The organism is Microcoleus sp. T3_A4, from assembly GCF_036700465.1.
Lineage (GTDB): Bacteria > Cyanobacteriota > Cyanobacteriia > Cyanobacteriales > Microcoleaceae > Microcoleus.
This window is the reverse complement of record NZ_JAUBOY010000038.1, coordinates 28,400-76,837: the sequence shown is the minus strand read 5'-3', so window position 1 is coordinate 76,837 and position 48,438 is coordinate 28,400. Positions and strand designations below refer to the sequence as shown.

General features: G+C 45.6%; 38 protein-coding genes. 19 read left to right on the top strand and 19 right to left on the bottom strand.

Annotated features, from left to right (window positions below):
* The first annotated feature begins 141 nt into the window (after window positions 1-141).
* Window positions 142-276 carry a DUF6883 domain-containing protein gene (locus QUA07_RS30105; protein WP_445305905.1) on the top strand — a complete coding sequence of 45 codons (135 nt, stop codon included), beginning with the start codon at window positions 142-144 and terminating at the stop codon, window positions 274-276.
* Window positions 277-378: 102 nt separating this feature from the next.
* Here QUA07_RS30105 and QUA07_RS21210 read toward each other — a convergent pair whose 3' ends face one another.
* Window positions 379-2,115 (bottom strand): pseudouridine synthase, encoded by a 1,737-nt coding sequence (locus QUA07_RS21210; protein ID WP_333328837.1) that lies wholly within the window; start codon window positions 2,113-2,115, stop codon window positions 379-381.
* 297 nt (window positions 2,116-2,412) lie between these two features.
* Here QUA07_RS21210 and QUA07_RS21205 point away from each other — a divergent pair, with 297 nt between their 5' ends.
* Window positions 2,413-4,095 carry a tetratricopeptide repeat protein gene (locus QUA07_RS21205; protein ID WP_333229611.1) on the top strand — a complete coding sequence of 561 codons (1,683 nt, stop codon included), beginning with the start codon at window positions 2,413-2,415 and terminating at the stop codon, window positions 4,093-4,095.
* Between the two features lie 412 nt (window positions 4,096-4,507).
* Here the strand turns inward: QUA07_RS21205 and QUA07_RS21200 are convergent, their stop codons facing one another.
* Window positions 4,508-6,964 (bottom strand): ATP-dependent helicase, encoded by a 2,457-nt coding sequence (locus QUA07_RS21200; RefSeq protein ID WP_333328834.1) that lies wholly within the window; start codon window positions 6,962-6,964, stop codon window positions 4,508-4,510.
* Window positions 6,965-7,130: 166 nt separating this feature from the next.
* Here QUA07_RS21200 and QUA07_RS21195 point away from each other — a divergent pair, with 166 nt between their 5' ends.
* On the top strand, window positions 7,131-8,138 hold the full coding sequence (locus tag QUA07_RS21195) for a DUF4349 domain-containing protein (RefSeq protein WP_333328831.1): 1,008 nt from the start codon (window positions 7,131-7,133) through the stop codon (window positions 8,136-8,138).
* A gap of 157 nt (window positions 8,139-8,295) precedes the next feature.
* Here the strand turns inward: QUA07_RS21195 and QUA07_RS21190 are convergent, their stop codons facing one another.
* A complete protein-coding gene (locus QUA07_RS21190; RefSeq protein ID WP_333328828.1) occupies window positions 8,296-9,390 on the bottom strand; it encodes a RuBisCO accumulation factor 1 in 1,095 nt (364 codons plus the stop codon).
* 156 nt (window positions 9,391-9,546) lie between these two features.
* Between QUA07_RS21190 and QUA07_RS21185 the strand changes: the two genes are divergently transcribed.
* The 7 genes from QUA07_RS21185 to QUA07_RS21155 all read left to right on the top strand — a co-directional run bounded on the left by QUA07_RS21185 (window position 9,547) and on the right by QUA07_RS21155 (window position 18,325).
* On the top strand, window positions 9,547-10,491 hold the full coding sequence (locus tag QUA07_RS21185; protein ID WP_333082437.1) for a response regulator: 945 nt from the start codon (window positions 9,547-9,549) through the stop codon (window positions 10,489-10,491).
* A gap of 366 nt (window positions 10,492-10,857) precedes the next feature.
* A complete protein-coding gene (gene ubiE / locus QUA07_RS21180; RefSeq protein ID WP_333328825.1) occupies window positions 10,858-11,559 on the top strand; it encodes a bifunctional demethylmenaquinone methyltransferase/2-methoxy-6-polyprenyl-1,4-benzoquinol methylase UbiE in 702 nt (233 codons plus the stop codon).
* Window positions 11,560-11,655: 96 nt separating this feature from the next.
* Entirely contained in the window at window positions 11,656-12,888 is a 1,233-nt protein-coding gene (locus QUA07_RS21175; protein ID WP_333213010.1) for a DUF445 family protein, read from the top strand.
* Between the two features lie 168 nt (window positions 12,889-13,056).
* Window positions 13,057-13,365, top strand: coding sequence for a DUF3493 domain-containing protein (locus QUA07_RS21170; protein ID WP_333057719.1), 309 nt, complete (start codon window positions 13,057-13,059; stop codon window positions 13,363-13,365).
* Between the two features lie 742 nt (window positions 13,366-14,107).
* On the top strand, window positions 14,108-14,683 hold the full coding sequence (locus QUA07_RS21165) for an alpha/beta hydrolase (RefSeq protein WP_333328822.1): 576 nt from the start codon (window positions 14,108-14,110) through the stop codon (window positions 14,681-14,683).
* Window positions 14,684-15,241: 558 nt separating this feature from the next.
* Entirely contained in the window at window positions 15,242-16,450 is a 1,209-nt protein-coding gene (locus QUA07_RS21160) for a DegT/DnrJ/EryC1/StrS family aminotransferase (RefSeq protein WP_333328819.1), read from the top strand.
* Between the two features lie 747 nt (window positions 16,451-17,197).
* On the top strand, window positions 17,198-18,325 hold the full coding sequence (locus QUA07_RS21155) for a glycosyltransferase family 4 protein (RefSeq protein WP_333328816.1): 1,128 nt from the start codon (window positions 17,198-17,200) through the stop codon (window positions 18,323-18,325).
* A gap of 147 nt (window positions 18,326-18,472) precedes the next feature.
* On the opposite strand, the gene QUA07_RS21150 is transcribed toward QUA07_RS21155, so the two are convergent.
* The 10 genes from QUA07_RS21150 to QUA07_RS21105 form a co-directional block, all read right to left on the bottom strand.
* Complete coding sequence (locus QUA07_RS21150; RefSeq protein WP_333328813.1) at window positions 18,473-19,663, bottom strand: glycosyltransferase family 4 protein; 1,191 nt, start codon at window positions 19,661-19,663, stop codon at window positions 18,473-18,475.
* Between the two features lie 423 nt (window positions 19,664-20,086).
* On the bottom strand, window positions 20,087-20,311 hold the full coding sequence (locus tag QUA07_RS21145; protein ID WP_015178993.1) for a hypothetical protein: 225 nt from the start codon (window positions 20,309-20,311) through the stop codon (window positions 20,087-20,089).
* Window positions 20,312-20,552: 241 nt separating this feature from the next.
* Complete coding sequence (locus tag QUA07_RS21140) at window positions 20,553-21,293, bottom strand: low-complexity tail membrane protein (RefSeq protein ID WP_333328810.1); 741 nt, start codon at window positions 21,291-21,293, stop codon at window positions 20,553-20,555.
* Window positions 21,294-21,705: 412 nt separating this feature from the next.
* Window positions 21,706-24,873 (bottom strand): translation initiation factor IF-2, encoded by a 3,168-nt coding sequence (gene infB, locus QUA07_RS21135; protein WP_333328807.1) that lies wholly within the window; start codon window positions 24,871-24,873, stop codon window positions 21,706-21,708.
* 382 nt (window positions 24,874-25,255) lie between these two features.
* On the bottom strand, window positions 25,256-25,570 hold the full coding sequence (locus tag QUA07_RS21130) for a YlxR family protein (RefSeq protein ID WP_333057840.1): 315 nt from the start codon (window positions 25,568-25,570) through the stop codon (window positions 25,256-25,258).
* Between the two features lie 255 nt (window positions 25,571-25,825).
* Window positions 25,826-27,106 carry a transcription termination factor NusA gene (gene nusA, locus QUA07_RS21125; RefSeq protein WP_333328804.1) on the bottom strand — a complete coding sequence of 427 codons (1,281 nt, stop codon included), beginning with the start codon at window positions 27,104-27,106 and terminating at the stop codon, window positions 25,826-25,828.
* 270 nt (window positions 27,107-27,376) lie between these two features.
* The gene (gene rimP, locus QUA07_RS21120) at window positions 27,377-27,844 is read right to left on the bottom strand and encodes a ribosome maturation factor RimP (RefSeq protein ID WP_333040953.1); all 468 of its coding nucleotides are present in this window, start codon (window positions 27,842-27,844) and stop codon (window positions 27,377-27,379) included.
* Window positions 27,845-28,168: 324 nt separating this feature from the next.
* Window positions 28,169-28,480 (bottom strand): molybdopterin synthase sulfur carrier subunit, encoded by a 312-nt coding sequence (locus QUA07_RS21115; RefSeq protein WP_333328800.1) that lies wholly within the window; start codon window positions 28,478-28,480, stop codon window positions 28,169-28,171.
* Window positions 28,481-28,551: 71 nt separating this feature from the next.
* Window positions 28,552-29,928 (bottom strand): response regulator, encoded by a 1,377-nt coding sequence (locus QUA07_RS21110; protein WP_333328843.1) that lies wholly within the window; start codon window positions 29,926-29,928, stop codon window positions 28,552-28,554.
* Between the two features lie 11 nt (window positions 29,929-29,939).
* The gene (locus tag QUA07_RS21105; protein ID WP_333328797.1) at window positions 29,940-32,765 is read right to left on the bottom strand and encodes an ATP-binding protein; all 2,826 of its coding nucleotides are present in this window, start codon (window positions 32,763-32,765) and stop codon (window positions 29,940-29,942) included.
* Window positions 32,766-33,176: 411 nt separating this feature from the next.
* Here QUA07_RS21105 and QUA07_RS21100 point away from each other — a divergent pair, with 411 nt between their 5' ends.
* Complete coding sequence (locus QUA07_RS21100; protein WP_333328794.1) at window positions 33,177-33,344, top strand: hypothetical protein; 168 nt, start codon at window positions 33,177-33,179, stop codon at window positions 33,342-33,344.
* A 47-nt stretch (window positions 33,345-33,391) separates the two neighbouring features.
* Here QUA07_RS21100 and QUA07_RS21095 read toward each other — a convergent pair whose 3' ends face one another.
* Complete coding sequence (locus QUA07_RS21095; RefSeq protein ID WP_333328791.1) at window positions 33,392-34,843, bottom strand: hypothetical protein; 1,452 nt, start codon at window positions 34,841-34,843, stop codon at window positions 33,392-33,394.
* 607 nt (window positions 34,844-35,450) lie between these two features.
* Here QUA07_RS21095 and QUA07_RS21090 point away from each other — a divergent pair.
* Together QUA07_RS21090 and QUA07_RS21085 are read left to right on the top strand one after the other, a co-directional pair.
* Window positions 35,451-36,950, top strand: a complete 1,500-nt coding sequence (locus tag QUA07_RS21090) for a GUN4 domain-containing protein (RefSeq protein ID WP_333328789.1) — start codon at window positions 35,451-35,453, stop codon at window positions 36,948-36,950.
* 269 nt (window positions 36,951-37,219) lie between these two features.
* Window positions 37,220-37,432 carry a hypothetical protein gene (locus QUA07_RS21085; protein WP_333328786.1) on the top strand — a complete coding sequence of 71 codons (213 nt, stop codon included), beginning with the start codon at window positions 37,220-37,222 and terminating at the stop codon, window positions 37,430-37,432.
* A 128-nt stretch (window positions 37,433-37,560) separates the two neighbouring features.
* Here QUA07_RS21085 and QUA07_RS21080 read toward each other — a convergent pair whose 3' ends face one another.
* Complete coding sequence (locus QUA07_RS21080; RefSeq protein WP_333328783.1) at window positions 37,561-38,088, bottom strand: P-loop NTPase family protein; 528 nt, start codon at window positions 38,086-38,088, stop codon at window positions 37,561-37,563.
* A gap of 355 nt (window positions 38,089-38,443) precedes the next feature.
* Here QUA07_RS21080 and QUA07_RS21075 point away from each other — a divergent pair, with 355 nt between their 5' ends.
* Both QUA07_RS21075 and rph read left to right on the top strand, forming a co-directional pair.
* Window positions 38,444-39,010 carry a nucleoside monophosphate kinase gene (locus QUA07_RS21075; RefSeq protein ID WP_333328840.1) on the top strand — a complete coding sequence of 189 codons (567 nt, stop codon included), beginning with the start codon at window positions 38,444-38,446 and terminating at the stop codon, window positions 39,008-39,010.
* A gap of 131 nt (window positions 39,011-39,141) precedes the next feature.
* Window positions 39,142-39,861, top strand: coding sequence for a ribonuclease PH (rph, locus tag QUA07_RS21070; protein WP_333239238.1), 720 nt, complete (start codon window positions 39,142-39,144; stop codon window positions 39,859-39,861).
* 22 nt (window positions 39,862-39,883) lie between these two features.
* On the opposite strand, the gene QUA07_RS21065 is transcribed toward rph, so the two are convergent.
* The 3 genes from QUA07_RS21065 to QUA07_RS21055 form a co-directional block, all read right to left on the bottom strand.
* Window positions 39,884-42,499 carry a tetratricopeptide repeat protein gene (locus QUA07_RS21065; RefSeq protein WP_333328780.1) on the bottom strand — a complete coding sequence of 872 codons (2,616 nt, stop codon included), beginning with the start codon at window positions 42,497-42,499 and terminating at the stop codon, window positions 39,884-39,886.
* 159 nt (window positions 42,500-42,658) lie between these two features.
* Window positions 42,659-42,844 carry a hypothetical protein gene (locus QUA07_RS21060; RefSeq protein ID WP_333328777.1) on the bottom strand — a complete coding sequence of 62 codons (186 nt, stop codon included), beginning with the start codon at window positions 42,842-42,844 and terminating at the stop codon, window positions 42,659-42,661.
* A gap of 172 nt (window positions 42,845-43,016) precedes the next feature.
* A complete protein-coding gene (locus QUA07_RS21055; RefSeq protein WP_333328774.1) occupies window positions 43,017-43,922 on the bottom strand; it encodes a tetratricopeptide repeat protein in 906 nt (301 codons plus the stop codon).
* Window positions 43,923-44,253: 331 nt separating this feature from the next.
* Here QUA07_RS21055 and QUA07_RS21050 point away from each other — a divergent pair, with 331 nt between their 5' ends.
* From QUA07_RS21050 to QUA07_RS21035, 4 genes are all read left to right on the top strand, one after another.
* The gene (locus QUA07_RS21050; protein ID WP_333328771.1) at window positions 44,254-44,547 is read left to right on the top strand and encodes a hypothetical protein; all 294 of its coding nucleotides are present in this window, start codon (window positions 44,254-44,256) and stop codon (window positions 44,545-44,547) included.
* Window positions 44,548-44,579: 32 nt separating this feature from the next.
* The gene (locus QUA07_RS21045) at window positions 44,580-45,617 is read left to right on the top strand and encodes a ricin-type beta-trefoil lectin domain protein (protein WP_333328768.1); all 1,038 of its coding nucleotides are present in this window, start codon (window positions 44,580-44,582) and stop codon (window positions 45,615-45,617) included.
* A 284-nt stretch (window positions 45,618-45,901) separates the two neighbouring features.
* The gene (locus QUA07_RS21040) at window positions 45,902-46,126 is read left to right on the top strand and encodes a CopG family transcriptional regulator (RefSeq protein WP_333328765.1); all 225 of its coding nucleotides are present in this window, start codon (window positions 45,902-45,904) and stop codon (window positions 46,124-46,126) included.
* Window positions 46,113-46,451, top strand: coding sequence for a type II toxin-antitoxin system PemK/MazF family toxin (locus QUA07_RS21035; RefSeq protein WP_333328762.1), 339 nt, complete (start codon window positions 46,113-46,115; stop codon window positions 46,449-46,451). The genes QUA07_RS21040 and QUA07_RS21035 overlap by 14 nt, the downstream gene beginning before the upstream one ends.
* A gap of 415 nt (window positions 46,452-46,866) precedes the next feature.
* On the opposite strand, the gene QUA07_RS21030 is transcribed toward QUA07_RS21035, so the two are convergent.
* Window positions 46,867-48,438 (bottom strand): CHAT domain-containing protein (locus tag QUA07_RS21030; protein ID WP_333328759.1); only part of this gene is annotated, 1,572 nt, incomplete at its 5' end.

Genomic DNA, 48,438 nt, shown 5'->3' with positions numbered 1-48,438 from the left:
CCTGTTTATAGCAAGACCAGAGTGAAAATAAGTTAGGAGTTGGGATTCAATCAACTCTTAGCAAAACTTTTCATTATCATAAAATTATTTTGCAAGAGGTCTAATATGTTAGGTGCTAAAATTAATGCTAGGTAAACAAACATGAAGCTGAAAAAACTTGTCAGCCATCTCGTTATCGCTCCTCGAAAATTAGCTGAGTATCCTCTTAATTTAGATAACGCTCTCGGTAGCAATAAAGCTGTAATATTTCAGGGTTGTTTAGGATTAAATCAATAAAACTATGACTTACTGTTAGCACAAATTTCAACTAAAACTCTTGATGCTTAAGCAATTACTTGTTATTCTACAGATATTGATCATTGCCCGATCGCCCTTAGCTCAAAAAGGTGTTTCTGCCTGTAAGTGCAGCTTTTCTCCCAACTGCGGATGCTCAAACGAAAGTTCCCGCGCGTGCAAGTGTAGCCGATTCGCAGCAGCCCGACATCCGTAAAGTCGATCGCCCAAAATCGGTATCCCCAACCCTCGAACATCCGCTGCATGAACCCTCAATTGATGAGTGCGTCCCGTCAGCGGCAAAAACTCGACGCGATCGCAATTTCCCTCCCTCGCCATTACCTGAAAGCGAGTAACGCTGGGCTTTCCGCACTCCCAATTGACTTGCTGGTAAGGGCGATTTTCTGGATCGCCCCAAAGTGGAAGATCGATCGTACCTGCATCAACTTTTACAGTACCCGAAAGCACCGCTTCATAAACCTTGTGAACCTGCTTTTTTGCAAATTGCTGCCTGAGTTGACTGCTAGTTTCTTTGTCCCGCGCCAATAGCAAAATCCCAGATGTTTCCAAATCTAAACGATGCACTATGGTTAAATTTAAGCTATCGGGTAACAAGCTATGCAAACGACTGAAAACACTATCTTGATTTTCAAAATAACGACCTGGAACTGACAGCAATCCAGAGGGTTTATTGACCGCAATAAACCACTTGTCTTCATAGATAATTGGTAGCCTTTGCCTAACGGGCAAGATGCCCGTTCCACAATAAATATTATTGCTTGTGGTGAGTAAGGGTTGGGCTTGTAGCCCGCCCGTCGAACCCTGATTTATATTAGAAACAATCGAATTTTGAGCTAATCCTGACAGCAAAAAACCCATCAAATGCTGACACCGATCGCCACAAGCGCCATAAAATTCTCCCTGTATCTTATCGCCCGATGCCGGCCCCCACCAAAACTCAGCCATTGCCAGCGGTTTCAGATTGTTTGCTGCCGCGTAGTGGAGCAATTTTGGCGCGCAACAGTCGCCGGTACCCGTCGGAATAGAATTAGTTGGCATCAATGAGGAGATCGATCGCGATGTCCCCAAAAAATTCACCAGAGTGTAAGCCGCGTGCATTTGCGTCTGAAGTTCGCGGGAAAGTTCTTTTCGCCGCTGTTTCAGCGCCTGCATCCGCCGATCCGCAGCTTCAATTAATTGTTTTAGCGGCTGCAATGTTTCATCCCGCTGTCGTTTCAATTGCCTGCGTTCAATTTTCTCCAAACGGCTTTCTTGATTCAGTTGTTCCAGGGCAATTTCTAGCGTTTCTGCTGCGAGACTTTGACACAGTAACTGGCGTTTTTCGTCTCGCTGATGCTTGCAATTGCGATGCCGATCGCTCAAAACTTGCATTTGCACTTCAAACTCCCGAAACAAGCCTTCATACTCTTGTCGCTGCGGGAGTTGATTCAGTGCAATAAGTTCCTGTTTCATCGCCTCCAATTGAGTTAAGGTGCGGGCTTCCTCGAAAGCCACACGATCTCGTCCCGGAATCGGTGGCACCCACCCATCAACAATGCTGCAACCGTTCAGCAGCCCGGAAAATGCTTTGAGTATCCCCTGTTCCCCCGAAGGCATCTCCACCACTAATATGCCGTACATCTTTCCTTCGCGATCGTAGGAATCGTCAGCCGCCAGGTACTGCATCAAACCCCGCGCGAGCTCCTCGGACATTCGAGTGCGCGGCAGTCTCAGCAGCTCGCCGCTTTGAGGACAACGGCCTTCGTACCAATAATTCGGCTGCGAGTCGATCGACTCCCAATGACAGTCCGTGACATCTAAAAGCGCGTGCATTTCTAACATATTAAATTTGGTTTGAAATCTGAATTAGGACATATCTGCTTGTATTCTGGATGCTTTCGGTCAATCGAAAATCGAAAATCGAAAATCGAAAATCGACTGACCGTATCTTACAGGGGTGTACCCAAAGTGGGAGGGGTGCATAATTTTATACCTACTAGAATTAAGTAAAAATGATTGGTCGCACCCAGCCTGATATGCTAAATTTGTTTCAAAACAGCAGCGAGATTAAGAAAAGCATAAGTTAATATATAAGACCGCAAGCTTGTTATCCCACTAAATTTTTTATGTGCAAGGCGTATGCCAGACCTCTCGACTTCGGCTCCTGAAAACTCCTCAAACCCCCAACCAGCTCTGCTGCCACCGATTTTAAGAATTTTTGCAGCATTTCCAGATTACGATCGGGGCAATAGATTGTACGCCGCAGGAAGGTACGAAGCGGCAGTCCTTTGCTACGGAAAAGCGGTTCAAATCAAGCCGGACTGGGCCAGGGCGTGGCTGAATCTGGGCAAAGCTTACAAGCAACTGCACTCCTACGCAGAAACCGTAGCCTGCGCCGATCGAGCTACAGCAATTAATCCCGAAGAATACTGGGCTTGGATGCTGCGCGGCACAGGGCTGTTAAGTTTGCAAAATCACTCAGAAGCGATCGCCGCTTTCGACACCGCAATTCAAATAAATTCAGAAAAGCACGAAGCTTGGTATCAGCGCGGCAGAGTTTTAGAGGAATTGCAGCAGTGGGATGCAGCCGCAACCTGTTACAAAAAAGCAACCCAACTTCATCCGAATTTACCCGCCATGTGGTATCGGCAAGGCAACGTGTTGGTTCAAGCGGAGCGCTATCCTGAAGCCGTTGCCGCTTTCGAGCGCGCGCTGAAACTTGTCCCGACTAATTGGGAAGCTTGGCTGAACCGAGGTTTGGCTTTAATGAAAGCCGAACGCTACGCTGAAGCTGTAACTTCTTACGATCGCGCCATTCAACTGCAACCACAAAATAGTCTGGCTTGGTTCAATCGGGGCATTGCTTCCGCAAAATTGCACAAATATGCAGAAGCGGTGACAGCTTACGATCGCGTACTGCAAATGCAACCCAACGACTGCGAAGCTTGGTTTTATAAAGGAATGGCCCTCAAACACCAGTGGGCAGATGCGGCAATTGCTTGTTTCGATCGGGCAATTCAAATTAATTCTTTTTATCCCGAAGCATGGATCGGGCGCGGTCAAACACTGTCAGAATCGAGAGATTTTGAAGGGGCGATCGCTGCTTTTGACCAAGCCGTTCAAATTAATCCGAATTTTCCCGAAGCTTGGCTGGGTAGAGGCATCGCCCTGGCAGGATTGGAACGCTACAAAGAGGCAATTATCGCTTACAGCAATGCCCTACAAATTGAAGGTAATTTTCTAGAAGCTTGGAACTTGCGAGGCGAAGCTTTGGAAAAATTACAGCAATACGAAGAAGCGATCGCCTGTTTTGATAAAGTAATCTCTCTGACTTCAGAAGCAGAAATTACATCAAAAGTAGGGTTGCAGCAAGGCGCCGCGCTGGAAAAATTGCAGCGTTACGAAGAAGCCGTCGCAGCTTACAACCGCGTCCTAAAAATCGTGCCAGACAATTTTGAAGCTTGGTTGAAACGCGGCAACGCTTTGTCAAAATTGCAGCAGTACGAACAAGCTCTAGCATCATACGATCGAGCAATTACCGTCTGGCCGGATAACTATCAAGGCTGGGTACAGCGAGGTCTGATCCTAGGGGAAATGCAGAACTATTCCCAAGCACTCGTCGCTTTTGACCAAGTGATTCAACTCAAGCCAGACAACTGGGAAGCTTGGGCGCAGCGGGGCGACGTTTTGCAAAAATTGCAGCGAACTCAAGATGCCATTAGCTCTTACGGAGTCGCCCTCGAAATCAAACCAGATTACTACGAAGCTCTAGTTAGTCGAGAAGAATTGAGACTTAAGGGCACGATGTCAGGAAAGTGGTGAGGGGAAATTGACAAAAATTTTTGAGTTTTGAAATTGCTTTGTTCTTCGTAACGCTGCGCTGGGGTAAAGTTTTAACCTAAACTTCCCCCTGCAAATCAGCTAATCCGCATTTAATACCATTTCTCTAAAATCGTGCAACACTCTTCGACCCCCCCTAGCCCCCCCGCTGCATTGCGGGGGGAACAAGAATACTGTTGCATTCTTTTTTAAAATTGGTATAAATTGCATGGTAAAAGAAATTTTCACTCTTGTGGGAAGTAGGGGTTGGGCCCGAAAGCCCGCCCTCAACCTACAATTTAAATGAACAACAATTAACAATCGAATTAAGTTGATTATGCGACAAAGATAGGGATTTTCTAACGCCAGATAACTTGTGATAAGCTGATGCACCTCAGCTTAATTATGACTTCTTTTATATAGCATTACTCGGAAATCTCTGCTTCAAAACAGGCATTACCGGACAAGGTTTTTGCTCCTGTAAATTCTCTGGTTTGTTCCAAGTAAAAGGCCCTTTTTTCTCCGCCGCCATCCACAACAAACTTTTTGCTCGCGTCATCGCCACATACAGCAGTCGAAACTCTTCTGCTGTTTTCAAATAACCTGCTTGTTCCCAGGCTTCGCCTAGATTTGGTAAAGGATATTTTTCGTGCAAACTTGCTCGAATCTGCGCTCTCGCTACCTCTGCTAAAGTGAAATCTCCTAAAAATCGGGCTTGCGGCAAAACTCGCAAATTTCCGGGGATGGTTTGTTCGTGCAGAAACGGCAAAAATACGCAGTCCCAATCCAATCCTTTGGCTTTGTGCATGGTAATAATTGTTAGTTGACCTTTGCTGGTATAGCGTTCTTCTATTTTGTCGTCTGCATCCACAGGTTCAAATCTTTCGGAACTGACAATTTCGCTGAGTACATCCAAAATATTCCGCATTGAATTGTTGCCGGCTGTTTGGATTGCTACTCGTTCTGCTAATTTGTCGGCCGTGGCTAATTCTGTTTGGTCGTATTGCAGCGCTAAGGCTAAGAATGAAATGATTTGGTATGGTGGCAATTCTAAGCTAGCTTGCAGCAAACCGCAGCAAAAATAGCGGCATTTGCGAACGGGGTCTGACTGCTGGGGGTCTAGGGGGCCTGGGTAAAGGAATTGTTCGGGGCTGGTAGCAAAAGCATTGTAGTCTTGTTTGGGGATGAGCTGCCGATCGCTCAAAATCTTTAAGGCTGCTTTTAGGTAGTCTGGAGAGTGCGGGCGATCGAGAAATTGCAGCAGTGTTAAGATTTCCCAAGGTACTTGAGAATGTCTGTCCCGTTCTCCCACATCCTCAATTTTAATCCCATATTTGTGCAAATCAAAGCTTAATCCGTGCTTTTTAGGATTTTCTAGCACTTCTTTGATAAACTTACCTTGTTTGTTTTCCCGCACCAAAATAGCCATCGATTTCAGATTTCCTAACGGCAATTTGGCACTATTTTCACCTTCGCTAGCTTCACCGCCTGATTCGATATTTTTGCCATTTATTCCAAATTCAAACTCTGTCGGTAGAAATTCTTCTACTAACTCTATTACCCGCTTGCCAATTAACTCAATTGTATGGTAAATATCGCGGGGAGTATGCAATTCTAATCCTCGACCAATGGGATCAGGATTGGCATTATGCTGCGGGTCATCGCTGGGTACTGGCTTAATAGTTTGGTCGCGAAAAGGCTGTTCGGTTCCCGCTAAGTTCGAGCTATTTACCCATTGCAACATAAAGTTAGCGGCATCGATAATCACCTGGGTGCTGCGACCTGCGCCGTCCATTGTCGCTAACTTATTCTCTACTTCGCAATCATCGCAAAATTGGTTAAAATAAATCGGGTCTGCGGGAGTGAAAGTAGAATTAATAGCTTGATTTGGGTCGCCAACTCTGATAAAATTGGGAGGTAAAGTAGGATGATCGGGATCGATCGCCAATGTTTCCAAAAGCCGAGTCTGCAACGGTGTCGAATCCTGCGCTTCGTCCTCAAAAACGGCAAATACTTGCTTTTGCTCGATCGCCCTCGCCCTCGGATTTTCCAACACCCGCAAAGCGGCTAAAATCATTTCGTCGTAATCGATGAATTCCCGACTCCTCAACAAAGCCTGATATTTTTGATATAAACCCCCAGCTACCGCTAAAATCTCATAACCATCCCCAGTATCAAGAGCGTTCATTTCTAACAACTGTTCGGGAAATAAACCAGAAGATTTCGCCTCGTGAATCACAGTTTTAGCTACCTGCGGCAAAATTTCCGTCCGCAAAACCGATTGTCGCCGCAGCCTCTCCGTTTCCTCTCCATCGAATTGCTGTCCTTCCAACAAAACTTGATATCTGCGGGGATTTTCGGCAATCCAAAGTTCTACACAGGTGCGAATTAATCGGTGACTTTGAGTTGGAGTTACTAAGGTTGAATTTTCTAAATTTAAACCCGACAAATCAGGATGGCGCATCGCAATATTCAAAGCTAAACCATGCAAAGTGTGCACCGCAAAACCGCCTTGAGATAAAGATAATTCTGCCAATCTTTCCCGAATTTTAGCTTTAATATTAGCAGCAGCCGATCGCGTAAATGTCACGACAATTAACTGACGGCGACTGTGAAGCCCGTTGCGGGCGATCGCAATTGCCGACGCAGCAGCCATTCCCGTAGACTTCCCGGCCCCTGGAACCGCCGAAACAGCAAGGGGGCCGCTTTGCCAGTCCGCCATATCCTGCTGGCCCGCACGCAAGCTTTCGCGAATTTTCAGGCAAGCTTGTTCTCGCAAAACTGCGGCAGAGTCTAACCCAGAGGAAATGTTGCCAGGGCGATCGATATTCGTTGTCGATCGCATAAAATCAGTATCAAATTCATCAGTCATTATTACATCCGCGTTTATCTGCGTTCATCTGCGGTTAAAAATAAAAAAATATTCAACCTCTACCGTTTCCATTTCGGTATCGGCTAAACTAACACTATCTATTCGAGCTTAAATTAAAACCAGCATAAAATTCAATACCTAAGCCTTTTTTATAGGAATCACCCAAATGAAAACTAACCTCAAAATCAATTCCCCCCCGCCCAAGCCAAACCCAAACTCAGCCCACAGCAGCACAACTCGTTTTGCTGTGGCGGTATTCTTAACTTTATCTTCAGCCATTGCTTTGCCTAGCTGCGGAGGATCTCAACTGACCAGCAGCGCTCCAGGCGGCGCAGATTCACCCAGCATCCGTGAAAACCAAGTTGCCGCATCGGCTCCACAATCGGCACCAGCACCGGAGCCAGCAGCCCAGAGGTCAAAAACTCCTGGTGCATCAAAAAAAGCAGCAGAAACGACCGCAACCCGTCCTCAACTGATTAAAAAAGCCCAACTCAGTGTAGTGGTCAAATCTATTGACGCCAGCACTAAATCTGTTACTAATATTGTCGAAAAACAGCAAGGCGATATCTTGGGTTTTCAAAATCAAAAGCCCCCGGATTCGAGTGTCCGCCAAACGGCTTCTGTGGAGATTCGCGTGCCTCAAGAACGTTTAGAAACGACTTTAGACGCTTTGGCAAAACTCGGAACCGTAGAGAACCGTTCTCTGACGGCTGAGGATGTTACCGATCAATTAGTTGACAGCGAGGCTAGGCTGCGAAACCTTCGCAAATCAGAGGAAATGGTGTTAAAAATTATGGAGCGATCTGGCTCTGTCGGCGACGTGCTCAAAGCTGCTCAAGAGTTGAGCAATATTCGGGAGTCGATCGAACGCATTGACGCTCAGTTAAAAAGTTTGCGAAATCAAGTAGCCTATTCGACTATTAGCTTAACTCTAGAAGCAGCAGTATCGGCTCAACAAACTCCCGAACCTTCTCTAGGTTTGCGCGTGCAGGAAACTTGGGGGAAAGCGACTCATTCGGTGGGTGAATTGACGCTCGGTTTGTTTGGTTTGGGTATTTGGCTGTTGGCTTACAGTCCTTATTTGCTGTTAATTGGGGCTGCGGTTTACGGCTTTAATCGATTTAAGAAACAGCATTCTGTTCCGACAATTCAAGAACCGAAACCGCCTCAGTAGTCAGTAGTCAGTAGTCATTAGTCATTAGTCATTAGTCATTCCACCCACGTAAAATTTATGTATTGTGGAACGGCCGGAGAACCCGTTCTTAAAACCAACGACAACTAACAACTGACAACTAACAACTGACAACTGACAACTGACAACTGACCACTGACTAATCATCAATTTGCCATCCATCTTTGGTATAGTCTTCATCGACAATCTTTTTCGGACGCATCACCAGCACAACTCGCCCCAAAATAGGAATATCTGGGGATTGTTCAAACCAGTACAATTCTAAATTGCCAGCGTTATCTGCGAGGAAATAACTGTCAGCATCCCACTGTCTTTGAGCTCGATCGGCAATAATCAAAACTTCTTCAACTTTGCCTTGCAGCGGTACCGGCAATTGATCGCTCATTTCCAAAACAGCCACCGGATCTTCAGCGTTCAAAATTACCTGCCATCCGGGAATCGCCACCCAAGCTCCGGCTCCAGAAAATTTTACCATTCGGAACGGCTCGATTTCCTCCGGCAAAGGCACTGCCAGCAAATCTGTCGTAGAAAGCGGCAATTTGCCCACAACCGGGACAACGCGCGGCAATTGTTCTTCGGTATCCAGCCGGTAGACGGGCAAGCGGGGCGCTTCCCGTCTGGAAACTACGGTAAAATCAACGAGCAACTGCTCGATTTGCGCCCTAGCGGTTGGGCTGCTAGCCAATTTTAAACCGCGAGCAATTAAGCGCGATCGCTCTTGCAAATCGCTTTTCTGTCTCGCTAATTGCCAGCATTGGTAAGCCATAGCATCGCCGGGAGTGTCTGTGAACCCTTGGGGGAGACTCCCGAAGTGCGAAAACTCCTTGATCGCTTTAGCAACTTGGCGAGCATCGTCAACATCCAAATTGTGGGTTAGCATCAAAGCAGCCGCCCCGGCACGCTCTACTTGAGAGAGAATCCGAAACTCGTATAAGATATCGCTACCTTTGCCCAAAAAGTGCGATCGAACTTCGTCTGAAGCCCCAGCATTTACCATGCTGGTGTAGACTTGGGCTGCGACGCTTACTTGATTTTGCTGAATTGGCTCAAAACCAGTTTCTTCAAAAATCCTTTGAGAGTTGTAGCCAGCTTTTAGCAGTGCTGTGCAGGCCTGTCCCCACTCTACCCAAGTGCCTTCTTTGCGGCGGAGCGATCGAATTAACTTTTCGGCATCCACAGCAGTTGTGGAGGATGCAGATGCAGGAGGGGATGAATCTTGCGGTGTATCAGTCATAATTGAATCAAAAACTAGCGCTAAGTTATGTGTGGTTGGATACTGGCAAGGCTCGTGTCGCGGCAGAGCGATAGATTAATAGTAAGTGAGTTATGAGACTATTGTTACAGAATAGTTGCTCGCCTAAATTTACAAAGGGGAGTTTATCGTATTGTTATGGATAATGCCATTTCAGAGCTAGATCAAATTAAACGCCAGCTCATGACCCTACACAGACCGAAAAAGCCCAAAATGCTGGTAGTAGACGACGAACCAGACAATCTGGATTTACTCTACCGCACTTTCCGACGAGATTTTAACGTGCTCAAAGCTGAGAGCGGAATTCGCGCCTTGGAAGTCCTCGGCATCGAAGGCGAGGTCGCCGTCATCATTTCCGACCAGCGGATGCCCGAAATGAAGGGGACGGAGTTTTTGAGCAAAACCGTACCCCAGTTTCCGAATACGGTCAGAATTATCTTGACTGGTTTTACGGACATTGAAGACTTGGTGGATGCGATTAACTCAGGACAGGTTTACAAGTATATCACTAAGCCTTGGGACCCGAACGAATTGAAAATGGTGGTGCAAAAAGCGGCCGAGACTTATGAAATTCTCAAGCAGCGGACTGAGGAATTGGATCGCGCCCAAAATCAAATACAACTGTTAGCAACAATTATGCAAACGGCTGTGGATTATCCGAGTTTGGAAGCAAGTTTAGAGCCAATTGCTACTGCGATAAGTGATAATTTTTTGGCGGACTGTTGCATTTTGCAACTGGTGGACGGAAATGTTTTGATGCCACTCCAAGGCTGTCACACCACTGGTTCACCTGTGGAAAATTGGCTGGCAGATGATCCTCTGGTTCGAGAAGCAATTACCTCTCAAACTATTCAGGGTGCTGTGAATATTGGACTCGACACAAACCTAGCGAGTCTGCCGCACTATCAGAAATCCGGCATTCAAGCTCACCTGACCATCCCGGTGGTTCACAAAGGTCGATCGATCGCCCTGATTTCCATGCAGTGGAAGCAACCTTGTTCCCTGCGCCCCGACGAACTCACAACAGTTCACCTCGCCGCTCAAGAAGTTGCTTTGGTATTGACGAGTTTTCAGGGTCATTAGTCATCAGTCAGTCGATTTTAGATTTGAGATTTTAGATTTGAGATTTTAGATTTACTTGCAGCGCAGTGAATCTTGGAGCTTGAACAAAAGTCTAAAATTTTGGAATATTCACGACAATTGTCGGGAGCTTGTACCTGTTTTTGGGCGGGGTCATCAGTCATTAGTTGTCAGTCATTAGTTATTAGTCGGCTCTCTGTCTTGAGTTGAAAATAATAGCAAACGAAGGATTCAAGACAAAATCTCGCGGATAGCTAACAATACAAAGCATTAATGACTGGCGACAGCATGACATGAATGCACGGATTAATTGTTTTTACGTGATGACAAACTAGCCACCAATTACAAATTACCAATCACCAATGACTAATGACTAATAACGCAGAACAAATTAAAACTATATTTAATCGAATTGCACCAGTTTACAATCAATTGAACGACTGGTTGAGTTTTGGGCAACACCGGATTTGGAAGCAAATGGCGGTGAAATGGAGCAGTGCTGGCCCCGGAAATACTTGTTTAGACTTGTGCTGCGGTAGCGGGGATCTAGCTTTGTTGCTGGCTAAACAAGCAGGGCCGACCGGTTGCGTATTTGGAGTAGATTTTTCCGCCGAACAATTGGCCGTGGCGGCCAAGCGCGATCGACCTTTTCTCACCCCTGCAAGTCCCATTTCCTGGGTAGAAGCTGACGCCCTAGACTTGCCTTTTGCTGACAATTACTTCGACTGCGCCACAATGGGTTACGGCCTGCGTAACGTGACTGACATCCCCCGCAGTCTTCAGGAATTGCACCGCGTACTCAAACCCGGTGCCAAAGCAGCTATTCTCGACCTCCACCGCCCCAGCAATTCCCTAATGCGGAGCTTTCAGCAGTTTTATCTAGACAGTCTGGTAGTGCCCATTGCTCAGCAATTTGGAATGACTCAAGAATATGCTTACATTAATCCTAGTTTAGAAAAATTCCCGATCGGCCAGGAGCAAGTCGCGATCGCCAACAAAGCCGGATTTGCCACCGCCACCCACTACCCCATTGCCGGAGCTATGATGGGAGTATTGGTATTAGTCAGTTGACTGTTGTCAGTGGTCAGTGGTCAGTGGTCAGTTGTCAACAGTCAACAGTTAACAGTCAACAATCAACAATTCCCAATTCCCAATTCCCAATTATTGATGAATCCGTCTGACATTTGGCTGTTGTTGGCCCCACCTGTAGTGGGAGGAATTATTGGCTATTTCACTAACGATATAGCTATCAAAATGCTGTTCCGCCCCTATCGAGCGATTTATATCAAAGGGCGGAAGTTGCCTTTCACTCCCGGCTTGATCCCCCGCAACCAAGAGCGTTTAGCAAAGCGAATTTCCGACACAATTATGGGTTCGCTGCTGACGCCACAGGAACTGCAAAACTTAGCGCGCCGCCTCCTGCAAACCGAGCGGATGCAGTCGGTGATTCTCTGGTTGTTGCAGTTGGCGCTGGATCAGGTAAAAGCAGACGCAGAGCAAAAAACCGCTAAAATTCTCGCTAACATTTTGCGAGATTTACTGGGGGAATCTGTGCCGCGAATTCTCAAAGTTTTGGCGCGCCGGGAAGATTTTTTAGAAGCTCAGCTAAATCAAATTTTTGATCAAGTTTTGCTGGAGATTCAGCTAACGGAAGCTCAGGCGGCTCAGCTTGCTGAGTGGTTGTTGCAGGTAGTAATACCACCGGAAGTGCTGCGGCAGGCTTTAATTGACTTTTTGACGGATCGCAATATTTCGATCATCGATGAAGGGTTTCGAGAAAAAACCAGCGGCACTTATTGGGTAGTAGCAAATTTGTTTGGTTTGCGGAACACTTTAACTCGGCTGCGGACTTTTTGTCTGGATGACAGAGAAGCCACAAATCAGCGCTTAGCAGAGTTAACTATTTCTTTGGGGATTCGCGGGCGAATTCAGGAATGGCTGCAAAATTTGTCGATGCAAAATTTACCGGTTTCGACTGTGAGACAGTTGCGAAAAACTATGCGCGACAGTGTTCGCAGCTATGTTCAACAGCGGGGTACAGATGTACTTGAGGGGTTGAGCAAATCTATTGACTGGGAAAATATTTCGCGGTTGATTCTCAATCGCTTGCAAACTTCAGCGGTGATGAGCGCTTCCCTGGAAATTGTCAGCAAAGAACTGGCTTTGGTTTTAGAGCGTTATTTAGAGCGGGATTTAGAAAATATTGTAGCTCAGGCTATCCCGATTTTGAATATTGACCAGGTGATTGTCGATCGAGTCAAAGGTACTTCTCCTGAAGAGCTGGAGTTAGCAATTCAGGGAATTGTCAAAAGCGAGTTGCAGGGAATTGTAAATTTAGGAGGCATTTTGGGCGTTTTTGTCGGCTGTTTGCAGACAGTTGTGCTTTTGCTTCAGCGGTGATTTATTTCGGCAGTTGTGAGATATTTGTTCTAGTCTAATATTCACTAGACTTGCGCCCAAAGTACCAAAAACCCGGTTTTTCCCTAGTATTTGCTACCTAAGCCAGAGGATTTTTGGTATAAACCGGGTTTTTGTGGCCCAATCCTAATTTACTTATTTTCTAAATCTATGCCAGCCCCAAATTCGGACGATCGCACAAACATCCCTAAAAACCCGCGCAACCTCAGCCGCCAACAATACGAGCGTTTAACCGCAGAAATGGCCACTCCCTACCGGCCTCTGCGACAGTTTGTCTATGTAGCTTGTGGCGCTTCGGGCTTTATCGGCGGCTTGGTTTTCCTCGCTAAAATTGCCTCGGGCCGGGAGATTGGTTCTGCTTTGCCTAATTTTGCCCTCCAAGTCGGAGTGGTGGCCCTGATGGTGTTCCTGTTTCGGTGGGAGCAGCGCGCCGAGGGCCGATCCCCGAAGTCGAAGTAACAAAAATGTACAAATCGAGACAAAAATTTATATGAAGCAAGAAAAATTTATAAATATAAAGAAATTATTATGAAATCATGGTTTTCCAGCGATCCCTGTAATTATAAGAAGGTGGCTTCAATTGGGGTCAGCAAATTTAAAGGCCCTAATCATAAACCGCTTGTAATTCGTTCAATTGGGGTCAGCTTTCATAAAGACCCTAAATATATAAAATAAATTTAAGCCCAGCGCCAGCCTTCACTGATAGAAGAGCTGGCGTTCGGCATTTTGCTAGGATCGGGAGATTGAGCGAGAGAATTAGTAGGGTGTGCACCCCGCACAAAGAGGCCAGTAGCAGCGCCCTGAACCGAGTTTTTTGCCTAGCATTCGATATAGGGAATACCAGTTCCCAAAAATCATGCAACTCTTGGCCGATGCTGGAAACCACGATCGTCCTCACTAATTCGCAAATCTCAAATCTCAAATCTCAAATCTCAAAGAGGCCAGTAGCAGCGCCCGGAACCGAGTTTTTTGCCTAGCATTCGATATAGGGAACACCAGTTCCCAAAAATCATGCAACTCTTGGCCGATGCTGGAAACCACGATCGTCCTGACTAATTCGCAATTCTAAAATCTAAAATCTAAAATGGTATAAGTGCTGGGGCGATCGAATAATTTGGCCTTTGCCGAAGACCTGAGCCTGTGCAGTAACTAATGAGATGTGTCAAAGTCGAAGTAGAAAAAGATGTTAGGAGATTTGACTATGGGTCGATCATTTTTCACAAAGCGGTGGACGTTATTTTTAGCAGCAGGCGCGGGAATTGTATTTTACAGTAATGCTGCGGCGGCTGCCGAAAAGGTAGTGCTCAAATACAGTGCGATCCGAATGACTTTACCCGTCAGCGAATTAGAAATTTTTGCAGAAACTGGGCAAATGTCGCCCGCGTTAGAAATGCTGCTGGGAAAAGCAAAAAAAGACCCGGAAGCCGTTCGCAACAGTCTGACAAGACCAGTAAAAGTCAGTCAAAGGTTTTTGGATCAAACGCTTAACAGCAAGGTTGGGGAAATTATTCTCGATGAAGTGGGTCAGGTAATTCGCACTCCTTCTGGGAATGCAAATCGAGAAGCTTTGCGCGAGGCCTTGGTGCTGTCTGCAACTAATGATAACGAGATTACACTGCTGGAAGCGATGAAGAATTATCCGAATTCAGAAGTTTATGTTGAGGGCGATCGCTTAGTTGAAGCTTACGGCAAACTTGTAGCTTTGTCAGAACAATTGGGCGGCGTTTCAGAACGGCTGCAAGACATTTTGAACAAGATTCGTCTGCCTCGATTGTAGTGGATTTGGTCAAGGACGGTTGATTGCTTGGAGCGATCGCAGAATGTTGCTGAACCTGCATCAATTACAGGGGAGTTACATTTTTTTTGTGCAAAATTTGCCTAATTTTTACACGAGTTAAAACAAAATCTAACTCCACCCAAGCTCCAAACCTCACGGGAATCTGTCATTCCTAATTCTAAAATTAAAAATCACAAATCAAATAACTTCGCTGTCAAATCTTTCTCTGGATAGATGTTCGACATCTTACAAAAAATTTATAGAGAAAGAAAACTTTTTTAAAAAAAAATATTTAAAGTAAAAAATGCGGGTAAGAGCTTGTGTATCACCCATAAACTGAAATACGATCTACTGGACATTGGAGATTCTCTATCTTAAAATATATAAATTCTGTCAGGGTCAGGCGCTTGCGAAAAAACGGCTTGTCATTAGTAAGCTTGTTATACAAAAGATGCCATTATACAAGGTATTAGCAAAAGATCTGGATAAAAAACGCTGATACTGCATTCATTAACACTTCCATTTGATCAAGTTTACTTACTGGGTAAGACTAGCAACATGAACAACAATCCTATTCGTTCAAAAGACCGTTTCTTGGTTTTCGGTGCTCCGGCGATCGAAGATGCTGAAATTCAAGAAGTGGTGGCAACCATGAAAACAGGTTGGTTGGGTACAGGCCCTAAAGTCAGGAAGTTTCAAGACGAATTTAATGCTTACAAGGGTTCCCAGTACGCGATTGCAGTCAATTCCTGTACGGCGGGACTGCACTTGAGCGTCCTCGCTGCTTGCTTGGAACCGGGGGATGAAGTCATTACTACTCCGATGACTTTTTGCGCTACAGTTAATGCCATCATCCACGCCGGGGCAACACCGGTATTGGCGGATGTAGATCCGGTGACAATGAATATTGACCCGGCTCAAGTCGAAGCTAAAATCACTTCAAAAACTAAAGCAATTTTGCCGGTTCACTTCGCAGGTCGTCCCTGCGATATGGATGCGCTTTGCGAGATTGCTCGCCGTCACAACTTGAAGTTAATTGAAGACTGTGCTCACGCGATCGAAACAGAGTACAAGGGACGGAAAGCAGGCACATTTGGCGACTTCGGATGCTTCAGCTTTTATGTCACCAAAAACATTACGACCGGGGAAGGAGGAATGATTCTGGCCGCCAGTCAAGAAGACGCCGACAGGCTCAACATTTTAGCGCTGCACGGTATGAGCAAAGATGCTTGGAAGCGCTTCAGCGACTCGGGTTACAAGCACTACCAAGTGGTGGAAGTCGGTTTTAAATACAATATGATGGATCTGCAAGCTGCGATCGGCATTCATCAATTGAAACGAGTCACGCCTTACTGGCAGCGGCGGGAGCAGATTTGGCAGCGCTACAACGAAGCATTTGCGGATTTGCCGATTACTTTGCCAGCCAACTCCGAACCGGATACAATTCATGCTTATCACCTGTACACCATCCTGGTAGATGAAGCCAAAACTGGAATCAGCCGCGACGAATTTCTCGACGCTATCAATGCTGAAAATATCGGTGTCGGCGTACATTATATGAGTATGCCGGAACATCCTGTCTATCAAAAAATGTTTGGATGGCATACCGAAGATTATCCGAATGCTGGCTACATTGGGCGGCATACAGTTAGCTTGCCGATTTCGGCAAAATTAACAGATGCAGATGTGGAAGATGTAATTGCTGCTGTTAAAAAATGTTTGGCGATCGGCAAAACTAAGAATCCAGCTTTGGCAACAGCAGGCTAAAATCCTGAAATAGTTTGCCATACAAACATCCTAGCTGTTTTTTAAGAAAAGCAGCTAGGATGTTTTTTAACTCCACAACGCCCTTTGGAAGGTAATGATCTAGCAACCTTTTCGGTTCCACCGGAGGTTTTTAATAGCCCAAACCATTAATTTTATTGCATTTACCTTCTGATTTCCCCCAAGGAGGGAGCACGGGTGGTGAACTTCTTCCTTGTTCCTTCTGCTATACCAAATCCGGGTTTAATACCCGGTCGATGGATTTGAGATTTGAAATTTGAGATTTTAGATGCCACAAAAGCGGCCTGTACCATTCTCCGTTCGCTCGGATGCCCAGGTGAGTGAGACCTGATCCGCGGCCGCGATCCGGGAGGTTGTACTCTGGATGTTTTCGGTCAGTTATTTTCGTACGTAATATCCAGGAGAACAGTATGTGTAGCAGCAATTTCAATCGCCACGTTATCTAAAACGCTTGAAAAGCCCTATTTAGTAAGACGCCAAACATCTTGGAAAAATTTTCAGTGCATTTTGGATGCTGCTGTTTCATTCTTTACAGTAAAAATACATAATTTTTGGTTCAGGGCCTTGTCAGTGAATTTACTTAATGTTATGTTGTCACCATACAATCACTGTCAGACGGCAGAATCTACTTTTCAATCAAACAAGACTGGTCTCTAAACCGAGCCTCATTTTTCTATCTCCGTGTTTAGAAACAAGTAGAAAAACTTTAGTTAACTCAAGATGAATCCTATGTTAAAACTGAGTGCTTTATTCCCAATTCATTGCAATGACCGAGCCATCAGCCACGTATTTTTTTCAGTGTGCAAAGAATGGCAAAAACCTGAGCTGAATGCTCGCATGGTTGTCCCGAGTTGCGATCGCTCCTGCCGCAACTCAAATATAGTTGAAGCAATTCCGTCATTACTGACAAACTTGTATTACCGCAGCCCTACTGCTCCCAAAATCAAGGCAGAGAAGCGTTTTCTCAAAGATATCAAAAATTTTGATGTTGCCTACTTGTGGCCCGCTATATCATTAGATACTGTAAAGAGCGTTAACAAGCAAAGTAAGCCGATTTTTTGGGAGCGAGTTAATACTTGTCAAAAGCAAGCTAAGAGTATCCTTGACGATGCTTACTCTCGCTTGGAATTGCAACCTCAACACGCAATTACCCCAGAAAAAATTAAGACCGAAGAGCAAAAACTCAAGCTAGTTGACTTTCTGTTTTGTCCCAGTCCGGCAGTAGTAAAATCATTTCAAGAAGCCGGAGTTCCTGAAGAAAAACTGGTGTTAACCACTGAAGGTTGGTCGCCGTCGCGTTTCCCCAATTATCAATCCCAAAAACCGGCCTCAGAGGAAGTTAACGTCCTTTTCCTAGGTTTTGCCTGCGTCCGCAAAGGGACTCACCTGCTCTTACAGGCTTGGGAGCGAGCTGGGATTAAGGGAAAGCTGACAATTTTTGGCTCCCTCGAACCGGCGATTGCTCAAACTTGCAGCCATTTGCTCAAACGTCCTGATGTAGTTCACTTTGATTATGCCTTGGACTACAGTTCTGCCTATCGCCAAGCTGACTTTTTTGCTTTTCCCAGTCTGGAGGAAGGTAGCGCACTCGTTATCTATGAAGCAATGGGTCATGGTTTGCCGATTCTGGCTTCACCGATGGGAGGAGGCGGTGTTGTGCGCGATGGCGTTGAGGGCATAATTCTTCCTCCTTACGATACTGACGCCTGGGTGGAGGGACTACGAAAACTATCTAATTCTCCTGATTTGCGGGCTAAGATGGGAGCCGCCGCCCGCCAGCGAGCTTTGGAGTTTACTTGGCCACAAGTTGCGGCTAGGCGCGGAGAGCAGATTCGGCAAAAAATGCAGGCAAAATAAAAACTCAATAGGAGAGGACTGACGAAGAGTCCTTATTTGTTAAAATCTTTAAGAAACGACTCTTCGTCCTCACGACTTGCCTGATGAGGGTTATATGACAGGACTAGATATAAGTCCTACTCAAGTTTAATTAGGTTGACCTAATTATTAACTTTGTCTTGAGTTATAGGCTCCAGAAGCTAATCTTTGTTCAAATAACCACTGTTTGCTTTCAGGAGAATCATCCAGCCAGCGATCGATCAAGTCCGCCCATTTGACAGGCAGACGCAACTCCTGCCAGGTAGAGTGAGAAGCGACAGAAAGATTGTGGTAAAGCGCTGAATCCGAAATAACTTTTTCGATACATTCTGCTAAAGCCAGAGAGTTCCCCGCCTCAAAAATCATCGAATTAATACGGTGTTTTAAGTGGGTTTTAAACATCGGGTGATCCGAAGCTACTATCGGTGTTCTAGTGCGTAAAGCGTGCTGAATTGTCAGGGGAAAACCTTCGGGATATTCGTGCCTGCTAGTAACTAACACGAGATCGGATTCTCTCATTAAAGGTTCTAAACTCTGAGTTGGCACGATTCCCAGAAAATCTACACAATCTTTAATTTGCAACTCTTCGACTCGCTGGGCAAAAAACTCCTCTTCACCTTTACCTGCCATTTTTAAGTGAACTGATATATTATTCCGTTCTCTTAACTTTGCTACGGCTCTCAATATATCGCCCACTCCCTTACTTTGTACTAACGAACCAGCGTAAAAAAGTTGAATTTTTTTGATGTCCGCAGGGATGGTTTTCGGCGACAAAGAGCCGGGATTGCTCTCTAAGAGAAAGTCCCAGGGAATTATTTTATCAGCTTTTACTCCTATTTCTTTGAACAATAAAGATGAAGTAATACCGTAAGTTCCAACCCATTCTATTTGCTCGTTGTTTAACAATTGGGATAGGAAATAGTTGCGGTATTTATTGCGCCAAGTTTTTGTTGCAATAGATTCGGCAAATACAGCTATGGTTTTAATTTCGTTTTTAATGGCCCACTTAAAAAGGTCTGGAAAAGTCGTCCGCAGGACTAAATGAGTCGGCTTTTGCTGGGCAATTAACTCGATCAATTTTTGGGAATCAATTTTGTAATTAAATCCGCAACCGATCGCCCGCACGCCGTTTTCTAGAACCCGATCGTTAAATTCGGGTGTCATGCAGCAAATAACCGTTACTGACTCAGCTCGTTTTGCCATCTCGGTGACGGCATCAACAGAATATTTTTGAGCGTAGTATGTTTCGCTTCCACCTTTGGCTAAACGCTCAAAGGCTTCTGCGTAATCGCCGGCATACTGAACTATTACTAAGCGCATTTTCCTCTACTCTGGTTGTAGACTATTTAATAGGACTTACGGTGCAAAAGGTTTGTAAGTATGTTGATGGGGACGGTTTGATGTACCGCCACAACCGCACGATTAATTTTATTTTGCTTCAGCCTTATTATAAACAGTTCCGGCAACAGGCACGTCAATAGATAGCGGCCGCAGTCGCTTTGTATGGGGGCTTTCAGGCTAATTTTCTCGGAATTTTTCTAAGTGTGTGTTGCCAGCAGAATGCGGAAATTAATCCCGACTAAGTAAGGAGAAATACTGTCCCCTGCAATTTGATCTCCGAAGTTGCGATCGACACTCACTCTCGACACTCACTATCGGCACTCACTTAGCATATTGGAGGGGATGCCAGCAGAATTGGGCTATAAAATTCACAAACCGTGACAATATTTGGTTTTAGGGTACTCAATAAGCCAAAGTTTCTAAAGTCTCCCGCAGATAGGAACGAACCTGCTGATCGATGGTGGCATTTTGCTGCTGACGCTCAAAATTGAGTTCTAGCTGCCAGCGTTGAAATCCTGAACTTGCGCCGATCGCGGATTTGAGACTGCCCCAGATTTCAGAATCTTCGCACAGCTCGATCGGCTCTGCGGCTTGAGGTTCTTCTGCGAGCGGTAGATAATTCGCCATATTGTTATACCTCTGTTTTAATCCCTTGTAAGGATTGAAAGCTGACCTTGACACTCTCTATTATAGATTCTTCTTTCCAAAGAGCCAACATAAAATATCTACAACCTGCGATTAAAAATTAAATATTAAGACTATTAATAATCTCTATCCGAAGAGGGGCCTTACCTATTTTTTTCACAGCATACATCTGTACAAATTAAAGTAGCTTAAACTACAATTGTCCCCCTCTTAATTTTTTATTTCACTTTTTTTCCATCGACTCTTCGGGTAGAGATGTAACGCCGTTGGTGTCAGCAGGTTTTGGGTTGACAATACTGCCGACTGACAAATTCCCTATGCTGGATTCTGGCCCAATTGACTCTGCGGGTGCAGCCACAGCGGCAGTTGTCTCGGCTGCCAAAGCCGGCAAAAGTCGATCGACTTGCCAAGGCGCGATCGTAAAATCCTGCCAAATTTTTTCTAAAACATGAGGCTTTGTCGCTGCAAACTCTGATTCCGGCGTCAGCAAAACCGCCATGACACTAGCAGACACCTGCAAAAACAAATTGCTAGCTAAAAAAGCAGCAACTGCCAACAACAATCCAGCCCACCGCCAGGAAGGAGGAAAGGGAGCCACCGAAGCCGCGAGAGGAGCCAATCGGTAGAGTTGCCACAAAATTACTGCCAGCAAAACAGCGACAAAAAAAGCGATTCCTTGATTTAACTTAGTTTTAAACCGAGTCAGAATCCGGTGCTGCACAGAAGTTAAATTCTGCGGTTTCACCGCCACAACTAAAATACTAAAAATGTAAAAAGGGCGGAACCACTGCATCCACAGCACAGGAACAATACCGGCTACAGCCACTAAAAATATTTCTAACCAGACAGGGAGCAGGGGAGAACCCACTGCGAGTCCTAGCAAACACAGTCCCAGGAAGATCGGCAGTGTAGCCGCCCCAGAAAGGTGAATCCACAAAAAAGGATCTGACCAAAAAGAACGCACTTTAAATAATTATGAGTTATGAGTTATGAGTTTTGAATTTTGAGAGTCTGGGACGCACTCTTGACCCAGAAACCCGGTGCGAAGAGTACATTTCTAGCGGTCAAACCGAGCATTTTGAGAGGAAACTCGGTTGCTTTGCGTAAGTCTTTTTTTAGTTTTAAATTTTGAATTTTCCGCAACAGCCAAGACGATTAGGACGTTGTTGATTGCTAACATCTTTGCTTTTATTGCTTCTTCCTTCTCTCCCAGATAACTAAAACCTTTTTCTTTCTTCCTTCTGCTATAAGCTAAAAACAAAAGTTGCGAGTGATGAGTTTTGGAGTATTGAGTGAAGAGAAGAGTTGCGAGCGATCGGCAATTTGGTTGCGATCGCTCAAAAATTCTCTTCCCCCTCAACACTCACAACTCAAAACTATTGAGAGAGAGTCCGGCGCTTAGTAACCATCCGGTAGGCTTCAATAATATCGCCATCCGCCCAGTCGCTAAATCCGCTCAAGGAAATACCGCATTCAAAGCCAGAATTGACTTCCTTGGCATCTTCCTTCATCCGTTTTAGGGAGTCGAGGACACCTTCGTAAACGACATTGTTACCCCGGCGCACCCGCACCTTACAGTTACGGATGACTTTGCCAGAGAGTACCATACATCCAGCCACAGCCCCGCGACCTATCGCAAAGACAGCGCGCACTTCGACTTGACCCAAAGGTTCTTCCACCAATTCGGGTTCCAGCAGGCCTTCCATCGCCCCTTGAATGTCATCCAAGAGGTTGTAGATGATGCTGTATTCCCGCACGTCTACCCCCGCTTGGTCAGCGGCGAGGCGAGCGTCGGTGGCGAGAGTAGTATTGAACCCGATAATTACAGCATTACTGGCTGCTGCGAGGTCAATATCCGTTTCTGTAATTTCCCCAGGAGCAGATAGCAGCAGTCGGAGTTGAACTTCTTTTTGAGGAAGTTGAGTCAGAGCGCCGACTATTGCTTCGAGGGAGCCTTGGACATCTGCCTTCAAGATCAAGTTGAGTTCCTTGAGAACGCCTTCCTTAGCTTGTTGAGAGAAGCCGCTGAGGCTGATCCGGCCGCCTTGCAGCAGGCGTGAATCTCGTCGGGAGGTAGCTCTTCCAGAGGCGATCGCCGCCGCTTCTTTTTCGTTTGCGAAGACATCAAACTCGTCTCCGGCGCGAGGAACTTCCCGCAGCCCTAGCACTTCCACCGCGAAGGATGGAGTTGCTTGCTCTACGCGATCGCCCCGGTCATCGATCATGGCGCGCACCTTGCCCAAAGCCGAGCCTGCGACCACAATATCGCCCACTCGCAGAGTGCCGTTCTGCACCAGCAGAGTTGCCACAGGGCCCCTTGCCTTGTCGAGGTGAGCTTCAATCACAGTACCCTTAGCAGGTCGGTGCGGGTTGGCGTTGAGGTCTTCCATTTCCGCCACTGTCAGAATCATTTCCAACAGAGTATCCAGGTTTTCGCCTCGGATCGCGCTGACTGGAACCATCGTGATATCGCCGCCCCAGTCATCTGCGACCAAGCCGTACTCAGTAAGCTCTTGCTTCACCCGTTCCGGCTGAGCACCCTCCTTGTCAACTTTATTGATGGCCACGACAATTGGCACTTTCGCCGCTTTCGCGTGGCTGATCGCTTCAATTGTCTGGGGTCGCACGCCGTCGTCCGCCGCCACCACCAAGATGGCGATGTCCGTAACCCGTGTTCCCCGAGCCCGCATCGCTGTAAAGGCTTCGTGACCGGGCGTATCCAAAAATACCACCTGCTGGCTCTTGCCTTCGTGTACCACATCTACGTGGTAAGCACCGATGTGCTGAGTAATGCCCCCAGCTTCTCCCTGAGCCACCTTGGTTTTGCGGATCGAGTCGAGCAAGGTAGTTTTACCGTGATCCACGTGACCCATAATCGTTACTACTGGCGGACGGCGTTCGAGGTATTCCAAATCCGCTGCGTCCAGCATCTCGATCACTTTGATAGCTGGGGCTACTTTTTCTGGGGTTTCCACCTCTACGCCCATTTCTTCGGCTACCATCCTCACCGCTGGAATGTCCAGGGTTTCGGTAATATTTACCGCAATTCCTTTAGAGAAAAGCCGCTTAATAATTTCGGTTTCGGGAACAGCCAGAGTAACTGCTAGTTCTTGAACGGTCATCGGCCTGCTCAGCAGCAGCTTTTCTGGACGTTCTACCTTAGCTTCCGCTGTTTTGCCCCGGTTGCCGCGTCCCCCACTAGAACCAGAAGAAGAACTTTTATCGTGAGAAGGGCCCGGTCTTTTATTTTTTCCACTGCTGCCGGGTGCGCCCGGAGTTGGTGTTGACTTGGGTGCTGCTTGTGACTTCGCTTTAGCTGGACGGGCTAGGGACAGGCTGACCGTGACTGGTGCTGGCATATCCAAGCCGTTTTCTAAGTCGTCGTCATCCTCATCTATTGGTTTGAGGCGAGAACGTTTTGCCTTAACAGCCTTGGCAGCTTTGGCAGCATCTGAGTTTTCGTCATCATCTTCTTCCCAAATGACCGATGTCTTTTTGGCAGGACGAGGGAGGGAGGGCCTTTCGAGGAGAGTAATCCCCAGCAACGGCGTATTATCTTCTTCATTGTCATCAGTGTCATCCCCTGCGGCTCCGGTGTCACCGCCGCGGCTACGCAGCCCGGTAGCTGACGTTGCGGGGGCAAGGCTCCGGCGCGGCCCACCGGGCTGGGGTCGATCGGCAAGTTGAGTTTTGACTGGACCACCAGCGCCTTCCCGGCGCGGTCTTTGCGCGTCGCGAGATTCGGTAGGAGATCCCGGTGCAGGTCTGCTGGGGCGGCTGGGTTTAGCCGGCGCTTCCAGAGTTTCTGACTGTCCTGATTGCTCTTGCTCGGTTTTTGCAAGTTTGAGTACCGGCTTGTTCCCCAGATTTTGTGGGGTACGGCTAGCCGACTCGGACGCCCCTCTGACGGGGGGCGACGTGAGTTTTGCCGACGGCGCAGGGGGGGCGATCGGCGGTTGCTGATTGCGTTCTGGAGCCTTTTCCGACGGCGGTTGAGGTGCCGCAGGTGCCTGAGCCTGGGCGGTGGTTTCCGGGGCGATCGCACCTACATTTTCCGACACTTCTGACGGAGCTGCCGACACAGCGACATTTGGCTTCGACAGTACAGGTCGATTGATATTCGGTTTAGCGGGAGGCTGGAGTTGTTGAGCTGCAGGCGACTTGGGAGGAGTTGCCACGGTTGCCGCCGGCTGATTTTGGTTCTCCTCGTTGCCTGCAGGCTGGGAGTTTGCACCAGCCGGTCGTACTTTTGGACTGCGTATTTCTAAAATTTGCTGCTTTTTTTGTTGGTCGTTAGGGTGAGGGCCAGATTCTCTAGATGGCGCTGCTGCTCTTTCGGGTGGAGCTGGCTTGCCGGGGGAAGAGTGGCTACTGGCTACGTATTTTTCCGCCGTTTTGCGAATGCGCTCTGCTTCGGATTCTGTAATTGTGCTGCTGTGGCTCTTGACTGAAATATTGAGCCGCTCGCAAACTGCCAAGATGTCTTTATTATCCAAATTTAGTTCCCGTGATAATTCGTAAATTCTTACTTTGCCGTTGTTCATCCACTCTGCCCTCTTTTGTGCCAACCAGTTTTTACATTGTGATTTTTTGTGCTAATGACGACATCATTCGGTGTGATTGATTCAGTGTCAGGAATCGGGGTTTTGGTACTCGCTCAGCAATTTTATCTAAAAGATGCAACTCGCTGAAGTCTGCGGTTGAAGAATTCTCAAGTCTGTTTGGGAACTTGGAACTCCGAAGTCTGAGTTTTGGCAAAACCCACTCTCTCAAGCTTCAAAGTTTGCCTTTCCACCTTGAGGATACCTCTGCTAGTACCCTACCCTTATCTAATCTGACACAAATCTTTCCAGACTGGTGGGCAGATCGGATTGGGGTTTTATAGCTGGCGCTACCGGTAATTACTGGTAGGGCTGCCAAGAGGGTTTATACAGTCGATGCCGAACTATTGTCGGTTTTTCGTCCGGCTAGGCCCGAGTAAGATGTACAGTCAGATGTGGCTAAACGCTGCCAAAGTGTTTGGTAGAGTTCGTCAGACACAGGCGCTTTGAGCGATCGCCCAAGTCGATTTTTTTTCTGAGCTGCTTTGAGGCATTCGGCTTCCCGACAAAGGTAAGCAGAACGACCCATGCCACGATCTAATTGTACCTGATGAGAAGGATAGAGCCTGACTACTCGCCAAAAAGCTTCCTTAGGAGCTATTTTTCGACAACTTGCACAGCACCGGTAGTTCGGTTTCATTTCTTGTGAGAGGGGGAGTAGGGGACAAATCCTCCTTGTCTGGCGAAGATAGAAAATCTTATGACAAGGAGTCAGAAGACCGAATTCAGAATTCAAAATACGCCATGCCCCAAGTCAGGGGTAAGGGTCACGGAAAGAATTTTTTCGGCTCCACGATTAAAATCGGAGGGTTTAAACCTCGATTCTCCATCCTGTCGCACAGAACCCATTCTGGATTCTGAATTCTGAATTCTTCTTCGGTAAATGTCACAGTTTTTAGACTGCGGCTTCGGTTTCCTCCGTGGCGGCTGCCTCCTCTTCCTCAAATTCTGCGGTTTCCTCGTCGTAGTCGCCTGCTTCCTCGTCGTAGTCGCCTGCTAGTTCTTCGAGCCTAGTTGCTTCTGCTGCCAATTTGCTGTCTTCGGCGGCGCGATCGTACTTAGCAATATCTTTGATATCGATTTTCCAACCGGTTAGGCGGGCTGCGAGGCGGACATTCTGACCTTCTTTGCCAATTGCAAGACTCAGTTGGTCTTCAGCGACCAAAATGTGAGCTCTCCTGCCTTCTGGAGCAACTAAACGCACTTCATCTACTCTAGCGGGACTCAGAGCGTTAGCAATATAAGTTGCTGGGTCTGGAGACCAGCGGATCACGTCGATTTTTTCGCCGCGCAATTCGTTGACTACTACCTGAATCCGCGATCCCCGCGCTCCGATGCAGGCTCCTACGGGGTCTACGTCGCGATCGAGAGTATCAACTGCTATTTTAGTCCGGGGGCCGACGTGCCGGGATGGCGGATTTGCCTCCCTGGCTACGGCGACAATTCTCACCACACCATCTTCTATTTCTGGTACTTCGTTAGCAAACAGATAAACCACCAAACCTGCGTCGGCTCTAGAAACAAGTAACTGCGGCCCTCTAGTAGAGCCTTCGCCTACTTTTTTGAGATAAACCTTGAATGTAGCGTTTGCCCGGTAATTGTCGTTGGGCAACTGTTCGCGCTTAGGGAGTTCGGCATCTACTTCTGGCTGACCGAAGCTGCTGGTAACTGCTAAAATTACCGACTGCCTCTCAAACCTGAGCACTCTAGCTTGAAGAACTGTTTCTTCTAAATCTTTAAACTCTTCTTGAATCATTTTGCGCTGTTGGTCGCGCAGTTTTTGAGCGAGAACTTGTTTGGTTTGGATCGCCGCCATGCGACCAAATTCTTTTTGATTGGGTGTTACGTCTACGAGCACGATGCTCCCAGGCTGAGCTTCCGTGGCTACTTCTTGCACTTCGGAAAGTGAGATTTCGTGATCGGGATTGATGACTTCTTCGACAATAGTTTTGTTGGCTAAAACGCGGAAACCTTCTTGTTCGGCGTCGAGTTCTACATCAAAGTTGTCGAAGTATTCTTCGCTGAAGTGATCGAGTTTTTGGGTACGGCGGTAGCGTTCGTATCCTTTGAGCAGGGCTTCTCGCAAGGCTGCTTGGACGGCGTGTTTGGGTAAATTGCGTTCTTTGCTAATACCTTCGACCATTTCTTTGAGTCCGGGCAGGGGAACCATTGACATATAAAACACTCCTTTTTTGCTGTGGTAATAAGTAACTGGTAATCGGTAATTGGTACTGGGAAATTTTCAAGTAGAAGTGATGACAGAGGAGTGATGAGTTCCTGAATAGGATTAGGGGAAATGGTTGCTGTAACAATTTATTTGTTGTCCCTATTCAACCCGCTGCTACAGATATGATTGTTAAAAATTAACTCGCAGCCAAGCGTTTTCAGCTTGCTGCGAGGCAATCTCAAAACTCAAAACTCAAAACTCAAAACTCAAAATTTCCCTTTACATCTCCTTGCCTTCGTCTAGTTCAACTTTGACAATCTGAGGGCGGGGAATTTTAACCTGTCGCCCTTTTTGATTGAGATAAACCGCTGTTTCATCTCGGCCCAGGAGTAGTCCTTTCCACTCTTTGATTCGCGAGTCCGGTTCGGTGGTTTTGGCTGTCACGGGGAAACCTTTAAAGGTAATAAATTCTCGATCGCTGCTGAGCAATCGGGATATTCCGGGACTGGAAATTTCTAGCACGTAGGCATCGGGTATGATGTCGGCTGCCTCTAACTCAGCATCGAGGGCTGTACTCATGCGCTCGCAGTCGGCTAAACCAGTGTCTTGTTGGAGGTTGCGGATGTCTACCCGCAAGACGGGAGGATTTTGGTTGGTGTGAAACACTGCTCCCACTACTTCCAATCCCAGTGTTTCCGCAACGGGGGTAGCTAAGTCAATGATTTGTGGGATTAGGGGATGAGTCATATCGAATACTTAAGTTAAAACTCCTAAACTCGGACACGGGCAAGGAAAAATTTGGTGTTGAGATTGCTTGGCTTTGAGGTGGTTTGATTAGGTGGCTGCGACTTTCGTCTTCAACTTTGGGACTTACCCAACATCCCAGCAGGGATCTCAAGCGGGGGGGTACCCCTACTAAATCAGTCCTCAACTTGCAAGTCAGACGCCCTGAGCTCTTTTCCTGCGACTAATGCAACAAAAAAAGTGGGCTTGACCCACTCCTAGGTAAAACAATTTCTTCCAAGAAGTTTGAGGACTTCTTCCGATCGAAGGGAGGCCTCAGTTCTCAGTTTAGCTCGATCGCCCGCCCGGTGACAAACAGAATCGGCATCGGGGGAGTGTCCGAGGGCAGAAGGGGAGAGCTGACAGGGGAAATAAGGACGACTCGATCACCGTTTTGGAGTGGGGTGGGGCGAGGGCAAATTCCTGGTTGATACCGAAGCCGGTGCGATCGCTCCTAGAACAGGGGGCAGCACTCAGGCGTTCTAGGACTTGCGATACTGGAGTTTCTTTGGGAAATTCTAATTTCATTTCGGACAAGCCCTCTGCTTCTTGATAGGCGGCCAAGAGTTTAACAGTGAAGGTGATTGGTAGATTAGACATGGGCGATCGCAAAATTAACGGTATATTGACAAAACAGCCCAACTAAGATTCACCATAAAAAATCCCCATTACTAATGCTGAATAGGAAGCTCAATTACAAACTCTACCCCCCATTCGGGCGAGGAAATGCAGGTCAGCGTACCACCATGTTTTGCTTCTACAATCTCACGGCTAATAGACAAGCCTAAACCTGTTCCTTTACCCACTGATTTTGTAGTAAACATCGGCGTAAATAAATGCTGCATTATCTCCGGCGTTATCCCCAGCCCATTATCAGCAATCCGAATCACAACTCTGTCGCCCTGAAGCATTTCAGTGGAGATCCGAATCTGTGGGTTGTCATTGCTCTGTTGCTTTTCCCCGCAGAGCGGACAACTGATCGTAGACTCTTCTAAAGCATCAATTGCATTCGCTAATACATTCATAAACACCTGATTGATTTGCCCAGGATAGCACTCTACCAGCGGTAATTCGCCGTACTCTTTAATAACCTTAATAGCTGGGCGAGTACCTTTACCTTTCAATCGATGACCTAAAATCAACAGGGTACTATCTAGCCCATCATGAATATTAACTGGCGTTAGTGCCGATGTATCCAACCGAGAGAAATTACGCAGTGACATAGAAAGATTGTAAAGTCGCTCTGTTCCGACCGCCATTGAATCAATGATTTTTGGCAAATCTTCAACAATAAAATCTAACTCAATCTCCTGGGACTTATCCTCAAATTCTGATGTCGAAGTAACGTTGTGCTGGCAAAGCCGAGTCATCCCGATCAAATCGGCAATATATTCCTTGGCAATAGGGATATTATTGGATATAAAACTAACTGGATTGTTGATTTCGTGAGCTACCCCAGCTACAAGTTGACCAAGGCAAGCCATCTTTTCACTTTGAACTATTTGCACTTGAGCTTTTTTAAGATTATCCAAAGCTTGAGAAAGTTCAGCCGTTCGTTCTTCCACCCGTTTTTCTAACTCCTGCGCGAGCTGATGTAACGCTGCTTCTGCTGCGAGCCTGTCTTCTATTTCCCGTTTGAGAAGCAGATTTTGATCTGCAAGAATTTTAGTAAGAGAACGCAGTTTTAAATGGAGATTGACTCGAGCTAACACCTCCTTTTGCTCAAAAGGCTTAGTAATGTAATCCACCGCCCCTAAATTAAAGCCTTTGACCTTATCTCCTATGTCCGAAAGAGCCGTCATAAAAATTACCGAAATTTCGGTTGTCAACGGACTTGCCTTCAGCCGATGACAGGTTTCAAACCCGTCAATTCCTGGCATCATCACATCTAACAGAATCAAATCAGGTTGACTATATTCAGCCTGTTCGATGGCTGTTTCGCCATCAGTTGCTACCAATATCTCCCATCCCGAACCCGCTAAAGCTTCAGAAAGCACGTCCAGATTGCTAGGATTATCATCGACGATTAAGATGCTACTTGTTTCCATATTTGCTGCCTTCATTCTTTTTCTATTCTGTGGGATGTAATAAACTCTTTGATTTTTTTGACCTGATAGCCTTGGGCTAACTGGCGCAGCTCAACAGCAAAGGACACAAATTTCTGATCCAATTTCTCTATGTGTTCGCTGCGCTTCACAATTCCTTTCACGTTGCCTCTCATCGCCAGTTCAAATAAAAGTTCTATTTCTCCTGGCGGGGGAGCAACTACAGATTTCGATGCAGAAAGGAATTGAGGATCAGAGGAAAAGGGAATAGTGCTAATTTTTTCATTTTTTTGTTCGTCATATATCCATTCAAGTTTTAAATACTTTTGCAACATCTCAAATAGCTCTTCTGCCTGCACTGGCTTACCGAGAAAATCGTTAGCTCCCCCCTCCAAACTTTTATGTTGGTCGGTAGCAAATACACTGGCAGATGAAGCAATGATTGCCACGTCTTTATAGTGTGACAAGTTTCGGATACGGCGCATCATCTCAAAGCCATCTAACACTGGCATCACTAAGTCAGTGATAATCAAATCAAACTTAAACTCTTCTATTTTTTCTAAACCTTCTTGACCGTTTTTAGCTTCGGTTACTTCAAAGCCGATGGGTTCCAGGAGATTGACAATGACCGAGAGGTTTTCCCATTTGTCATCCACAACCAAAACTTTCTGCTTTCTACCTTGGTACCCAACCAGCTTTCTTTGCTTGGCAATCGTGGCTGTATTTGCCCAGTCTGCCGCTTCCCGTAAATCCAAATCTAGCCAAAAAACACTGCCTGTTCGTGACTGACTTTTTACTTGAATGGTACTACCCATCATTTCGACAATTTTCTGGCTAATTGTTAAACCTAGTCCGGTTCCTTCCGCCTGACGCTTGCTCTCTCCTACCTGTTCAAAAGGCAAAAATATTTTTTTTAATTGTTCTGGTGTCATACCAACGCCAGTATCTTCTATTTGAAACCGAATTTTGTGAATTGGTGAGGCTGGCTTTTGGTCATTGCTTTGTACCTTTTCCCCTGTCCCCTTTTCCAGATGTTCTATCTTAAAAGTCACCCCTCCACCGTCGGTAAACTTAATTGCATTGCTCAGTAAGTTAATGAGTACCTGTCGCAACCGTTTTTCGTCAGCGTGGATGCCAGGAGGCAGGTCAGAACTGGGTTGATAAACAAAAGCAATTCCTTTTTGTTCAGCTCGGATGCGGCAGATTTCTGCGACTCCCTGCAAAAAGGAAGGAAAATGGAAATCTTTCGCGTACAGTTCCAATTTCTGGGCTTCAATTTTAGCGAGGTCTAAGATGTCATTGATCAGGGTTAGCAGGTGGGAACCACACTGGTGAATAATACTGATGCCTTGGAGTTCCTTCGGAGCCATCGTTTTTGAGCGTTCTAGGATTTGAGCGTATCCTAAAATTCCATTGAGTGGTGTTCTCAATTCGTGACTCATATTCGCTAAAAATTCACTTTTAGCTTGGTTGGCAGTATCAGCGATTTGTTTGGCTTCCGTGAGTTGGGCGGTGCGTTCTTCTACTCGGATTTCTAGCTCGGAATTGGTCTTGGCTAGCGCCTCAAATGATTCGCGCAACTGTTGTGCCATAAGGTTGAAAGACTGCCCCAGAACTTCTAGTTCTTCTACGCCTTTTACCTGCACATTTTTCTCTAAGTCGCCACTGGCGATCGCTCTAGAAGCTGCGCTCAAATGGAGAATCGGGCTGGTAATCCAGCGTGCGGTTAAGATTCCCAAAACGGTAGCTAGCGCCAAGGCTCCGAAACACAGCAAAATGGTAGTCTGGGTATTGGCGTTAATTTGATCCATGAAATCGCTTTCAGGAACTACGACGACGATCAGCCAGTCCAATCCTCGGCTATCCTGAAAGGGCATAACTTGGAGGAATTGCCGCTGACCGGCGATCGTAAAATCCAATTGCTGAGAGCTATTAATTTTAGTGAGGTCGCCAAAGCGTTCTTTTAAATGCGCTGTTGTCAGCCGAATTAAATCATCTGTGCTATCTAAAGCATTCAGGCGATCGAGCGTGTCTTTATTGGTGATAAATGGTTCTTTGAGAGTTGAACTGGCTACTAGGAGTCCCGAACGTTCCATAATGAATGTCTGTCCCGAACGACCGATGTTTAAGCTGTGCAGGAAGTCACTGAGGAAAGAAATCAGAAAATTAGCAACGAATACCCCGCGCAGCTCGCCACTTTCGTCATAAACTGGATGTCCGGTAGGAAGCGAGAGTGTTTTCTGACCTATAAGCGAAAAAATTTCGCTCCATGTGGGCTTGCCTAAGCGTACACTGTCTTTATACCATGAACGGCTGAGTATATTGTAGTTGCGGGAGACTGTTAAGAGCTTCGTTTGATTGCCTTTGCTATCAGATTCATAAATATGAAGTTCATTCCGATGCTCTTTGTCTGCTATTTTAAAAACTACTTTGCCATTCTCTTGGCGTTCAATGGCAATGAATTCTCCAGTTTTACTAGCAAAACCCATATTGGGCAGAGAAGGAAAGACTTGAATTTGCTCCCACAAATAGCGCTCCGTACTCTCCAATTCGTCGGGATTTAAGTACCCTAGTCGAAGGGCATTGGCATTTAGTTGATTGACGCGAGGGGCTGTGTCTAGGTATGTGTTGAGCTGCTGCTGGATGCGGGCCGTAATTTCACTCCGCAACTGGCTGGCCACTTCGTTGACTGCTTTTTGCCCGTTGCGTAAGGATAGCCAGCCTGTCAGCCCGACGGCGACAAATATTTGCAGAACGAATGGGAATACTAAAATTAGGCGCAGGGACACCTTTTTTTTAAAACGGTTTGACAGGAAAGTGGTTGCAGAGGTCTGTGACATTGATTGGTGTTACTCCTGGGGTAACGAGTTGGCTAAAAAATCTCAGGGGAGAAGAGTGAAATGAGGCTGAGCAAATATATATTGAAAAGCAATCTATAATAGTTAGTGAAAAGTTTGAGACAGTAACTTGCTTAAACAAGAAGGGCTACTTACGTATTTTTTATGCCAGGGGTATAATAATATCGGACTAAAGATACTGACGCGCCTTATTTTTTTATAGAATTGGTAAATTATTTTAGCCTTTAGGAAACCAGTTAGCAATCATATCTAATAGATTACTTGGTTTAGAGCTATGTGTAGTAGTTTTTAACTTTACTTTACAGAGGGTCTCTAAAAAGTAGAATCTCATCAAACTTACATATAAATTGATATAATATACGTCTAAAAAAATTGACCTTTCTCGCTAAAAACATGACACCCCAGCCCGGTGAGAACCCTAACGGCGGTCTAACTCACTACCGCGCTGAAGATGTGATGCACAACCCTGCAGATGACTCTGGTAGAGAATGCCGATCGCACATGAAACTTTACAATTCCAGCAAGTTTCATGTGCAGGAGTTACAGCAGGGTAATTGCTAATTGCTAATTGGGGAAGAAAAAAATCAGTAAAGCGGTGGAGACTTGCCCTAACGCGGGGCGATCCGTTGCAGTTCTTTGGCTTGTTCTAAAATTTTCTCGAAGTCTTCTTCGCTCAACCGCTGAATGTAGTTGATTTTGAACTCTTCTAGAAAGTCGCACAGCAGCAGTTGTATTTCTTGCCAGGTTTGCTGCTGTTGTAGTTCGGTTCCTAAAGCTTGCCCGAAATGTTGCACTAGCTGGCTGGAGAGTTTGATGCTTATGGGGTCTTCGCTGGCGATTTTGAAGGCTTCGTAGGCATCTTGGGGGCCGAGGGTGGCTAATTTTGAGAGTTCTGCAACTAATTGCTGTGCTAGCTGTTCGGGCAGGTTTCCCAGGCCGGGTACTTGCTTCCATCCTTGATAGAGGGGAGATTGTTTGAGGAAGCTTTCAATATTGTACCGGAGGAGGGCTTCTAGGTCTGGCTGGAGTTGGGGGAGCACTTTGTAGACGGTTATTTGGACTAGATGGGTGGCGATCGCTTCTATTTCATTGATATTGTTGATGTCTAGATAGCGCTGTTTTGGGGATTTAAAGAGTTGACGAGCGAGTTCGCCTGTGGTAACTGATTGTTGCATCTGGTTGATGAGTTGAATTACTACAACTTCGGTCAATTCTTGGGCGAAGTTGGCGACGAAACCTCGGCTGATTTGGGTGCGTATGGGTTGGAGATCCGGCATTTTGGCTTGGTGGATGCGAATTGTGACGGGTAATACTCGCAACAGGCGCCAGAATGGGAGCAGCAGGAAGATGTCGTACCATCGCCAGAGCATGGCCGATCGCCAAGTGACGCTGCGGTGGCGGCGGCTGATCAAGTAGGTACGGGCTAGAAATTCGATCGCGAATATGGCAATGAATGGCAGGTCGATTAGCCAGAAGTTATCGGTGAATTCGCCGTTGTCTCCGATCGCGCGGTAATAGTTGGTGGCGATTAATGGCTTGATTTTGGAGTCAAACCACTGGATTTCTTTTTGCCAGTCTTGTTTGTTTAAATAGTCTTGGCTCCAAAATCTTTGGAATGATTGTTTAGCGGAGTCTTGTGGATTCGGGACGCGATCGCGCATCCGGTCTTTTATTTTTTCTAGGGTGCCACTTTTTGATGCTACTCGAAAGGGATCTTCGTCGATCATTTTCGCGCTCAGATTGTTTATTTCCTGCAATTTGGCTGCTACTTGGGGAGAGGGCAACCCTGTTTGCACTACTTGAATTTTTAATTCTTCTAAGGTTTCCAGATATTGCTGGGTGTCTCGGTGGGGTTTAATTCCTTTAAATGGGTCGTATACTTGAGTTAAAACTGGCAGTTGCCGGAGGTAGAAATCTCGCCCGGGGACGTAAGATATGTCAAATAATACTAGGCTTAAATTTCCTAGGGCAACCAGTGCCATGAACCGCTCGAACCAGGGGACTTTTGGTGATTTTATGCGGGAGTTTGGATTGGGAGAGGGCTGTAGTTTTGGTGTCACTGGCGATTCCTAATTAAGTAGACCTATGGAAATAGATGTAACTGGTAATAGCTGAAAAAGGAAACAGGGAAAACTGGCTAAGTGTCTGGTCGCGCTCGGATTACGATCGCGGAAGCTAGTCTTTATTTTAACGTGCGTTTGTTGGGGGTTTTTGGATTGTTGATTCCGCCTGGTTAGGTAATAATTTATGCTGCTAAAATATTAAAGCAGATCGAAGTTGACGGAAGCTGTGGCTCCCGTTAGTGTGCTTCTCTCTGGCAATAAAATTATATCTCAGGCAGAATCCGCAGTTTTTTTGCGTTGCAGAACTCACAGGGCTGGTAATAAATTACTATTTCTGTTTGATCTGGTGGCTCTTTGACCGCTAAATCAAATGTATTGCACGCAGCGGAGTCTCAGGTTAGATGAGGACTTCGAGTTTGAGGTCAAACCCTCAAGAGAGTTATACTTGCTCAGGGGCAGTCTGGTGAGAGCGCCCCCTCTGATCGCGAGGGTGGCTGCCGCCTCCGTAAGGTTCGAGGTTTCGCCTCTACAAAAACCAGCTCGCGATCGGACTCTTGAATAATATAAAACCCTGAGTATAATTTTGTTCGCATTTTTTTAATATATGACATACTGCCTTAATCTCGATTGCCCAAGAGACAAGCGTCAGAACCCACCAGGCACAAAGTATTGTCTTAATTGTGGTTCAAAGCTGCTGCTAAAAGACCTTTATGCAGCAACTGAACCGCTGCGCGACGGGGGATTTGGCAGGACTTTCCGAGCTGTTAATCATGGAAAGTTTGAGGAATTGTGCGTGATCAAACAGTTGTCACCCCCTCAAGAGTTTCAGCGGAAGCCCGGTCATTTTAAAAAATATGTTCGACTGTTTGAACAAGAGGCAAGGCGGTTATACGAACTGAAGCACCCGCAAATTCCTCAGTTAATTTCTTATTTTGAGGAAGATGGGCGCTTGTATTTAGTCCAAGAGTTTATTGATGGCAATAATTTAAAGGATGAGTTAGATAAGTACGGTGCTTATAGCGAAATCAAAACTTGCGAACTGCTGTTAGATTTGTTGCCTTTATTGAAATTTGTTCACGACCGAAATGTAATTCACCGTGATATTAAGCCTGAGAATGTGATCCGCCGATCTCGCGATCGTAAGTTAGTGCTGATAGATTTTGGGGTTTCCAAACAGGTAGTAGCTGCTGCTCCGACCAAAACAGGAACTAAGTTGGGAACTCCTGGCTACGCGGCTCTAGAACAGCGTCACGGTAGGGCTGTGCCTGCTAGCGACCTTTATAGTTTGGGGGTGACTTGCATTCGCTTGCTGACTTCTGTTATGCCTTATCTGGATATCTACGGGGACATTCACGATGACCTTTACGATCCGCTTGAAGGCCGATGGCTTTGGAGGGAGGCTTTGCCAAAAGGAACACAAATTAGCGAGGATTTAGGTCAGGTTTTGGATAAGTTGATTCAGGAATATGTTAAAGATCGCTACAAATCGGCTGTGGAAGTTTTGGATGCTTTAAAACCTCCTGTTGTTGTTGTTCCCGTGATCGAAAAGTCGCAGCAGGCAACTGTTGTTAGTCCTTCGGTTCCTACTCAACCTGTGACTGAGACTCCGCTAATTTCTGTGAATTTAGAGTCGGAAAAAGGTATTGATTATTCTCACTTGGCAAGGCTGCTGGCTGCTAAAAATTGGCGGGGGGCTGATGAGGAAACTTCTGCGAAAATGCTGGAGGTGATGCAGCAAAATTCACGGGGTTATTTGAGCGAGGAAGATATTAGGAAGTTTCCAGCTAAGGATTTGCAGACTATCGATCAACTTTGGGTGCGGCACAGTCACCGCAGATTCGGTTTTTCTGTGCAAAAGGGTTTGTGGCTCAAGTTGGGGGGAAAGCCTGGTGTTTATGATGCTACAGTTTGGGAGAAGTTTGGCGATCGCGTGGGCTGGCGGGTTAACAGCCAGTGGGTATACTATTCGGAGCTGAATTTTACTTCTAAAGCAAAGCCTGGACATTTGCCGGGGGGGACTGTTTTTGGGTGGGAAGGCGGGGTTTTGTGCGGTGTTTTGGGTTTGGGTGGGATCTGGTTTCTGCTGTCGCGGCGGGATTTGTAGAAGGAAGGTAGAAGGTAGAAGGCAAAATTTATTAGTTAGGCTGCACCCCAAGCGAAGTCGAAGTGTTAGTCATGAAATAGTTTTGAGTTGCGAATTAAAGAGTTAACAAGTTTTGAGTTTAATCATTTGTTATGTAGAAATTAGCTCTAAAAAAAGGGGAAAATAAGATATAATCACAAACCCTTTTTTTTGTGCTATGTTCTTAGAGAAGGTCAAGTTTGCAAAGTCAAAAGCCAGTCCTCGACCGTGGCCAACCATGGGGACTGGCTTTGGCTCCAATTTACCAAGGAGATTTATTTAGTATGTTGCAAGAAAAACGTCTCAAGCCGTGGACTATAGTTCGCTCGCTTCCAAATGTGGAAAAGGTGGTTGTGGGTGAGTTTCGCAGTTGGTCTGATGCAGACGGTCACTTGAAAATTCTCAAGCGGATGGTGCCGGCGGATCGATTGAGTGTTGTATTCGATCCGGTAGTTCAATCGTAACGTCGCTGGTAAATTGATCGGCGTGCGATCGCTCTTTGAGCTAAGCGATCGCCTCTTTTTTTAGATACTGTTTTTCTACATAAAAAATGCGACCGCTAAAAATGCGATCGCAACTTGAATCATTGTCCTTAACTTCGGCGAATTTCAGTAATTTGGTCGGCAAGATCCAAAATTCTTTGGGGCATGGATGGCCCGGTAAAAATCATATCCAAATGATGCGGCCTGTTGTCAATCAATGCCACCACTTCGGCTTCGGGAATCAATCCCAAATTAACCGCTAAACTCAATTCATCGAGAATAACTAAGGAATAACGACCTTCGCGCACTGCATTTTGAACATACTGCCACAATTGTTGGATCGATCGCGTCTCCAGCTCATCTAAATCGGCATTATCAATGCAGCGTGACAAATCGCAGCGCACCCAATCTAAATGTTGCCCCAGCCGCACCGGATGCTGATGCCCTTGATTGATTCCCCCTTTGAGGAACTGCACTGCCAGCACGGGAGCTCCCTGTCCTGCAATTCTGAGGGCCTGAGCCATGACACTGGTAAAAAAGCAGCGGTGCGGGCCTGTAAAAACTTGCACCAGCCCTTGAACTGTGTAGGGCAAGCTGTGGGTTAAATTGAGTTTAGGGGTTTGTAACTGAGCAACCATAGGGCAATATTTAATCAGCAACTAAGTCTTGAGTGCAGCTCCGACCTTGACGCGGCTGAAGCCTGCTTGACAATATATAGTGTACGGGGCCGAGTGCACATCGGATCGAACACTAGATATACAAGTTGTCAAAAGCTAGTGACAGTGGCATTCGCAGTCGTTTGTTCGATTTTTGAACTCAATTAGCACTTACGCAGAATCGGTTTTTTTACCAAAATACGGCGAGGATCGCCCTAGTTAGATAGTTAGAGGGTGAAAAAGCAAGGCGATGAGAGTCGTGGGAAGTCCAGGACTGTGAAGAAAAAGTACACACATCGCGTAAAATTTGAATGTCGCGGCACTAGGAGCAGGGACTTTGAGAGTGGTGATTCTGGGAGGGCCAGGAGCGGGAAAAGGAACTCAGGCTGAACTACTGTGCAGCAATTTGAACCTTCCTTTGCTGGCTGTAGGGGACATTCTACGGGAGGCGATCGCAGAAGACACAGATTTAGGAAAGCTGGCGGCGTCTTATGTCGAAAGGGGGGAATTAGTTCCCGACGCAACTATGATTGAATTCTTTCGCCGCCGACTGCTGCTGTGGGATGTCTTTAATGGCTGGGTGTTGGAGGGATATCCGCGAACTGCTTTTCAAGCTGAGGAATTGGATTTTTTGCTGGACGATTTGGCTCAGCAGCTAGATTGGGCGATTTTGTTGAAAGTGCCGATCGAGGTTTTGCTGAGCAGGTCGATCGAGCGCGATCGATCGGATGACCACCCTGAAATTTTACAGCGTCGCCTCGATTTGTTCCACGAACGCACTATTCCTCTTTTAGAGTATTACGAATACCGCAACAAACTGTTAACTGTGGATGGCGATCAATCCCCAGAACAAGTCCAGCAGGATATTCTCAAATTAATCGAGGCTAAGGGCAAATCGGCATAAAATTTTAGATTTTAGATTTTAGATTTTAGATTGAATGACTGCATATTTACCGAATCAAAAAAAGCGGCAAGATTAATCACCAATTTTAAATTTTTAATACCCAATTACCCATTACCAATTACCTAAATATTATGTCTTTTCAACGTCCAGATGGCAGACAACCAAATCAAATTCGTCCGATTAGTTTCGATCGACAGTTTACTAAATTTGCTAGCGGTTCCGTACTCGCGAAAAGTGGCGATACTCAGGTACTTTGCAGCGTTACAATCAAGCCGGGAGTGCCCCGATTTCTGGAGAATACCGGACAAGGTTGGCTGACAGCGGAATACCGAATGTTGCCGGGATCGACACCGCAGCGACAAGAGCGGGAATTTATGAAGTTATCGGGACGGACTCAAGAGATTCAGCGGTTGATTGGGCGCAGTTTGCGATCGTGCTTGGATATGCAACTATTGGGAGAACGCACAATACTTGTCGATGCGGATGTTTTGCAAGCGGATGCGGGGACTCGCACGACTTCAATTACTGGCGGGTTTGTGGCTGTGGCTGATGCTTTGAATAAGTTGGTGCAAAAAGGTGATTTAGTGCGATCGCCCATTATTCGTCAAGTGGCGGCCGTGTCTGTGGGGCTTTTGGAAGGCGAGCCGTTTTTAGATTTGAATTATCTTGAAGATGTGGCGGCTGAAATTGATTGTAATGTGGTAATGAATGGAGATTTGAATATCATCGAAATTCAGGGAACTGCGGAAGATGGAAGTTTCAGCCGGAGTCAGTTGAATCAAATTTTGGATGTTGCAGAAACTGGGATTCAGGAATTGTTGGAGGCTCAGCGGCAAGCTTTGGTGGAGTAGGTACATCTAGTTGCTGATATATTTAGTCGCGATTTTCCTGTAAATTTGCTTTGAGTTTTTCTACTTCTGTTAATAGTGGCAGCTTGAGATCGAGACAAATGTTTTCTGCGCGAGCGCTGTAATCTTGGATAGTTTCTAAAGGAACTGTCTTGATGAGCAAACTGGTTTTTGCTAAGGCGAATAATGCCTTTGCTTTATCAGCATGAGCGTCTTTTTGCTCAAACACTATCAACCCAGCTTGAAAATTCTCAAAAGATTCTTCAAACTTCCCTAATTTCCCATAAGTTATTCCTAACTCATACAAAGCATCTCCATCACTCTGATTTTTAATTGCACGGCAAAGTTCTACACACTGCTGAAGTAAATGTATTGAACCCTCATCTTTTCCTAATCCTCTGTAGGCAATACCTAAATTTAGAACCGCGTGACTTTCGGCGTGTTTATCTTCAATCTCTCGACAAAGTTCTAGCCCTTTTACTTGGTAATCTATAGAACTTTGATAGTCCCCTATTTTATTGTAAAGACTAGCTAACCCTCCTAGAGCATAAGCCTTTCGTTTTGGATCGCCACTCTTGATAGCAATTTCTAAGTATTGATCCATATATTCTTTTGCCATCTCGTATTCTCCTAAAGCTTCATAGAAGCACCCTAAATTTCCCAGAGCAATTCCCACACTTGTTTCTAATTTAATTTGACGAGCTATTTCTAAAGCTTGCTGATGAGACTTAAGGGATGTCTGATAATCTCCCAGACCAAAAGAAACAACACCTAAATATTCTAATGCTTTGCATTTAATCTGATTTTCTCCAATCTCAGTAGCAATTACTATAGACTCTTGTAGATATTTAGTAGCCAGTAAATTATTGCCACCCTCCAGGGCCAGTGCCATGTAACAAAGAGTTTCTGCCTCTATTTTTAGATAACTATTCTTTCGAGATATAGACAAACATTTTTCGTAACATTCTCGTGCTAGTTTCCATTGACTTATAGCACTATAGGCATTTCCTAAGCCCAATAAAATTTGGCAATGATCGGAACAGAAGGTTACTAATTGCCCTGCGAGATCCCAATTTTTAGGTATTAACTTCGTGTAGCAGTCAATTATTTGATCGTAATAACCATTTTGGAATAGATAGTCTGTTGCACCTGAAATAACCTGTGCTGCTTCATCCCAATCTTTTGCCTGACAAGCATGATAGTGCGCTCTCAGCAAAGGCTTAACATCATTAAATTCCTTCCATTCAGCTTCCGGTTTAACAATTCTAAGAAAATGGCGGTAGGCTTTACGGTGAGCAATAACGGCTAACTCAGGATTAAGTAGTTGAGAGGCTTTTTCTTCTACCAAGGGGTGCATTTGGTAAGATTCATAATTTTGGTTATAGTCCAACAGTTGCCGACGTTTCAATGCCTCAATGACGTTTTCTTTGACATCACGTTTGCTCATTTCAGACATTTGAGCAGCAATTCCCTCAACTGACAGGGGATATTCAGGTGTTTCATAGACAGATATTTGGCTCAGACACATCAATTCTTCATCACTAAGACGCTGAATTACTTGGTCAATGAGTTCGTCTAAACTATTTACAAGTAACCAGTTGACATCTTGTAAAAATTTTCCGACACTTCCGTGGTATTCAGCCTCATTCAAAATTAAGGCAGCAACAATTTCTAGTGCTTTGGGATGTCCGTCATAGCGGTTTGCTAATTCTGCTAATTCTTCGGGGCTTGCAATCAAATTAAAAGATTCCAGTAATTGAATGGCAGCTTGTCGATCCAATCCACCTAAAGGTAGTGTTTTGGTTTCTTTTCCTGACAGTGCGGCTAAGGTTTCGCGACTGGTGAACATCACCTTACTTTGATGCTGTGTTTCTGCTATTTGTTGGAATAGCCAAGCATACTCTGTACACTCATCAGCAAAATATCCTGCTCGTTTTGCTTTACCAGTTTGTAATACTGTCTCAACGTTATCCAGAACTACGATACAGGGTTTTTGTTTTAACAACTTTACCAAGCGATCGGTTTTTTGGTGATGGTCATCAAGGATAGTGACGGTGGGTGTAATTTCGCCATTGGAAATAGTGAGCAATAAGGAATCAATAATGTTATTAAATCGAGGGGCTCTGCCAGTGGCAGATTTCAAAATTTCCCAAGCAGCAACGGCAAAAGGGGCGTTTTCCGTTTGTAGTTCGCGGATTAGCTTACTGGCGAGAGTGGTTTTGCCAATCCCAGCTAAACCAACGAGACAAACCGCGGTGATGGTAATGGTTCTAGTTTCGGGCTCAAGGATCTGGGATTTGAGGGTGTCGATTTCACGCGATCGCCCTACCCAATTCCTGACTGGTGCGATTTTTTCTGGCAGTGCAAAGGGGTGAGCAGAGGTAGGGACACGGCAATGCCGTGTCCCTACGGGGATAGGACTATCATCAAAAATTTCTTGCCAGTTTGCCTCTATAACTGTACAAATTTTTACAAAATTTTCATGGGAAATCGGCTGTTTTTTCCAAAACCTCCTTAAGGTTGATTCTGAAGTATATGCCAACTCATACCAAGTCTTTTCTCTTCTTGACCAGCCTTTTCTAATCCTAAGCCGATCGATCATTTTTAACCCCTTGTCAGAAGCTCTTAGAGTCACAGCCATAAAAATTTTTCTACTAAGGTTTTTTCTTTGTTCTGTTCTGGTTCACTTATCTAGTAGCCAAAATGACCAAATAATGACCGAGATGTGACCCGGAAAGCCTTTATGTCTGCCTCATGCTGGAATTATGGAGACAGCAGTTAGCGCTAACTCGTTTGTTCCCTACTCAAAAACTTGACTAGGAGACACGAGAATGAATTGCAAAATTTTGATTTGCCCATTATTCATACTAATGTCGGCGATCGCGCCTTCGACTTTGGCATTGGCGGCAGTTGCGAGTACCTCAATTACCCCAACAGCTAAAACTGAGACTGTGTTGAAGAATAGCGTAGCCCAAAACACTTGCATAGACAAGAATGGCAACAAATATCACTGTCCTTAATTAATAGATCCCCCAACCCCCTTAAAAAGCGGGCTTTTAAGATTCCCCCTTGTGTTTTGGGTCGCTAGGCGGGATGGAGGGTTGGGGAGATTTCTGCCTAAGTCCTAATTAATCCAGATTACCATTGGCGGGAAATGTTTAAGATGATTCCTTGATGCGTTGTCGTGCCTTCCCCATCCAAACCTCTTTGTCTCGGCAATTACACTTAGGATACTTGTCAATGTAATTTTTCCACGCTTCTAAAGCCTCTGTACTTTGTCCCAGATTGTCTAGGGCTTGTGCCTTGAGAGCATGAGTCAAAGCACGCTCGCCTTCTAATTTTATGGCTTCTTGTAGCCTTTCTAAAGCTTCTTCATCGCGTCCTCGATCTATCCAAGCCCAAGCGAGGTAAATAAACAAGGCTGCTTTTACAATTTTGTCAGTTTCAACGGTGTTTTCTTCTACCAATGTTAAACCTCGCTGACAGATATCAACAGCCAAGTCATAATTTTTCTCTTCAATGATGTGTAAGCGAGCCAAGTTACAGTAAGCCGCCGCCAAACCATGCAACGCGGCCTGACGATAGAATTCTATGGCGCGGTCAAAATCTCCTACTTGTTCATAACTCCATGCCTGATTGTAGTAACTGGCGGCATTATCTGGGTTGATTTTAATAGCTAACTCGAACTGTGTGTTTGCTTGAGTTAAGTCACCATTCATATAGCAGTTAAAGCCGCGATTGTTAGTGGCGATCGCCCCTTCCCGTCCCACAAAATTCAGGTTGGGTATAGAAGGAGTTGCCTTTGCAGTGAACACCACAGGTAACTCGGTTTCCTTAATTTCGCTGAGTTCAGCAACTTCTTCCCAGTTAACACCCACAGCCTTACAAATTCTGATAAAGCACAGTCGTTTAATAGGTGTTTTCCTCCAAAACCGCTTCAGTGTCGCTTCAGAAGTATCGGCAGCCTGCTGCCACCTGATACTGTTTCTCTTCCAGCCCTTTCCGTCTAGAGCTTTCTCAACCTTGTCTAGCCCCTGTTGTGATGCTCTCAGCGTATTAGCCATACTAACCATTACCCGCAACGGTTTCCCAATCCAAATTTTAGCTCAGTTTGGTTCAGTAAAAAAAGCAGTGAGCCATTTAGTGAGTCAAACTGAGCTAAAAAGATGAGCCAAACTGAGCCGCTAAGCCAATTTGTATCTGAGATATTAGAAATGTGGGAAGCAAATTGTGGAAGAAGCAAGGAAATAGCGAAGAGCGATCGCATTCTTAGGTAAATTCATTTTTCTATAGCTAAATAAGGAGTTGACTGTTCGCCTGAGTCAAAGTTCTAAGTTAGTAATTTATACTTCAGCATCAATGTTTCCCTAGCTAATCAAAAAATCGCTAAACCCAATGTCAAAATCAGGAGTTTTTTTCTGGCGATTAACTTTTCTAATCGCTTTACAATTGACCCTATTATTTTTAGGGACAAAAGCACAAGCAGGAGGTGGGGACTTAGACTCTGTTGATTCAGAATCAGAAAACAGACCAAAAATAATTAATGCTACTGCCAACATTAAATGGGATAAATGGAGTCAACCTTATTGGTTGAATAGCCAAGTTTGCCGGGAGAAAGCTGGCGAGACGGCTTGTTTCAGCTCTGATACTGCCAAAAAAATCGGCTGGAATATTCCTGAACGTAATTAATCTAAATCACTCATCTCAAGGGGAGTCTGACAATGAATTTCAATAAAGTTCAAAAAATGGCTGCGCTCGCCATTGCTAGTGTTTCTTTAGTAGCTACAGCACAAGCGGCTCAAGCATGGGAAACTTTTCAGGTAAATGGTGGATATGCACTGAATACAAATAATAATTTCCGGTTAATTCACGGTAATCCTCGGATGTCTCTTTATCAGCATAATTTGAACGATCCTGACCAACAATTTGATCGTTTACCGGGTAAATGGGGAACACTGTTACGTCACCGTTCTACAGGAAAGTGCTTAAATGCTTATTTGCCCTCCCAAAGCAAAGAAATAAATGTTTGGCCTTGCAACGCTTCCGATCCCGATCAAAACTGGAATTTACTGAGTCTTCCTAGTGGGGAGTTTTTAATCCGCCGCAATGGAACTAACTTCTGTGTTGATTCTCCTACTCGTACTAATACTGGCAGGGTTCATCTAATTACGTGCAATGCTAATAATGCGAATCAGCGTTGGAGAAGCAGTGCTAGTAGTGTAAGCGGTAACATTGATTTACCTTTTGGTCGAGGTCAAACTTGGTATGTTTGTCAAGGCTATCAAAACAGCACAGTAAGTCATAACAGTAACACTGGCAGTATTTATGGTTTAGATTTGACTGTATCAAATCAAGACTTTGGTACAAGTGGTTGTGTTGCCTACGACTACAACATCAATAAATCGGCAAATAAACAAGTTTTATCTCCTGCATCTGGGACAGTTTCTTATCTGGGATCAGATTTAGTTTGCTTATCTATTGACCAAAATCGTAGTCTTTTGATTGGTCATATAAATCGTAGTGTTGCTAATGGTCAAAGAGTGAGCGCAGGTCAACTCCTAGGTACAACCCTTGCTTACGCACCAGGGGGTAAGAATTATGCCCACATTCATTTAGAAGGACGACGTAGCTCCAATTGTGCACGGGGAACTTCTGTGCCTTTAACTGCTGCTAATGGACTTCAGATTATGGGTGTGGGAGATTTACCCGATCTCCCTGTTGGTAACGATCATTTCAAACGAGCGTTAACGAGACCATAGTTCATTAGACATCTCCGAAAGTTTCCAAACCCCTTCAATCATTACTTTTTGAGGAGATCGCAGTCAGGTATGTGACTCCTCAAAAGCAACTTATTCAACCGCCAGATTGGGAAAGTCTTGTGCCCACGCACGGGCGTCCGGCCTGTGCGATGGTATCGATTCAAAAAAGAGCGTGAAGCGGAGCTATCCCGTAGGGAATCGCCCTATAATAGTATAATTTACTCTAGTTTACTACTTGTGCTATAATTAAATAAAAATCTTTGTAATTACCAATTGCTAAGATAATGCAATCTGAAAAAATATCAATTTCCCTATCACAATCGCTACTACAGTTTATTGAAAGCTACAAAATTGCTAAAGGATGCAAATCGCCATCCCAAGTAATAGAAGTCGCTTTGGAATTGCTGCGGAATCAAGAACTAGAATCTGCTTACCGACAAGCATCCAGTGAAGTAGACTCCGCTTGGGATATAACAGTTGCCGATGGATTAACAGATGAAACGTGGTGAAATTTACTACGCTAATCTAAGCCGTACGGTTGGTTCTGAGATAGATAAACGCCGTCCCGTATTGGTGGTGAGCAATGACGCTAATAACCGTGCCGCCAATACAGTTACAATTCTACCAATTACCTCTAATGTAACCCGCGTCTACCCTTTCGAGGTGTTGCTAAATCCAGAGGATAGCGGTTTATCCAAACCTTCTAAAGTACAAGCACAGCAAGTACGGACAATTTCTAAACAGCGAATTAGCAGCGATGCAGTGGGAAGTTTAAGTGAGGAAATCATGCAGTTGGTAAATGCTGCTCTCAAACTGCATTTAGATGTCGATTAACTGTGATATATAGGCGTTTTTTTTCGTGGCACGGGCGTCTCGCCTGTGCGATCGATCGGCTAAAAAAAGAGCGTGAAGGGGATCTATCCCGTAGAGAATCGCCATTTCATTCCCCTGACTGAATTTGACTCCTCACCCACTGCCTAAACCCTCGAATTATCGACGTTTCCCCCACATATTTTTGCCTTTCCAAAAATCCCATAATCCCAGATGGCGACAAAAAAGGAAAGTGAGGAGAAACCTCGCGTTCTACATATTCCAATACGGTTCAGATAAGACACTCAGGGAGACAAAACCCTGTGAAAAACAGATACTGCGATTTCTTCGCTATGCGCTTGCAATGACGAAAAAACATTAACTGAACCGTATTGATTGATATCCAACCAATAACAAATCACTAATCACTAATCACTACTCACCAAGGACTCCCAATCATCACAAAAGCCGACCAATAATAAGGATGCGACAACTTTAAATCGGCAAACCCTTGCAGCGAAGCCGGCAACTCCACCCCCTCACCCCGACTCGAACCGCGCAATCGGCCACCCTCCAAACGCACATCTCCCCGCAACATCGCAATTTGCGCTTGTCGCAGCGCCGCCCCCTTAATTCGCGCCGTCTTCAACTGCTGGTAAAACTCACTCATCAATCCCAAAGTACCTTCATCACTCACGTACCACAAACTTCCCAAAGCCGTTTGCACTCCCGCTTGCAGCGCCAACCCCCCAAAACCCAACTCCGCTTGTGCATCTCCCACCGCAGTCCGACAAGCACTTAAAACTAACATATTCACCTGCGGATCATTCAATCTCAAATCCCGCAATTGATCCAGTCGTAGCCGACTATTCCATAACTGAATAAAAGAATTATTTGGTGTTCCAGGTCGAAATTCGCCGTGAGTAGCTAAGTGAATAACCCCAAAAGGTCGGCTTTGATGCTGTTGCTTCAAATTCTCCAAAGTGAAACCCTCATTGAGAAAACTAACTCCCGGCCACTCTCTAGAAATAGCCGCTATTTCAGCAGGAACCGCAGGCAAAGGATTCAACTCGGAAAATTCCGAGGCACCCATTGCTAAAACTTGAGAATTTCTGAGATCGACGTAGCGAGTATCTGTTAAATTAATGCTGGGCATCAGGCTGAGATTATACTTTTCCACCAAAAACTGCTGTCCGTCGTGCAAAGCAGCAAAGGGCATACCTCTCAAACCTCGATCGACAACAAAAGAAATAGTATCCGTTTCACACTTTGTCAAACTGTCCTCTAAAGGCGCAATCATCCACTTATAAAGCTGTTGGGCAGATGGTAGATAACTCGTAGTAGCCCGCACCCCCGGTTTGGTAATCTCACCCCTGAACTCATTTACAACTTTCAGCAGTTCTTCCCGGTTCGCTGACGGTACACTTTTGTGAACCACTTCACCGCAAGAAGTGATCAGCATTAAATTTAATTCTTCGGGCTGCGAGAACAGATAAATTAAGCTGGGTTTCGTGCCGGTTTGTGCGCCTACCGATGCTAACTTTTTTTGAATTTCCTCTGGGGATACCAACTCGTCGCTGATGTTGATGCCTAAATATTCCCCGAATTCTTGGCTGAAAGATTTGTCCAGCAGAGACAAAGCTTCCGATATTTTGCCGGTTTCCAAATTCCTGCCGATGTCGCCGCGAAATGCTGACTGAATAACTGAATCTCTGATATTTGAATTGATAAAATTTCTCAGTCCTCTGGGAGATTGCATTCTTTCGGGCGGCATCCTTTCTCCGGGTTTTCCTATATCTCGCGATATTCTGTTTTGGTTCTGCCGCTGTTCGCGACTAAAGGGTTGGTTGCGATCGGGGAAAAGCAATCGCCCTCTATCTAATGGGAATCTATCCCTTGCTAATATTGGGGGGGAATTTGAGTTATTGCGATTAGGTGGAGTCGGTGGAGTCGGTGGAGTCGGTGGAGTCGGTGGAGTCGGTGGAGTCGGTGGAGTCGGTGGAGTCGGTGG

Excerpts from the sequence above, each read along its gene's own strand:
- QUA07_RS30105 (WP_445305905.1), top strand. The coding sequence starts at position 142 with ATGAAGCTGAAAAAACTTGTCAGCCATCTCGTTATCGCTCCTCGAAAA.
- QUA07_RS21210 (WP_333328837.1), bottom strand. The coding sequence starts at position 2,115 with ATGTTAGAAATGCACGCGCTTTTAGATGTCACGGACTGTCATTGGGAG.
- QUA07_RS21205 (WP_333229611.1), top strand. The coding sequence starts at position 2,413 with ATGCCAGACCTCTCGACTTCGGCTCCTGAAAACTCCTCAAACCCCCAA.
- QUA07_RS21200 (WP_333328834.1), bottom strand. The coding sequence starts at position 6,964 with ATGACTGATGAATTTGATACTGATTTTATGCGATCGACAACGAATATC.
- QUA07_RS21195 (WP_333328831.1), top strand. The coding sequence starts at position 7,131 with ATGAAAACTAACCTCAAAATCAATTCCCCCCCGCCCAAGCCAAACCCA.
- QUA07_RS21190 (WP_333328828.1), bottom strand. The coding sequence starts at position 9,390 with ATGACTGATACACCGCAAGATTCATCCCCTCCTGCATCTGCATCCTCC.
- QUA07_RS21185 (WP_333082437.1), top strand. The coding sequence starts at position 9,547 with ATGGATAATGCCATTTCAGAGCTAGATCAAATTAAACGCCAGCTCATG.
- ubiE (WP_333328825.1), top strand. The coding sequence starts at position 10,858 with ATGACTAATAACGCAGAACAAATTAAAACTATATTTAATCGAATTGCA.
- QUA07_RS21175 (WP_333213010.1), top strand. The coding sequence starts at position 11,656 with ATGAATCCGTCTGACATTTGGCTGTTGTTGGCCCCACCTGTAGTGGGA.
- QUA07_RS21170 (WP_333057719.1), top strand. The coding sequence starts at position 13,057 with ATGCCAGCCCCAAATTCGGACGATCGCACAAACATCCCTAAAAACCCG.
- QUA07_RS21165 (WP_333328822.1), top strand. The coding sequence starts at position 14,108 with ATGGGTCGATCATTTTTCACAAAGCGGTGGACGTTATTTTTAGCAGCA.
- QUA07_RS21160 (WP_333328819.1), top strand. The coding sequence starts at position 15,242 with ATGAACAACAATCCTATTCGTTCAAAAGACCGTTTCTTGGTTTTCGGT.
- QUA07_RS21155 (WP_333328816.1), top strand. The coding sequence starts at position 17,198 with ATGTTAAAACTGAGTGCTTTATTCCCAATTCATTGCAATGACCGAGCC.
- QUA07_RS21150 (WP_333328813.1), bottom strand. The coding sequence starts at position 19,663 with ATGCGCTTAGTAATAGTTCAGTATGCCGGCGATTACGCAGAAGCCTTT.
- QUA07_RS21145 (WP_015178993.1), bottom strand. The coding sequence starts at position 20,311 with ATGGCGAATTATCTACCGCTCGCAGAAGAACCTCAAGCCGCAGAGCCG.
- infB (WP_333328807.1), bottom strand. The coding sequence starts at position 24,873 with ATGAACAACGGCAAAGTAAGAATTTACGAATTATCACGGGAACTAAAT.
- QUA07_RS21130 (WP_333057840.1), bottom strand. The coding sequence starts at position 25,570 with ATGAAACCGAACTACCGGTGCTGTGCAAGTTGTCGAAAAATAGCTCCT.
- nusA (WP_333328804.1), bottom strand. The coding sequence starts at position 27,106 with ATGTCAATGGTTCCCCTGCCCGGACTCAAAGAAATGGTCGAAGGTATT.
- rimP (WP_333040953.1), bottom strand. The coding sequence starts at position 27,844 with ATGACTCATCCCCTAATCCCACAAATCATTGACTTAGCTACCCCCGTT.
- QUA07_RS21115 (WP_333328800.1), bottom strand. The coding sequence starts at position 28,480 with ATGTCTAATCTACCAATCACCTTCACTGTTAAACTCTTGGCCGCCTAT.
- QUA07_RS21110 (WP_333328843.1), bottom strand. The coding sequence starts at position 29,928 with ATGGAAACAAGTAGCATCTTAATCGTCGATGATAATCCTAGCAATCTG.
- QUA07_RS21105 (WP_333328797.1), bottom strand. The coding sequence starts at position 32,765 with ATGTCACAGACCTCTGCAACCACTTTCCTGTCAAACCGTTTTAAAAAA.
- QUA07_RS21100 (WP_333328794.1), top strand. The coding sequence starts at position 33,177 with ATGACACCCCAGCCCGGTGAGAACCCTAACGGCGGTCTAACTCACTAC.
- QUA07_RS21090 (WP_333328789.1), top strand. The coding sequence starts at position 35,451 with ATGACATACTGCCTTAATCTCGATTGCCCAAGAGACAAGCGTCAGAAC.
- QUA07_RS21080 (WP_333328783.1), bottom strand. The coding sequence starts at position 38,088 with ATGGTTGCTCAGTTACAAACCCCTAAACTCAATTTAACCCACAGCTTG.
- rph (WP_333239238.1), top strand. The coding sequence starts at position 39,142 with ATGTCTTTTCAACGTCCAGATGGCAGACAACCAAATCAAATTCGTCCG.
- QUA07_RS21065 (WP_333328780.1), bottom strand. The coding sequence starts at position 42,499 with ATGGCTGTGACTCTAAGAGCTTCTGACAAGGGGTTAAAAATGATCGAT.
- QUA07_RS21060 (WP_333328777.1), bottom strand. The coding sequence starts at position 42,844 with ATGCAAGTGTTTTGGGCTACGCTATTCTTCAACACAGTCTCAGTTTTA.
- QUA07_RS21055 (WP_333328774.1), bottom strand. The coding sequence starts at position 43,922 with ATGGCTAATACGCTGAGAGCATCACAACAGGGGCTAGACAAGGTTGAG.
- QUA07_RS21050 (WP_333328771.1), top strand. The coding sequence starts at position 44,254 with ATGTCAAAATCAGGAGTTTTTTTCTGGCGATTAACTTTTCTAATCGCT.
- QUA07_RS21045 (WP_333328768.1), top strand. The coding sequence starts at position 44,580 with ATGAATTTCAATAAAGTTCAAAAAATGGCTGCGCTCGCCATTGCTAGT.
- QUA07_RS21040 (WP_333328765.1), top strand. The coding sequence starts at position 45,902 with ATGCAATCTGAAAAAATATCAATTTCCCTATCACAATCGCTACTACAG.
- QUA07_RS21035 (WP_333328762.1), top strand. The coding sequence starts at position 46,113 with ATGAAACGTGGTGAAATTTACTACGCTAATCTAAGCCGTACGGTTGGT.